The sequence below is a fragment of the Flavobacterium urumqiense genome (assembly GCF_900108015.1).
GTDB lineage: Bacteria > Bacteroidota > Bacteroidia > Flavobacteriales > Flavobacteriaceae > Flavobacterium > Flavobacterium urumqiense.
The window spans coordinates 11982-69652 of the sequence record NZ_FNVP01000006.1; the positions used below are offsets into that span (position 1 = coordinate 11982).

At 32.0% G+C, this 57671-nt stretch carries 49 protein-coding genes, 3 tRNA genes and 1 pseudogene; 27 read left to right on the forward strand and 26 right to left on the reverse strand.

Annotation, left to right across the window (positions count from 1 at the left end):
* From mazG to def, 3 genes are all read right to left on the reverse strand, one after another.
* Nucleotides 1-782: nucleoside triphosphate pyrophosphohydrolase (mazG, locus tag C4S35_RS08515; protein ID WP_103999779.1), on the reverse strand; the 782-nt coding region annotated here is incomplete at its 3' end.
* Nucleotides 783-869: 87 nt separating this feature from the next.
* Nucleotides 870-1373, reverse strand: a complete 504-nt coding sequence (locus tag C4S35_RS08520) for a DUF5606 family protein (protein ID WP_103999780.1) — start codon at nucleotides 1371-1373, stop codon at nucleotides 870-872.
* 88 nt (nucleotides 1374-1461) lie between these two features.
* Nucleotides 1462-2049 (reverse strand): peptide deformylase, encoded by a 588-nt coding sequence (def, locus tag C4S35_RS08525; RefSeq protein WP_103999781.1) that lies wholly within the window; start codon nucleotides 2047-2049, stop codon nucleotides 1462-1464.
* A gap of 197 nt (nucleotides 2050-2246) precedes the next feature.
* Here def and C4S35_RS08530 point away from each other — a divergent pair, with 197 nt between their 5' ends.
* Both C4S35_RS08530 and C4S35_RS16270 read left to right on the forward strand, forming a co-directional pair.
* The gene (locus C4S35_RS08530; RefSeq protein WP_341865126.1) at nucleotides 2247-3824 is read left to right on the forward strand and encodes an FUSC family membrane protein; all 1578 of its coding nucleotides are present in this window, start codon (nucleotides 2247-2249) and stop codon (nucleotides 3822-3824) included.
* 59 nt (nucleotides 3825-3883) lie between these two features.
* Nucleotides 3884-4459, forward strand: a complete 576-nt coding sequence (locus tag C4S35_RS16270; protein WP_341865127.1) for an FUSC family protein — start codon at nucleotides 3884-3886, stop codon at nucleotides 4457-4459.
* A gap of 66 nt (nucleotides 4460-4525) precedes the next feature.
* On the opposite strand, the gene C4S35_RS08535 is transcribed toward C4S35_RS16270, so the two are convergent.
* The 4 genes and pseudogenes from C4S35_RS08535 to C4S35_RS16005 form a co-directional block, all read right to left on the reverse strand.
* Entirely contained in the window at nucleotides 4526-6022 is a 1497-nt protein-coding gene (locus tag C4S35_RS08535) for a malate:quinone oxidoreductase (RefSeq protein ID WP_103999782.1), read from the reverse strand.
* Nucleotides 6023-6120: 98 nt separating this feature from the next.
* Nucleotides 6121-6537, reverse strand: a complete 417-nt coding sequence (gene ruvX, locus C4S35_RS08540) for a Holliday junction resolvase RuvX (protein WP_103999783.1) — start codon at nucleotides 6535-6537, stop codon at nucleotides 6121-6123.
* Nucleotides 6538-6599: 62 nt separating this feature from the next.
* Nucleotides 6600-6794: a hypothetical protein gene (locus tag C4S35_RS16000; RefSeq protein ID WP_244175225.1), complete on the reverse strand. Its 195-nt coding sequence runs from the start codon at nucleotides 6792-6794 to the stop codon at nucleotides 6600-6602.
* A gap of 65 nt (nucleotides 6795-6859) precedes the next feature.
* A pseudogene (locus C4S35_RS16005) lies at nucleotides 6860-7123 on the reverse strand (methyltransferase domain-containing protein); the annotation flags it as partial.
* A 358-nt stretch (nucleotides 7124-7481) separates the two neighbouring features.
* Between C4S35_RS16005 and C4S35_RS08550 the strand changes: the two are divergent.
* Both C4S35_RS08550 and C4S35_RS08555 read left to right on the forward strand, forming a co-directional pair.
* Nucleotides 7482-8297, forward strand: a complete 816-nt coding sequence (locus C4S35_RS08550; protein WP_103999784.1) for a 2,3,4,5-tetrahydropyridine-2,6-dicarboxylate N-succinyltransferase — start codon at nucleotides 7482-7484, stop codon at nucleotides 8295-8297.
* 8 nt (nucleotides 8298-8305) lie between these two features.
* Nucleotides 8306-9367, forward strand: coding sequence for a glycosyltransferase family 9 protein (locus C4S35_RS08555; RefSeq protein ID WP_244175226.1), 1062 nt, complete (start codon nucleotides 8306-8308; stop codon nucleotides 9365-9367).
* 6 nt (nucleotides 9368-9373) lie between these two features.
* On the opposite strand, the gene C4S35_RS08560 is transcribed toward C4S35_RS08555, so the two are convergent.
* Complete coding sequence (locus C4S35_RS08560) at nucleotides 9374-10186, reverse strand: glycosyltransferase family 2 protein (protein WP_103999786.1); 813 nt, start codon at nucleotides 10184-10186, stop codon at nucleotides 9374-9376.
* 67 nt (nucleotides 10187-10253) lie between these two features.
* Between C4S35_RS08560 and C4S35_RS08565 the strand changes: the two genes are divergently transcribed.
* On the forward strand, nucleotides 10254-11024 hold the full coding sequence (locus tag C4S35_RS08565; protein WP_103999787.1) for a glycosyltransferase family 2 protein: 771 nt from the start codon (nucleotides 10254-10256) through the stop codon (nucleotides 11022-11024).
* Between the two features lie 3 nt (nucleotides 11025-11027).
* Here C4S35_RS08565 and C4S35_RS08570 read toward each other — a convergent pair whose 3' ends face one another.
* Entirely contained in the window at nucleotides 11028-11792 is a 765-nt protein-coding gene (locus tag C4S35_RS08570) for a lipopolysaccharide kinase InaA family protein (protein WP_103999788.1), read from the reverse strand.
* 185 nt (nucleotides 11793-11977) lie between these two features.
* Between C4S35_RS08570 and C4S35_RS08575 the strand changes: the two genes are divergently transcribed.
* Nucleotides 11978-13048 carry a glycosyltransferase family 4 protein gene (locus tag C4S35_RS08575; RefSeq protein ID WP_103999789.1) on the forward strand — a complete coding sequence of 357 codons (1071 nt, stop codon included), beginning with the start codon at nucleotides 11978-11980 and terminating at the stop codon, nucleotides 13046-13048.
* Between the two features lie 76 nt (nucleotides 13049-13124).
* Here C4S35_RS08575 and C4S35_RS08580 read toward each other — a convergent pair whose 3' ends face one another.
* The 3 genes from C4S35_RS08580 to C4S35_RS08590 all read right to left on the reverse strand — a co-directional run bounded on the left by C4S35_RS08580 (nucleotide 13125) and on the right by C4S35_RS08590 (nucleotide 16123).
* On the reverse strand, nucleotides 13125-13946 hold the full coding sequence (locus C4S35_RS08580) for a polysaccharide deacetylase family protein (protein ID WP_103999790.1): 822 nt from the start codon (nucleotides 13944-13946) through the stop codon (nucleotides 13125-13127).
* A gap of 16 nt (nucleotides 13947-13962) precedes the next feature.
* On the reverse strand, nucleotides 13963-15075 hold the full coding sequence (locus C4S35_RS08585) for a glycosyltransferase (protein ID WP_103999791.1): 1113 nt from the start codon (nucleotides 15073-15075) through the stop codon (nucleotides 13963-13965).
* 76 nt (nucleotides 15076-15151) lie between these two features.
* Nucleotides 15152-16123: a WaaS/CpsH family glycosyltransferase gene (locus C4S35_RS08590; protein ID WP_103999792.1), complete on the reverse strand. Its 972-nt coding sequence runs from the start codon at nucleotides 16121-16123 to the stop codon at nucleotides 15152-15154.
* A gap of 571 nt (nucleotides 16124-16694) precedes the next feature.
* Between C4S35_RS08590 and C4S35_RS08595 the strand changes: the two genes are divergently transcribed.
* From C4S35_RS08595 to C4S35_RS08620, 6 genes are all read left to right on the forward strand, one after another.
* Nucleotides 16695-17687: a glycosyltransferase family 2 protein gene (locus C4S35_RS08595; protein WP_103999793.1), complete on the forward strand. Its 993-nt coding sequence runs from the start codon at nucleotides 16695-16697 to the stop codon at nucleotides 17685-17687.
* An 11-nt stretch (nucleotides 17688-17698) separates the two neighbouring features.
* A complete protein-coding gene (locus C4S35_RS08600; protein ID WP_103999794.1) occupies nucleotides 17699-18265 on the forward strand; it encodes an L-threonylcarbamoyladenylate synthase in 567 nt (188 codons plus the stop codon).
* A 67-nt stretch (nucleotides 18266-18332) separates the two neighbouring features.
* Nucleotides 18333-19766 (forward strand): CCA tRNA nucleotidyltransferase, encoded by a 1434-nt coding sequence (locus C4S35_RS08605; protein WP_103999795.1) that lies wholly within the window; start codon nucleotides 18333-18335, stop codon nucleotides 19764-19766.
* Nucleotides 19767-19817: 51 nt separating this feature from the next.
* Nucleotides 19818-20840: a COX15/CtaA family protein gene (locus tag C4S35_RS08610; RefSeq protein ID WP_103999796.1), complete on the forward strand. Its 1023-nt coding sequence runs from the start codon at nucleotides 19818-19820 to the stop codon at nucleotides 20838-20840.
* 56 nt (nucleotides 20841-20896) lie between these two features.
* Complete coding sequence (locus C4S35_RS08615) at nucleotides 20897-21670, forward strand: CDP-alcohol phosphatidyltransferase family protein (RefSeq protein ID WP_103999797.1); 774 nt, start codon at nucleotides 20897-20899, stop codon at nucleotides 21668-21670.
* 237 nt (nucleotides 21671-21907) lie between these two features.
* Nucleotides 21908-22090 carry a CsbD family protein gene (locus C4S35_RS08620; RefSeq protein ID WP_103999798.1) on the forward strand — a complete coding sequence of 61 codons (183 nt, stop codon included), beginning with the start codon at nucleotides 21908-21910 and terminating at the stop codon, nucleotides 22088-22090.
* A gap of 104 nt (nucleotides 22091-22194) precedes the next feature.
* On the opposite strand, the gene C4S35_RS08625 is transcribed toward C4S35_RS08620, so the two are convergent.
* The 7 genes from C4S35_RS08625 to C4S35_RS08655 all read right to left on the reverse strand — a co-directional run bounded on the left by C4S35_RS08625 (nucleotide 22195) and on the right by C4S35_RS08655 (nucleotide 29612).
* On the reverse strand, nucleotides 22195-22950 hold the full coding sequence (locus C4S35_RS08625; protein ID WP_103999799.1) for a LytR/AlgR family response regulator transcription factor: 756 nt from the start codon (nucleotides 22948-22950) through the stop codon (nucleotides 22195-22197).
* A gap of 48 nt (nucleotides 22951-22998) precedes the next feature.
* Nucleotides 22999-24489 carry an ArnT family glycosyltransferase gene (locus C4S35_RS08630; protein ID WP_103999800.1) on the reverse strand — a complete coding sequence of 497 codons (1491 nt, stop codon included), beginning with the start codon at nucleotides 24487-24489 and terminating at the stop codon, nucleotides 22999-23001.
* 60 nt (nucleotides 24490-24549) lie between these two features.
* Entirely contained in the window at nucleotides 24550-24891 is a 342-nt protein-coding gene (locus C4S35_RS08635) for a 2TM domain-containing protein (protein WP_244175227.1), read from the reverse strand.
* Complete coding sequence (locus tag C4S35_RS08640; protein ID WP_103999801.1) at nucleotides 24869-25165, reverse strand: 2TM domain-containing protein; 297 nt, start codon at nucleotides 25163-25165, stop codon at nucleotides 24869-24871. The genes C4S35_RS08635 and C4S35_RS08640 overlap by 23 nt, the downstream gene beginning before the upstream one ends.
* 27 nt (nucleotides 25166-25192) lie before the next feature.
* Entirely contained in the window at nucleotides 25193-26548 is a 1356-nt protein-coding gene (locus C4S35_RS08645) for a histidine kinase (RefSeq protein ID WP_103999802.1), read from the reverse strand.
* 30 nt (nucleotides 26549-26578) lie between these two features.
* Entirely contained in the window at nucleotides 26579-27199 is a 621-nt protein-coding gene (locus C4S35_RS08650) for a hypothetical protein (protein WP_103999803.1), read from the reverse strand.
* Between the two features lie 205 nt (nucleotides 27200-27404).
* Nucleotides 27405-29612 carry a TonB-dependent receptor gene (locus C4S35_RS08655; protein WP_244175228.1) on the reverse strand — a complete coding sequence of 736 codons (2208 nt, stop codon included), beginning with the start codon at nucleotides 29610-29612 and terminating at the stop codon, nucleotides 27405-27407.
* 136 nt (nucleotides 29613-29748) lie between these two features.
* Here C4S35_RS08655 and C4S35_RS08660 point away from each other — a divergent pair, with 136 nt between their 5' ends.
* The 5 genes from C4S35_RS08660 to C4S35_RS08680 all read left to right on the forward strand — a co-directional run bounded on the left by C4S35_RS08660 (nucleotide 29749) and on the right by C4S35_RS08680 (nucleotide 34625).
* A complete protein-coding gene (locus C4S35_RS08660) occupies nucleotides 29749-30306 on the forward strand; it encodes a sugar O-acetyltransferase (protein WP_103999804.1) in 558 nt (185 codons plus the stop codon).
* Nucleotides 30307-30750: 444 nt separating this feature from the next.
* A complete protein-coding gene (locus C4S35_RS08665) occupies nucleotides 30751-32031 on the forward strand; it encodes a chloride channel protein (protein ID WP_103999805.1) in 1281 nt (426 codons plus the stop codon).
* A 9-nt stretch (nucleotides 32032-32040) separates the two neighbouring features.
* Complete coding sequence (locus tag C4S35_RS08670) at nucleotides 32041-32652, forward strand: HPP family protein (RefSeq protein ID WP_103999806.1); 612 nt, start codon at nucleotides 32041-32043, stop codon at nucleotides 32650-32652.
* A gap of 165 nt (nucleotides 32653-32817) precedes the next feature.
* Nucleotides 32818-33357 (forward strand): IS1096 element passenger TnpR family protein, encoded by a 540-nt coding sequence (locus tag C4S35_RS08675; RefSeq protein ID WP_103999807.1) that lies wholly within the window; start codon nucleotides 32818-32820, stop codon nucleotides 33355-33357.
* A 209-nt stretch (nucleotides 33358-33566) separates the two neighbouring features.
* Nucleotides 33567-34625: a nucleoid-associated protein gene (locus C4S35_RS08680; RefSeq protein ID WP_103999808.1), complete on the forward strand. Its 1059-nt coding sequence runs from the start codon at nucleotides 33567-33569 to the stop codon at nucleotides 34623-34625.
* A 661-nt stretch (nucleotides 34626-35286) separates the two neighbouring features.
* Here C4S35_RS08680 and C4S35_RS08690 read toward each other — a convergent pair.
* On the reverse strand, nucleotides 35287-36354 hold the full coding sequence (locus C4S35_RS08690) for a hypothetical protein (RefSeq protein WP_103999810.1): 1068 nt from the start codon (nucleotides 36352-36354) through the stop codon (nucleotides 35287-35289).
* A 399-nt stretch (nucleotides 36355-36753) separates the two neighbouring features.
* Between C4S35_RS08690 and C4S35_RS08695 the strand changes: the two genes are divergently transcribed.
* The 6 genes from C4S35_RS08695 to C4S35_RS08720 all read left to right on the forward strand — a co-directional run bounded on the left by C4S35_RS08695 (nucleotide 36754) and on the right by C4S35_RS08720 (nucleotide 48360).
* On the forward strand, nucleotides 36754-38586 hold the full coding sequence (locus tag C4S35_RS08695; RefSeq protein ID WP_103999811.1) for a PAS domain-containing sensor histidine kinase: 1833 nt from the start codon (nucleotides 36754-36756) through the stop codon (nucleotides 38584-38586).
* Nucleotides 38576-38977: a response regulator gene (locus C4S35_RS08700; protein ID WP_103999929.1), complete on the forward strand. Its 402-nt coding sequence runs from the start codon at nucleotides 38576-38578 to the stop codon at nucleotides 38975-38977. The genes C4S35_RS08695 and C4S35_RS08700 overlap by 11 nt, the downstream gene beginning before the upstream one ends.
* 67 nt (nucleotides 38978-39044) lie before the next feature.
* Nucleotides 39045-39941, forward strand: a complete 897-nt coding sequence (locus tag C4S35_RS08705) for an ABC transporter ATP-binding protein (RefSeq protein WP_103999930.1) — start codon at nucleotides 39045-39047, stop codon at nucleotides 39939-39941.
* A gap of 55 nt (nucleotides 39942-39996) precedes the next feature.
* Nucleotides 39997-40833 (forward strand): ABC transporter permease, encoded by an 837-nt coding sequence (locus tag C4S35_RS08710; protein ID WP_103999812.1) that lies wholly within the window; start codon nucleotides 39997-39999, stop codon nucleotides 40831-40833.
* A gap of 15 nt (nucleotides 40834-40848) precedes the next feature.
* A complete protein-coding gene (locus C4S35_RS08715) occupies nucleotides 40849-43185 on the forward strand; it encodes a choice-of-anchor L domain-containing protein (protein WP_103999813.1) in 2337 nt (778 codons plus the stop codon).
* 24 nt (nucleotides 43186-43209) lie between these two features.
* A complete protein-coding gene (locus tag C4S35_RS08720; protein WP_146059530.1) occupies nucleotides 43210-48360 on the forward strand; it encodes a T9SS type B sorting domain-containing protein in 5151 nt (1716 codons plus the stop codon).
* Nucleotides 48361-48525: 165 nt separating this feature from the next.
* Here C4S35_RS08720 and typA read toward each other — a convergent pair whose 3' ends face one another.
* Complete coding sequence (gene typA, locus C4S35_RS08725; protein ID WP_103999815.1) at nucleotides 48526-50322, reverse strand: translational GTPase TypA; 1797 nt, start codon at nucleotides 50320-50322, stop codon at nucleotides 48526-48528.
* Nucleotides 50323-50490: 168 nt separating this feature from the next.
* Between typA and C4S35_RS08730 the strand changes: the two genes are divergently transcribed.
* Entirely contained in the window at nucleotides 50491-52206 is a 1716-nt protein-coding gene (locus C4S35_RS08730; RefSeq protein ID WP_103999816.1) for a PAS domain-containing sensor histidine kinase, read from the forward strand.
* Entirely contained in the window at nucleotides 52206-52613 is a 408-nt protein-coding gene (locus C4S35_RS08735) for a response regulator (RefSeq protein WP_103999817.1), read from the forward strand. The genes C4S35_RS08730 and C4S35_RS08735 overlap by 1 nt, the downstream gene beginning before the upstream one ends.
* 139 nt (nucleotides 52614-52752) lie before the next feature.
* Here C4S35_RS08735 and rpsT read toward each other — a convergent pair whose 3' ends face one another.
* The 5 genes from rpsT to proS all read right to left on the reverse strand — a co-directional run bounded on the left by rpsT (nucleotide 52753) and on the right by proS (nucleotide 54897).
* Nucleotides 52753-53004, reverse strand: a complete 252-nt coding sequence (rpsT, locus tag C4S35_RS08740; RefSeq protein ID WP_073207384.1) for a 30S ribosomal protein S20 — start codon at nucleotides 53002-53004, stop codon at nucleotides 52753-52755.
* A gap of 34 nt (nucleotides 53005-53038) precedes the next feature.
* Nucleotides 53039-53110: transfer RNA gene (locus tag C4S35_RS08745), tRNA-Glu, on the reverse strand.
* 41 nt (nucleotides 53111-53151) lie between these two features.
* Nucleotides 53152-53223: transfer RNA gene (locus C4S35_RS08750), tRNA-Glu, on the reverse strand.
* 46 nt (nucleotides 53224-53269) lie between these two features.
* A tRNA-Glu gene (locus tag C4S35_RS08755) sits at nucleotides 53270-53341 on the reverse strand.
* Between the two features lie 77 nt (nucleotides 53342-53418).
* Nucleotides 53419-54897 carry a proline--tRNA ligase gene (gene proS / locus C4S35_RS08760; RefSeq protein ID WP_103999818.1) on the reverse strand — a complete coding sequence of 493 codons (1479 nt, stop codon included), beginning with the start codon at nucleotides 54895-54897 and terminating at the stop codon, nucleotides 53419-53421.
* 101 nt (nucleotides 54898-54998) lie between these two features.
* Between proS and C4S35_RS08765 the strand changes: the two genes are divergently transcribed.
* Both C4S35_RS08765 and C4S35_RS08770 read left to right on the forward strand, forming a co-directional pair.
* On the forward strand, nucleotides 54999-55964 hold the full coding sequence (locus C4S35_RS08765; RefSeq protein ID WP_103999819.1) for a hypothetical protein: 966 nt from the start codon (nucleotides 54999-55001) through the stop codon (nucleotides 55962-55964).
* A 46-nt stretch (nucleotides 55965-56010) separates the two neighbouring features.
* On the forward strand, nucleotides 56011-57516 hold the full coding sequence (locus C4S35_RS08770; protein ID WP_103999820.1) for an OmpP1/FadL family transporter: 1506 nt from the start codon (nucleotides 56011-56013) through the stop codon (nucleotides 57514-57516).
* Nucleotides 57517-57671: the final 155 nt, after the last annotated feature.

Here is a 57671-nt window from a genome sequence, read left to right on the forward strand (position 1 = left end):
TATTTATTAGGAAGCCGCTTCGCTTCTTCCCAAAAAATATCCATTTCAGCAAGGGTCATGTCCATCAGCGGTTTTCCTAATTCTCCCGCTTTACTTTCCAGATATTGAAAACGTTTGATGAATTTTTTATTGGTTCGTTCCAAAGCGTCTTCCGGATTTACATTAAGAAATCTTGCATAATTTATCATTGAAAACAAAACATCACCAAATTCAGCTTCAATTTTGTCCTGGTCACCCGCTTCAACCTCAACTTGTAATTCTTCTAATTCTTCTTCAACTTTGTCCCAAACCTGATGCGATTCTTCCCAATCGAATCCAACTCCTTTAACTTTATCTTGAATTCGGCTTGCTTTTACCAATGCAGGCAAACTTTTAGGAACTCCTTCTAATACTGATTTTTTACCTTCCTTGAGTTTTAATTTTTCCCAGTTTTGTTTTACCTCTTCTTCATCTTTTACCACAACATCACTGTAAATATGTGGATGACGATGAATAAGTTTATCACAAATTTCATTGCAAACATCGGCCATATCAAAATCATTTGTTTCACTTCCAATTTTAGCATAAAAAACAATATGCAATAACAAATCACCTAATTCTTTTTTAACCTCATTTACGTCATTGTCTAAAATAGCATCGCCCAACTCGTAAGTTTCCTCTATAGTCAGATGACGCAGAGTTTGCATGGTTTGCTTTTTATCCCAAGGACACTTCTCTCGCAATTCGTCCATGATGTCTAATAGTCTTTCGAAAGCCTGAAGTTGTGTTTTTCTTGAATTCATTACGCAATTGGTTTTTGTAAAAATAAAAAAATCCTGCTAAGAAATCATCTTAACAGGATTAAATATAATTTATTTAAATATAATCTGCTATTTTTTTACTGGAGCTTTTTTTGCTGGTGCTTTCACTTCCGTTACAGGAGCTTCTTCTGCAACCGCATCAGCTTCTTCTTTATCTTGTGTTTCTTCCGTGACAACAGTAGGTGCTACTTCATCAGTAACCAATCCTTTTGCCTGAAGCATATTGTACCAGTTTAAAACTTTTTTAATGTCAGAAGGATATACTCTTTCTTCATCATAATCAGGTAAAATTTCTTTGAAATAAGCCGTTAGTTTAACATTGTCTTCTTTATGAGAAATCGCTGGACCTTTGTTTTCTTTATCAGCAATTTTTTGCATGATTTCAGCTAATGGTTTTTCCCCTTCATACGTATAAATTGAAATCTCAGACAATAAACTCACATTGCTTTTCAAATTTACTGTGATTTTTTTTCCGTCTAATAATGATTCTGCAACAAATCCTGTACGTGTTTGTACTTTTAATACATATAAACCTGGTTTCCCAGAAATGGCTAATATTTTTTCTAAAGTCATGTTTTTCTAATTATTATTAAGAATTCAATTTATTTTTACTTTTCATTAATCAACTAAAACCATACCAATATTAAAGGATAGTACTAATTTACCTGCCTTTTTTGGCGAAAAATTTCATTCGGTAATCTTGAAATGTTTTTCCTTCCAAGATATTTTTTAGTTTCTTTTGAATCAAACGTTTTTTAAGTGATGAAATTTTATCGGTAAATAAAACGCCTTCAATATGGTCGTATTCGTGTTGGATTACTCTGGCGATTAAACCATCAAAAACTTCGGTTTTCATTACAAAATCCTCTTCACAATACTCGATAGTTATTGTTGGATTGCGAAGTACATCCTCCCGAACATCAGGAATACTCAAACAACCTTCGTTGAAACTCCATTCTTCACCTTCTTCTTTTATCATTTTTGCGTTGATAAAAGTTTTTTTGAATCCTTGAAGTTCTTTTTGTTCCGCATCTTCGAGATCTTCATCCTCGCTAAAAGGCGTTGTATCGATTACAAATAAACGAACTGCCAATCCAACTTGTGGTGCAGCAAGCCCAACTCCATAAGCATTATACATGGTCTCATACATATTAGCAATTGTTTCCTTCAAGTTAGGATGATCTTGTGAAAGAACCTCTCCTACTTTTCTTAAAACTGGATCACCATATCCTATAATTGGTAAAATCATTAGTGTTGTATTAAGTATTATCTACTGTAAGTCTGAAATCAATTTACTTTTGATTCAGTTTGCAAAAATAGTAAAAAAATAGACAATGAATAATCCTCCACTGATTATTACTGATTTTTTAGAATTTAAGTTAAAACGCACTTAATTATTCTTTTTATAAATCGTACAAATCTTACCTTTGTAAACAATCTAATTGTATGATTTACGAAATCCGAAAATTTACCGACAGTACTTATTTTACCAACGCTTTAAAAATAACAATAGCAGCAGTTATTCCTGGTTTGCTGTTTTCTTTTTTTGGGAATTTTGAAATCGGATTTACGGTAGCTCTTGGGGCTTTTTTTACATATCCAAGTGATATTCCAAGTAATCTAAAACATAAAATCAAAGGAATTTTGTTCACTGCTCTTCTTGTTGCTATTGTCAATCTATTAGTAAATATTGTACATCTCTATCCTTTGGTTTTTTATCCCTTTTTAGCCATTTTAATTTTCTTATTATCAATGATTTCTGTCTATGGACAAAGAGCTACAATGGTTTCTTTCTCCGCATTACTTGCAGTTTCATTGGCATTTGCGCATTTGCATACGGGTTGGGAAATGATTCAACACTCCGGTTTACTTCTTGCCGGTGGTTTATTTTATCTTCTGATTTCCCTTACCTTTCATTACATCAGACCTCACCGTTATATTGAATTACAAATTGCTGAATGTATAAAACTGACCGGTAAATATTTGAAACTAAGAGGCGATTTATGGATCATTGATGCGGATAAAAAAGGAATTATTGAAAAACAATTGCATCTTCAGGTAGAACTGAATACTATTAGACAAAACATTAGAGAAGTGCTTATTAGCAGTCATACTACTTCCGGTTCTTCCAATCAAAACCGAAAGATGCTTATCGTTTTTATTTCATTGACGGAAATTCTGGAACTCGCATTATCTACTTCATTCGACCACGATAAATTACATCAAAAATTTGATAACCATCCAAAAGTGCTACTAACTTATCAGCGCTTAGCTTACAATCTTGCCGCAAGTTTAAAGCAATTATCCAAAAGCATTCAAAATAAAACTAAATATGTTTCTAAACACACTCTGATAACCGATTTGAATACATTACAACTTGCGATAACAGATTATGAAAATGAATTAGGGAAGGCTTCGGCTTCCGAAGGTGTTTTTATGCTGACGACCATGCTTCAATATGCTGAAAAACAAGTTGAAAAAATAAAAATTGTTGAACGTGCTTTTACCTTGGCTATTAATTCACTTGACTTTAAAGGAAAAGATAAAGATTTAGAAAAGTTTCTGACGCCACAATATTATCCTTTAAGCACTTTAATTCAGAATCTAAGTTTCTCTTCTACTATTTTCAGACATTCGCTACGATTAACCGTAACTATTCTAATTGGTTTTATAATTGGTAACCTACTGCCTTTTCACAATGTATATTGGATTTTATTGACTATTCTGGTTATCATGCGACCCGGATATGGCTTGACAAAAAAACGTTCTTTTCATCGAATTTTCGGTACTATTTTAGGTGGATTAATTGCATTTGGAGTACTTTCATTGGTACACAATAGCATTGCAATCAGTATTTTTTCAATTCTTTGCATGCTTTTGGGATTCTCCTTTACGCAAACCAATTATAAAATTAGCGCAACATTTGTGACGATGTATATTGTTTTTATTTATGGAATATTAACGCCAATATTACTGATGTTATTCAATATAGAATTCTGGATACCATCGTTGGTGCCACTTTAGCTTTTCTTGCCAATCACTTTTTGTGGCCTTCCTGGGAGTTTTTAAACATTCCTATTTATTTGGAAAAATCTATTAAAGCCAATCAAAATTACCTGAAAGAAATCTCTATATTTTATAATAAAAAAGGTTCTGTTTCGACTTCATACCGATTAGCGAGAAAAAATGCTTTTATTGAAATCGGTAATTTAATGGCTTCTTTTCAACGAATGATTCAAGAGCCCAAATCAAAACAAAAGCAATTACCTCAAGTATATAAATTAGCAATCCTTAATCATTCGCTACTTTCTTCTTCCGCTTCTTTAGGAACTTATATTCAATCACACAAAACAACAACAGCTTCCGAGGCATTTAACGTGGTGGTGGATACCGTCATTAAAAACCTTGATAATGCCATTGCACTATTGAAAGAAAATGATTCAAATATAAAAGAAATCCTTCCAAAAGAAGATTTAGCCATGCATTTTACGGAATTAAAAAACATTCGAGAAAAAGAATTAAAATCAGGAATTCCTATTGATGAAGAAGCATTCCAATTAAAAATGCAGGAAGCACAATTAGTAATTGAACAATTAATCTGGCTGACCAATTTATCTGAAAATATTGTAAAGACGACTAAAGAATTAGTAGCTTTATAAAGTTAAAAAAGCGCTGGAATTAAATTAAAGATCTAATTCTAGCGCTTTTAATGTAATGTGAAATTTCTAATTATTCAGTTTCAAAACTTCCGCAGTATTTTTTCTGATTTCTTCCAATAAAGAAGGTTTATCATTTAATGTTTGTCCAAATGACGGAATCATTGTTTTTAATTTTTCCTGCCATTCTGGAGTAGTAATCTCTTTTTTGAAACATTTTCCAATCATATCTGCCATAATAGAAACAGCTGTGGACGCACCGGGAGAAGCTCCAAGTAAAACAGCTAAACTACCATCCGCAGTTGTAATCACTTCTGTTCCAAATTCTAATATACCACCTTCTTTTTCATCTTTCTTTATAACTTGTACCCGTTGCCCTGCTCGTTCTATTTTCCAGTCTTTTGATCTGGCTGTAGGAACATATTCTCTTAACGCATTGATCCTGTCTTTAGGAGATTGACGTACTTGATCTATCAAATATTTTGTAAGCGGTATATTCTTAATCCCTGCAGCTATCATCGGAATTATATTATCCGTTTTAATAGACAATGGCAAATCAGAATACGAACCATTTTTTAAAAATCGGGTGGAAAACCCGGCGAAAGGACCAAAAAGAAGTGCTTTTTCTCCATCTATCATTCGGGAATCAATATGTGGAACAGACATAGGCGGCGCGCCAACGGAAGCTTTGCCATATACTTTGGCCTGATGTTTTGCAATAACCTCTGGATTAGTACATTTTAGCCATTGTCCACTAACTGGGAAACCTCCAAAACCCTTTCCTTCGGGAACGTCTGCTTTTTCTAGTAATGGTAATGAACCACCTCCAGCACCAATAAAAACAAATTTAGTGTATGCTTTTTTCTTTTGGCCAGTAGCCAAATCAGTAATTTTTATTCTCCAGGATTTATCTTCCCGTTGTTTCAATTTTTGAACTTCGTGATGAAAATGCATGGTAACACCTTCTAATTTAGTCAAATAATTAAACATACTTCTGGTCAATTCTCCAAAATTCACATCCGTACCAATTCCCATCGAAGTAGCTGCAACTTTTTCAGTTTCATCTCTACCCTCCATTACCAAAGGCATCCATTTTTTTAATTCTGAAAAATCAGTGCTAAAAATCATCTGTTTAAAAAGTGGATTGCGTTGTAAAGCTTCGAATCTTTTCTTAAGATAAGCTACATTTTTTTCACCCCAAACAAAACTCACGTGAGGAATACTTTTTATAAAATTTTCAGGCGATGTAATTTTTTTTTCTTGGACTAAATAGGACCAAAATTGACGGGAAACTTCGAAAGATTCTGCAATACTGATTGCTTTCTTGGGATCAATAATTCCATCAGTGCTTTGAGGCGTGTAATTGAGTTCGCAAAAGGCAGAATGTCCGGTTCCGGCGTTATTCCAAGCATCAGAACTTTCGGCAGCGGCAATATCTAATCTCTCGTAAATGTCAATTTTTATATCTGGTTGCAATTCTTTAAGAATTAGACCAAGAGTGGCGCTCATTATTCCAGCTCCTATAAGAATTACATCACTATTTGAACGAATGGTTGTATCAGGCATAACAAAAATTTAAGGTGCAAAGATACTTCACATGAATGCAAAAAAAACCTTAAATTTTGTGTAAAAAGTTACATAATTTACGAAAACGTTTTAGAAATTTAAAACAATTTTCGTGTCAGATAATCTTGTAGCATTATGGTTGCCGAAATTTCATCTATAAGTGCTTTATTTTGACGTTGTTTCTTTTTTAGTCCACTGTCAATCATCGTCTGAAAAGCCATTTTTGAAGTAAAACGTTCATCCACTCGGATGACTTTCATTTCTGGAAAATGATTCGTAAAATGCGTTACAAAACCTTTAATAATCGAAGCACTTTCTGAGGGTTCACCATTCATTTGTTTTGGCTCTCCGATAAGGACTGCTTCTACTTTTTCTTTGGCAAAATAGTCTTTCAAAAAAGCAATCGCGGTTGCGGATGGAACAGTAGTTAATCCTGAAGCAATTATTTGCATTTCATCGGTAACAGCAATTCCTGTGCGTTTTTGTCCGTAGTCTATAGAGAGTATTCTTGGCATTTATTTATTTTTTACAAAGGTAACTATTTTAATTTTCATGATTTTTAGCAACAACGTAAAAGTCACTTTTTTATCATTCTTTGCCAAAAAGCTTTCAACATATCATAAATTAATTCTAAACAATTGTTATTATTTTTCAAAATATAATGCTGTGTCGCTGGCCACGTTTCAAGATATCCTAAAAGTTCCTCAAAAGTCCAAGTTAAATGATTTTCGAAAGATTGCGTAACAATTTCATCAAACGGGAATGGCATCATTTTGTATTTTTATCCAAATACTTTCGCTCGGCATCTCAATACGGCTCTACTATGTAGTAATAATATTATCGTAATATATTAGCCGAATCCGCATTAGTAAAAAACAAACCATAACCCAAAAAGGCAAAGATTCCATCTGGTTTTAGGATTCGGTAGATTTCTTTGTAAAACGATTCAAAATTAAACCCAAGAATAGCTTGTGATACGGTAATTAAATCAAACTCCTGATTTTTGAAAAAGGTATTCTCAGCAGCCGCCACTTTATAAATTATATTCTCGGCCAGAAAGGCATTATCGATTTCGTTCTGTCTAAAATCAATAACATAACCCGTTTTAAAAAATCGAGAAAGTTTATGAGTAACCTGCCCATTTCCGTTAGCGACATCAAATGCCCACCGTTAATTTTCGAGAGATAAAACTAAATAACCAATCATTTCACAGGGATATTGCGGACGAAATTTTGAGTATTCAGAAGCTTGTTTAGAGAAATTATCTTGGATACTAACCAAGGATTTAATTGAAAGACAAAATTAGAACAGTCAAAAAAAGTTAAACATAAATTAACATTTTATAGAAAAACAACATTCTCAATCAAAGCCAAACAATTTAAAATTCCTAACATTTTCAACTCAATTCGACTTTTTGCTTTTAGTTAAAAATCCTATCTTTGTCAAAAATCTAATTAAAATGAATCCATTACAAACTATTATAGAACAAGCTTGGGAAAACCGCGCTTTGCTGCAGGAAAAAACTACAACTGACGCGATCAGAGAAGTTATTGAGTTACTTGACACGGGAAAACTACGTGTTGCAGAACCAATAGCAGATGGATGGCAAGTAAACGAATGGGTTAAGAAAGCCGTAGTAATGTATTTCCCAATTCAAAAAATGGAAACTTTACATTCTGGTATTTTCGAATATCACGATAAAATGCTATTAAAAAAAGACTTTGCCGAAAAAGGAATTCGTGTGGTTCCTAATGCTGTTGCGCGTTACGGCGCTTACATTTCTAGCGGTGTTATTTTGATGCCAAGTTATGTAAACATTGGTGCTTATGTAGATGAAGGAACTATGGTAGACACATGGGCAACCGTAGGAAGTTGTGCACAAATTGGTAAAAACGTACACTTAAGTGGTGGTGTTGGAATTGGTGGTGTTCTTGAACCTTTACAAGCGGCTCCGGTAATTATTGAAGACGGCGCATTTATTGGTTCCCGTTGCATTGTTGTTGAAGGAGTTCATGTTGGGAAAGAAGCCGTTCTTGGCGCCAATGTTTGCTTGACTGCTTCTACAAAAATTATTGATGTTACGGGTGAAACGCCAGTTGAAATGAAAGGATTTGTTCCTGCACGTTCTGTAGTAATTCCTGGAAGTTACACTAAGAAATTTCCAGCAGGAGATTTTCAAGTACCTTGTGCATTAATCATTGGAACACGTAAACCTTCAACTGATCTAAAAACATCACTGAATAATGCTTTGCGCGAATATGACGTAGCGGTTTAATACAGAAAATGATGAAAATATTGGTGATTCAACAAAAAATGATTGGTGATGTATTAGCTAGTAGTGTTATTTGTAATAATTTAAAGTTGATTTATCCCGATTCTCAAGTTGATTACCTTGTTTATCCTTTTACTGTTCCAGTCTTAGAAAACAATCCAAATATTGATAATATTATTTTATTCGAAGATGCTTACCGCAAAAGTAAATTAGCTTTGTTTAAATTTTTAATTGCTATCAGGAAACGAAAATACGACCTCGTTATAGATGCGTACGGGAAACTAGAAAGCAACTTAGTCGTTGCTTTTTCTGGCGCTAAAACAAGAATCGGGTTTTACAAACCCTACACCAATTATTTATATTCTGAAACAGTAAAAGAAATCATAAATCCAATTACCGAAGCAGGAACGGCTTTAGAAAACAGATTGAATTTGCTAGCGACCTTAGCGCCAAATGCTAAATTAAAAAACAAACCACGCATCTTTTTAACCGAAAAAGAAATTGCGAATGGTAAAGCTATTTTAGTCAAAAACAAAATTGATTTTTCTAAAAAGTTATACATGATTAGTGTTGTTGGAAGCAGTAAAAATAAGACCTACCCTTTTCTGTTTATGGCAAAATTGCTTGATAAAATTGTTGAAAAAAATCAAGCAATTTTGCTTTTCAATTATATGCCATCGCAAGAAAAAGAAGCCAGAGCAATTTTTGATTTGTGTCAGCCTAAAACTCAAGAAAATATCAAAATTAATGTTGTCTCCGGAAGTATTCGAGAATTTTTATCCATAACCTACCATTGTGATGCTCTGATTGGTAATGAAGGAGGAGCGGTAAATATGGCAAAAGCGATAAACAAACCTACTTTTACTATATTTTCTACATGGATAATCAAAGAAGCTTGGAATTCTTTCGAAAATGAAAAATCAAATGTTTCAGTCCATCTAAAAGATTTTAGACCGGAATTATATGGTCAGAACTCTGCAAAAGAATTGAAGAATGAAGCTTTAAAATTATATGAATTTTTTATCCCTAACCTTCTTTTTACAAAATTAGAAAGTTTTTTAGAAAATAATTAAAAGCCTTTATACAGCATCCATGCCATTGGGACTTCTTACAATCTTATTCAGATTAGTAAATTTTCTAATGGCTTTGTTTTTTTCCAACGCTGATGCATTGACATAACCGCGACTATGATCCAAATGAATGCATATTGCGCTATATCGAATTTGTTTTGATTTCAATCCCATATTGCATAATCGCTCCCCTAATTCTCTATCTTCGCCTCCATATTGCATTTCGTGATTAAAACCATTTACAGCTATCAAGTCATTTTTCCAACCAGAAGCATTATGCCCATTCCAACTCGCATTAGTCGGTGTTATGGCATTTAATATTCTAGATTTAAATTTAGACGAACTGATTTTACTATTTTTATACGATTTTTTCAAACCATGATGCAACAACCACTTTACATCAAAACATCTTTGAGAAACAATATCTTCCTCTGTTATAACTTTAGAAACAGTCATAGGTAATTTAAAATATCCACCTGAAAGAAAATATCCTTTCTCCCTATTATTGAGATGAACAGCAACAAAATCATTTCTGGGAATGCAATCCCCGTCAGTAAAAATTAAGTAATCTGAATTGGCACTAATAATTGCTTTGTTCAAAATTCGAGTTTTTTGAAAACCATTATCTGCATGCCACACATGAATAATAGGATTTGAAATCTTAATTCTCATTTGGTCGATTAACTCTTTTGTTTTTGGACCTGAGCCATCGTCTGCAATAATAATTTCAAAATCCTTTTCAGTTTGAACACCAAATCCAAACAGAACTTTCTCTAACCATGCCTCTGCATTGTATGTACTAATTATCACAGATGCTTTCATAAATATTTTTGAAGTTAAGTATTGCAAAAGTAGTTAATAAATTATATTTGTGAAATACTATCATTTCATGAATCTAAATTTATCTAAAAGAATATCAGTCTTAATAATCACTTTAAATGAAGAAGCAAACATGCAAGCGCTTTTAACTGATTTAGATTTTGCTGACGAAGTTGTTGTTGTAGATTCCTACAGTACTGATAAAACGAAGTCAATAGCACAATCATTTTGTAACGTACGGTTTATTCAAAATAAGTTTGAAAACTATTCCTCACAACGTAATTTTGCAATTTCATACGCAAAAAACGATTGGATTTTATTCTTGGATGCGGATGAAAGACTGACTCCTGAACTAAAAAAAGAAATTAAGGAAACCCTACGAACCAACGAAATATTTACTGCTTTTTTATTTTACAGAAAATTCATGTTCAAAAATTCCATTTTACATTTTAGTGGATGGCAAAGCGATAAAATACTTAGGCTATTTAATAAAAACTTCGCAAAATACAAACCCGAAAAATTAGTTCATGAGAAGCTAGGAGTAAGTGGAAAGGTTGGAATTTTCAAAAATGAACTGATTCATCATTCCTATACTGATTACAAATCTTACAAGATAAAAATGATTAATTATGGAAAACTTAAGGCTCAGGAGAAACATATAAAAAACTTAAAACCAATTTTTTTGCTTCCAATTTTTCATCCGACTTACACTTTTTTGTATAATTATTTAGTGCGATTGGGTTTTCTTGATGGCAAAAAAGGGATCATCATATGTTACTTAAATGCCTATAGTGTGTCTGTAAGGTATAAGGAATTAAATCTTCTGTGGCATAAAAAATAACTCTTATTTCCAAAAAAAATATTTAGCTTTCAGTCTGTGCTTTCTTTGATATTTTTCTTGAAATTCACAAGTATAATTCCACATTTTGTCAAAAATCTCTTGGACCGATTTATTGTATAATTGCGCGTATTCGTCGCTCATTATTTGGATCATTTCTTTTTTTGGAGTTAATCTCGAAAGATTTTTCATTCGCATGTTGATATCCATTTCGGCATGAAAATTCATCCTGTTTAAATCTACCAGAAAAAATTCATATTGTTTTTCAGAAACCTTTTTTATCAAAGTATTTCCTGGCGAATGATCTAAAAACTCAATACCTTTTTCATGCAAATCGAAAGAAAAACGGGTAAACTGACGCAAAACATTTTCATGATCGGGGTAATCCGGAATTTCAACCAATTCTCGGAAAGTAAGTTCAACCTGAAGATGATCACTTACATAAAAACTCTTTTCCAAACCAGTTATTGTAAAATTTTCGTCATACGCTATAGGCTGTGGCGTTCCTATTCCGTTTTCCAATAACCTATTAGCATATTCATAAGAACGTCTCGCTTTTGACTTTCTAAAATATTTATAAGCGATTTGATTAATGACATTAGGAACTTTAAAAGATTTGATATTTATTGTTCTACCATTTAAATCAAAAAGCTTAATTTTATTCCTTTGGCCGTCACCAAAAAGAATTCCAGAAGAACTAAAATCACGAATGCATTTTTTAATCTCCTTATCCTTAGAAAGAAAATTTTTATGAATAACTATTGAACCCATGAATTGTCTGGAATATATTTAAGCGACAAAAATAGTTAAATGTCTTTTTAGTTTGAGAAAAAAATAGCGTTACTTTAAACAAAACTAAAAAATAAATTAAACCTTTTATCTTTTTTATTGTCTAAACAAAAGCAATTAACATTATTGACCAAGAAGTATTTTTAATGTTATTAAAAAAATATTAAATGTCAAAGCTTGTCTTTATAGAATCCCACAATTTAAAAAACAAAACAACTGGCTTAGGAACATTTAATTATGAACTGATAAAAGGGTTTTCACAATTAGAATTTAACCGTTTAGAATTGACATTAAATACCAAAAATCCTAAAATTCTTGAAGCCGAATTTGGAAATAAGTTTAATTACCACAAATACTGTGAGTTATCAAGACTTAAATTATTTAGAACTAGAAAAAAAAATGATTTATGGCATTCGCTTAATCAAAATACAAAAGTAGAACCATATCACGTAAACAACTATTTGTTAACGATTCATGATGTGAATTTTGTGGAGGAAATTTCATCTGACATGAATCATAATATAAATAAACTTTTTAGGGGGAAATTAAAAAAATCAACTGCAATCACTTACATATCAGAATTTGCAAAAAAACAAACCCATCGCTATTTTAATATTCCTGATATTCCAGAATATGTAATTCTTAATGGAAATCCCATCACCACTATTTTAGATACATCCGGATTTACAACAAAGATGCCAGTCGATAAGCCCTTTTTATATTCGATTGGTGACTTTCTGGAACGAAAAAATTTTCTTTCAATAGTGAAAATGATGGTTCATATAACTGACTTTAATTTGATTATTTCAGGGAATAATAATAAAGAATATGGTTTTGAAATTGCAAAATTTATCCAAGATAATAATTTACAAAATCATGTTTTTCTAACCGGAAAAGTGGATGATCTGGCTAAACAATATTATTTATCAAATTGTCATGCTTTTTTATTCCCATCAATAAGAGAGGGTTTTGGACTTCCTCCCATTGAAGCGATGCGTTTTGGAAAGCCCATATTCTTATCCAATAAAACTTCTTTACCCGAAATAGGCGGAGAACATTGCTATTACTGGGATAATTTTGATCCTGAAAACATGAAAACGGTACTCTTTGAGGGCTTAAATCATTTTTACAATAATAAAGTTAAAATGGAAACGTTTATGAAAGAAAGGGCGGAAAGTTTTAATTGGAAAACGGCAGCATCAGAATATTTAAAAGTATATGAAAAGTGTCTCTATTAAAATCCGAAATAAATTTTATCATTATTCAAAGTTACAAGCCAGCAAACCCAAAAAAAACTAAACTTCCAAAAGGTCTCTAAAATATCTTTTTTCTGCCAAAAATAACTTTCTTTTTAAAGTCTTCCATGGAATCAGTACCGCGAATATCAATACGTTGTACTAAATATCTATTTTTTAATGGAAAGATATTGATCCTATTTCCAATTCGAAGTGCGTACTTAATGCCATATTTATTTAACAATTCAAAAAGCAATTTCTGCTTTACTCCTTTTTTTCTGTAATATCCGCCATAAGTATATGCTAATGCAGGAAAAACATTTAAATCCTCCTTTTTTATTATTTCTTGACAAAGCTGAAGATCTTTTTCGATTTCATCTAAAGATAAATCAGCATAATTATCATGCTGAAAAGTATGATACCCTAACTCAATATGAGACCCAATCTCCAATAATTGTTGCTTATTCATCAACTTCATATTTGCATTGACATATTTCCCGTTCCAATCAACATCTTGTCCTATTCTACCTAAAACCATAAAGCAAACAGCTTTAAAGTTGTACTGTTGCAACAAAGGGTATAACTCGGTATAATTATCTAAAAAGCCATCGTCAAAAGTAAGAACAACTGTTTTGGAAGCCAATTTGAGATTCTTGTTTTTTAGCTCATCAACTTCTGACATCCATAGCGTTGTGTAATTATTGCTCTTTAAGTATTCAAATTGCTCAATTATTTTTTCTTTGCGAATGGTAATTTGATCTTCAAAACCATTTGTAGAAATGGAATGATACTCTAAAATTCTTAGCTTTTTTGAAGCGGAATACAACAATTTAAACTGAATATTTAGAAAAACAGAAAAGAGAAATAGTAATAAAAAAAATATTGCTGTTATAAAAATCATATGATATAATTTTAATCTAAACCAAATTAGTATTAGTTACTTCATTCAAAACCCCTAAAAACTTTTCTCCAATTATAAAACGCGTAGAAGTTGCCATCAAGAAATTAAACCCATTGTTTACAAATTTAGCCTGCATCGATTTGTTATTTATTAAAATTTCTACTTTATCGGCAAAATCAATTGGATTACCCACTTCTGCCAATAAACCTGTTTCATTATCCGTTAAAACTGTTGGTATACCACCGGCCTTGGCGGCAACAACAGGAACTTTACAGGCATAACTCTCGAGTACAACACCACCTGTTGCCTCACATTTTGATGTAAATAAAAACAAGTCTAATTCTGGGAGGCATTTATGCACATCTGCTCTGAAGCCGGCAAAAATAACTTCATTCTCCAATCCTTTTGATTTAACGTAAGTCTTAATCTCAGCCTCTAAAGACCCCTCTCCTATTAAAATATATTTGGCTTTCAATCCTCTTTTATGCAACACTTCTACCGTATCAATCCAAGTGTAATGATCTTTCACTTTGCAAAAAGCAGAAACATTCCCAATAATTTTATAGTCTGATGGAATATTAAATTCTCTATGCAGAAACCCATTTTTAGTGTTATTTATAAAACGCTCTGTATCAACAACACTTCCAATCACAGTCATTGAATCATGGTTTTTTATAGAAGGTTTGAGGATTTCAAGTACGGCATCAGATACACATACAATTTTTTTTATTCCTTTATAATTGTATTTATATTTCCTGAAAAAATTAGTTCCAATATTTTTAATTAAAGTCCTGCATAGAACTAAAGGAACTTTTAAACCAAAAAAAACAGCTGACAAAACGCTTATGGTATGTGCTTTACTATTATGAATAACAACCACATTTGCATTGTAAGAATCCACAATTTTTTTAAATTTCTTTGCGAATTTTAGATCATACTCTGATTTAAAATCAAAAGTTTCGATCTGCATTTTTTTTTCTGTGGCTACTTTATACAATTCAGAATTAGCAGGACATATAATTAATTGATCCTCGACAAATCTATTATCTCTGAATGATTCATATAAATCAACAATCATTTGCTCGTGACCTCGCCAAACAGTTGAAGTGGTAAAATGGATTAATTTCATCAATTATTATTTTATTGACAAATGTAATCTTAATAATATATTAAAAATTAAAAAAAAACACTAACAAACAAAACAATTAGTACTTCTCCATAACATCGACTTTAAAAACCTCAAAAATCCAATTGTCTAATTTGTATTTATTAAGAATATCATTATCAATTTCTACAAAATCTGTTTCAAAGAAACTAGCAGGTATTTCATAATTACTCTCTGAAATAACAAAAATATTATTAGGATTATAAAAATCATAAGTAACAATATCCTGATTATTAGTGATTAATTTTTTCTTATAACCTAAGGCCTCAAAAATACGGAAAGTCAATCCGTCCTGATTCTTCTGCTGGATATCTACTAACACTAAACTGCTTGCAATTATGTTTTTGACTTCACTTATTGATAGATATCTGTCCGAAATTTCAATATTCTTATGTTTAAAAATCCGATCTTTCTTTACTATAAAACGAAACGAAATTTGCTCTCCAGAAAAATAATCAGCAAGCTTTTCTAGAAACGGAAATCTGTCATCAAAAGAAGATATATTAAATACCAAATTAGATATTTTTTTAGTTTCAATTTGATCATCGTAAATATAATTAGTCAAAAATTGAAAATTATATTTTCTAACATCCATTTTATCATAGCTATAAACCGTATCAAAAAAAGACAATGTCTTTTTTTGGTTTTTAAAATTTTCAATACCATCGAACAAAAAACAACTCATCTGAATTGCATTTTCCCTTAAAAATAATAACGCTTTTCGCTCTAATTTATCAGGTCTAATAATTAGAACCTGATCAAATAAATCTCCATTTTGGATTGCTTTTTTTATATAATTTGTCTTATTCTTTTCTTTTAAACTAGGGAAACGCACCAATTTTAAAAGGGAATTAGTAATTCTTGAAATTTTATTTTTATAAGAAAAAGGAATAGTATCAATATTAACGTAAGTCAAATCAACATTCTGCGCTGCATTCAGCTTACTAACTAAAAAGTCAATATAACCAAATGAATGTGTCCCTATTATTGCTATTCGTTTAGGTTTTGTCATTATTGCTATCTTTGTGAAGTAATTATTTTTAACAAAAATAGAATCTTAATTACAAAATATAATGTAAATGAAGGTTTAAAATTATTTATCCGACAACTATTTCCTGCGTTTGATTCCAAATTATATTAAAAAATGTTTTAACTAAACCTGCATTAATACTAAAGTAGCTTCTGAAATAAAGCAACGTCGGTTTTCTTAGAATATTTAATAAAAAACGTATAATTTTGCAAATTGAGAATCGTTTAATTTGAAATTAAAATGAAAATGGCAGGATATGTACTATTATATCATCCCAAAGAAAATGATTTAAAAAAAGCTATTTATTAAAGGTAGATAAATTATATATCTATAATAATACGGAAAATAAAAAGACAATCATTCCTTTCGAAAATTACAATAAAATTGCTTATTTTTCTGATTGTGAAATTAAAGGGCTGTCCTTCCGTTTAAATCAAGCAAGCAAAAAAGCAATTCCGATGGTTTTAATTTTTTAATGACAAAGATCAAGATTCTTACTTTGTTGCGGAAAATCTGCAAGACTATTTTGAATTCATAATAAAGGAAATAAAATATGAAAATATCTGTTGCAATGTGTACCTACAATGGTGAGAAATATATTAAAAAACAAATTGAGAGCATTTTAAATCAATCACTTGCTGTTGATGAAATAGTCATTTGTGATGATGGATCAAATGATAAAACTATTGAAATCATAGAGCAATTTCAATTAGAAAATCCCAAAATAATATCTTTACAAAAAAACCAAGTTAATTTAGGAAGTAATAAAAATTTTGAAAAAGCAATATCCATTTGTGATGGTGATTATATTTTTTTGAGTGACCAAGATGATATTTGGAAAAAAGAGAAAGTAAAAAAAATTATTCAATATTTTTATGAAAATGAATCTTTAGAAGCTATTTTTACAAATGGAGAATTGATTAATGACAAAAATGAAAAGTTTACAGAAATTAGTCTTTGGGATTCTGTAAGTTTTATGGAAGATCAATTAAAAAATTTAAATGATTTATATCTGCATCTAATATTTAAATCAAACATGGTAACTGGTGCAACTCTATGCATTAAAAAAGAAATAAAAAATTTAATTTTACCATTTCCTGATATTAAAAATTTACATCATGATGAATGGATTGCTGTTATAATCGCCTCAAGAAAAAAAATAGGTTATTTAAAAGAAGATCTAATTTCATATAGATTACATTCTGAACAACAAATTGGTACTAAATTAAGAATCAAAAAAAACAGATTAAAAAATAATCATTTAATTATAGACCAAATTTTAGGTAATTCAATCCCAAAATCATACGCAGATCATAGACGATTAGCTAAAGTTTATTATAATAATTATTTAAAATTTAAAAAATTTTCCAATAATCAAAAAAACGATTCTCATTTTATTTTTAAAGAGATATCAGAGCTCAATTTAGAATTTTTTAAAAAATGTAATTTTTCTTTAAAAAAAACAAACCCAGTTTTTTATATTTTTACAAACATAATAGACAAAATTAGAGGAAAAAGGCAATTTAATAAACAACAGACTGTCTAATTAAATAAAAAATGGATATCAATCAAGAAATACATAATGCTTACGAGGTCATAAAAGAAGGTGGAATTATACTCTATCCTACTGACACTGTTTGGGGAATTGGATGTGATGCTACCAATCCGGAAGCAATCGCCAAAATTTACAAACTCAAGCAAAGAGCCGAGACGCAAAGCATGATTGTTTTAATGAATGGTGAAAAGATGCTGTACAATGTATTCAAGGATATTCCCGAAGTAGCATGGCAAATCATGGATCTATCCGAAAATCCGACCACTTTAGTTTTGGATAAACCCAGAAACGTGGCTCCCAATTTAATTGCACCTGATAACACATTAGGAATCAGAATTGTAAAAGAACCTTTCTGTTTTAAATTATTGGAAAAGATGAAAAAACCATTAGTTTCAACTTCGGCAAATATTTCTGGGAAACCCACCCCAAAAAGTTTCAAAGAAATTAGTCCCGAAATTATAAAAGGCGTGGACTATGTTGTAAATTTGCACCATGAAAAAATTGCCGGGAAACCTTCAACAATTATAAAATTGACGAATGATTCCCAGGTAAAAGTGATTCGCAAATAGTTTGCAGTATTCAGTTTTCAGTTTTCAGTTTAGCAACTTTAGACTTTAGACTTTAAACATTTTTAAAATGAATATCAAAACTTCATACAAAGAAGCTTTAAATAATAAAATTTTCGAAGTCATTTCTCAAGCTTCCCAGAAACTTAACATTGAAAGTTATGTAATTGGCGGTTTCGTGAGAGATTTAATTTTAAATAGAGATTTCAAAAAAGATATTGATATTGTTGCTGTTGGCAGTGGTATCGAATTGGCTTTACAAGTTTCCCAATTACTTCCTAACAAACCAAAAGTTCAGGTTTTCAAAACCTACGGAACAGCAATGTTGCGTTTTGAAGATACCGAAATAGAATTTGTAGGCGCCAGAAAAGAATCCTATCATTTTGAAAGCCGTAATCCGGTTGTAGAAAATGGAACATTGGAAGACGACCAAAACCGTCGTGATTTTACAATAAATGCATTGGCTATATCATTAAACTCAAAAAATTTTGGGGAGTTATCCGATCCTTTTAATGGATTGGAAGATTTAAAAAACAAAATAATCAGAACACCACTGGATCCAGATATTACTTTTTCTGACGATCCTCTGAGAATGTTGAGAGGCATACGCTTTGCAAACCAATTAGGTTTTGAAATTGAAGAAAATTCGTTGAACTCTATCACAAAAAATGCGGAACGAATTAAAATTATATCCGGGGAACGTATTGTCGACGAATTGAATAAAATTCTTTCGACCGATAAACCTTCTATTGGATTTTTGCTGTTATTCAAAACTGGACTTTTAGACATCATTCTACCAGAATTGACTGCTTTGAATCAAGTAGAAGAAATAGAAGGTCACACACATAAAAATAATTTTTACCACACATTAGAAGTTGTTGATAATATTTGTCCGCATACTGATGATGTTTGGTTGCGCTGGTCGGCATTATTGCACGATATTGGAAAAGCACCAACGAAACGCTATAATAAAAAACAAGGCTGGACCTTTCACGGACATGAATTTCTGGGTGGAAAAATGGCAAAAAAGATATTTGAGCGTTTGCACATGCCATTGAATCACAAAATGAAATTTGTGCAAAAAATGGTCATGATGAGTTCTCGTCCGATTGTTTTATCTCAAGACACAGTTACGGATTCCGCAGTGCGCCGTTTGGTTTTTGATGCCGGAGAAGATGTAGAAAATCTAATGACATTATGTGAAGCCGATATTACTACTAAAAACCCTAATAAGTTCAAGAAATACCATAGTAATTTTGAAATCGTTCGTAAGAAAATTGTGGAAGTAGAAGAGCGCGACCATGTTCGTAATTTTCAACCGCCAATAACTGGTGAAGAAATTATGGAAATCTTCAATTTACAGCCATCAAAGGAAATTGGTATGCTTAAGGAAGCCATAAAGGAAGCTATACTCGAAGGTGAAATTCCGAATGAATATCAAGCAGCGTACGACTTCATGTTAAAAAGAGCCACAAAAATAGGATTAAAGATTAACGCTTGTTGAATTAACAATTCATCCTTTTTCAAATATCTTTGTACAAATTAATTTCAAATAATGAAAAAAGAGAATAATTACGTTATCATTTGGTTATTATCAGGATGCTTATTATTGTTTATGATGGTTGTAGTAGGAGGAATTACCCGCTTAACCAATTCTGGCTTATCAATGACAGACTGGCATTTAGTAACCGATACTTTTCCACCTTTGACAGAGGAAAAATGGTCACAGGCTTTTGAAGAATATAAAAAATTTCCGGAGTATCAAAAAATAAATATCCACAATGATTTTACGCTAAGCGATTATAAATTTATCTATTTCTGGGAGTGGTTTCACCGTTTTATAGGAAGAATTATCGGTTTGGCATTTATTGTTCCTTTTGTCTATTTCTTGTTCAGGAAACGTCTTTCGACTGCAACCATCAAAAAATGTGTTATTTTACTTTTCATGGGAGCTTTTCAAGGTTTCTTGGGTTGGTTTATGGTAAAAAGTGGTTTAGTAAATGACCCAGATGTAAGTCATTTTAGACTTGCATTGCATTTGACTTTTGCGTTTATCACATTTGCGTATACCCTTTGGGTTGCTCTAGATCTCTTGTATCCTGAAAAGAAAGAAATTGAAAAATCGTTACGCACCATTGCCCGTGTAGCATTAGCCTTATTATTATTGCAAATTATTTACGGTGGATTTGTAGCTGGTTTAAATGCAGGTTTAATCCACAACCACTGGCCGTTAATGAGTGATGGACAATTTATCCATGACAGTGTTTTTTTAGAACAAAAAAACTTATTTCTAAGTTTTACTGAAGGAAAAAGCGGCGTTCAATTTGTACACCGAACATTAGCGTATTTTGTAGTTGGTATGATTGTTTTATTATACTTCAAAAGTAGGAGTTTCACATTAGATAAAGGTCAGACAAACGGAATTAAAATACTCTTATTATTAGTTTTTGTGCAGTTCGGATTAGGGGTTTTAACGTTACTATATGGCGTACCTTTATGGCTAGGTTTAACTCATCAGGTTAGTGCTTTTTTCTTATTGACTTCGATGACTTTTACTTTACACCGATTATCAAAATAATTTTTTCACTATTTATACCTGACTATATTGTCGCATTTCTTTGTTCATAAACGCAAATGTCTAAACTTGCTGCTCAAGATAAATTTTTAGATTTATCCGATTACGGAAGATCATTCGGGAAATTTTTAGCCAATCAATTAAAGAATACCCGATTCACTCCCATTCATGTTACGTTGCTTTTTGGGCTTACAGGTCTTGTTGCGATTTACTGTATTTTACAAAATCATTACTTTTTAGCCAGTTTTTTCATCATTCTGAAATCAGGAATTGATGCTGCCGACGGAGAACTGGCAAGGATAAAAAACACCCCTTCATACACGGGAAGATATCTTGACAGTGTGTTTGATATCATCTTAAACTTCTTGATTTTCATGACCATTTGTTATGTTTCAAAAACCACTATTTGGCTTACTTTTTTAGCTTTTATTTGTATTCAATTACAAGGAACTTTATACAATTATTACTATGTTATTTTGAGAAATAAATCTGTTGGAGGAGACACCACTAGTAAAATTTTCGAAAACAAATCACCCAAAGCTTTGCCTGGAGAAACTCAAAAATCAGTTGATATCTTGTTCTGGATTTACACTGTTGTTTACGGTGCTTTTGACAAAATAATTCACACACTTGACAAAGAGGCATACAAGGTAAAAACATTTCCACATTGGTTTATGACCTTCCTTTCAATTTACGGATTAGGATTTCAATTACTGATTATTGCCATTATGTTACCAATGAATTTAATCGAATACATCGTTCCCTTTTTTATCATTTACACTTTGTTTATTTTCGTCCTGATTGCTATCAGAAAGACCCTTTTTAAGGTGTAAAGTAACCATAGTAATAATCTATAGTAGCTATTTATTTTATTATTTATCAGATTATTAAGTTAATTTACTTCTTATTTAAATTTAAGCTAAAATAATAATCTAATTTTAAAAATAATAACTGTCAATTATAGCTGTTACGTTAAAATTAAACAAGTTTTCCAATTAATTATATAACAATTTAACCTCTGTTTTTTCGCAAATTTGTGGTAGAATAATTTTAATTTAAAACTATATACTATGCCAAATTCAACAGAGATTAAAGGAAATTACAATGAACTGAAAGGTAAACTTAAACAAAAGTTTGCAGAATTAACAGATGACGATGTGTTATTTGAAGAGGGAAAAGAAGATGAAACTTGGGGAAGATTACAACAAAAATTAGGGAAGACAGAGAAAGAAATTAAATCTTTGTTTGAGTAATTTCAGGATTTAAAAAATTCCAAAACTGTTTCAAAGCTACGTTAAATATTTTCCATTAATAGATTTTATTTGTGCTTTTGAAACAGTTTTTTATTGTGATTTAATCAGTCAATCCAAGTTTTAAAATCGGATACTTTCTCTCTACTTACGATTACCTCATCCGCTTTAAAAGAAGGTAAAATTAACTTCAGACGAGAGTTACTATAGAGGATAATTTCTTTGATTGCTTTAAGCGGAATTATAAATTTTCTACTCACTCGGAAAAAATCTTTTGGATCTAATTCTTGTTCCAAAACTTCCAAAGTACTTTCGATTAAATAATTTCTGTTATCGAAAGTGTGAATGTACGTTCCTTTATTTTCACTAAAAAAACATTCAATTTCATCGACAGAGATAACTTTCAAATGTTGCCCTATTTTTATCGTAAAGCGTTTTTTGTAATTTTTTTCAAAAGGATTTGTTAGCATTCTTTTGATCTGCTCAAAATCCAATTGTACCGTTTCTTGTTTTGGTAATCGCGCTTTAAACTTAAAAACTGCCACTTCCAAATCATCCTCATCAATGGGTTTCAAAAGATAATCTATGCTGTTTAATTTGAATGCGCGTAACGCATACTCATCATAAGCCGTTGTGAAAATTATGGCACTTTTGATGGCTACTTTTTCAAAGATTTCAAACGACAGTCCATCAGATAATTGAATGTCAAGAAAGATCAAATCCGGGTGCTCATTTTTAGAAAACCACTCGATAGATTCTTCCACGGAATGAAGCATCACTCCTACTTCAATAGTTAGCTTTTCAAGTTTTCTCTGAAGCAATCTCGCAGCTGGTTTTTCGTCTTCTATTATTATTGTCGTCATCATTTATAATTAAGGTTTCACAAAGGGAATCGTTTTATTTTGCTTGTACTAATCAAATACATGCTCCTCCAATGATTTCCACTTTTTTTGCATATTTATTTTTGGCTTACGGCAAAGATATACTGGAATATTATTTTCTTCTTCGATTGCATATTTGTGTTTTATGATTTTCACCAATTTACAATTACTATAAGCGCTTTCGACAATTACTTTTTCATTACCAATACTTATACAAACTTCTCCCCTTGTAGTTCCAGTTCCCCAAAGCCAAAAACTTCCATTACTACAAATTGGATTTGGCAATAAATACTTTTTTCCTATGATTTCTATTGCTCCAGCTTCACCATAATTTTTAGCCCAAATAATGCAGTTTTCTTTGTCTTTTACTGGCAATGACTGATATAAACTATCAACTAATTTCACTTGTTCTTCCCAACCAAACATATCAGCATAATCATCTGTGAGTTGAATGCGCCCATTTTTTTGCAATTCTAAATCAGCATAACTACTATAGGTCTCAATTGGCAAAACAGCAATTGCATGAGGCAAAAAAGGAATTATTGGAAGAAATACAACACAGGCTACTGCATAATTCCATCTTGGTTTATTTTTCAATAATTTTTCAATTTTCAGAGCTCCAGCGGCAAATAATATTGGGTAAATCGCAAAGAAATAATACGCCTTAGACTGCATAACCCACATGCTGGCAAATATCACCAAAGCGGCTATTCCGAACGTTTTATACTTTTTCAAATCCTTATCAAAAAAGTAGGCAAAAAGCCCGATTAAACTAATTGATAATGTGAAAGGATGTTTCAACTGCTCTATTGCAAAATCAAAAGGACCATTCTCATCCAACTGACTTTCTTTTAACTTTTGCAAATGTAGTAACACTGGAAAATGATGGTTAATTTGCCAAATCAAATTTGGTAAAACAATTAAAAACATGATTAATCCTGCAATATAAAGCCACTTATTCTTAAATAGTTTCCCATTTTCATAAAACAATAAACCCACAACAACTCCTAATCCCCAAACTACTATAGTGTACTTATTCATTAAACCAAAACCTGCAGAAACTCCAAGTAAAACAAGAAATTTTACATTTTTAGTGTTAAAATATTTAATCAAAAAATAAAACCCAAGTGTCCAAAAAAACTGATCGAAAGCTACAGGCTGGAACAACATATGATTGCGATAAAAAGGGACAAATGACAATACTGAAACTCCAGCCAATAGAATTGCTTTTATTTTCCCGCCCAATTCTTTGGCAATCAAACAACAAAGCACAAGAATTGCAACTCCGGCTAAAGTAGAGAAAAACCGAACACCTGATATCGAATATCCAAAAACAAAATGGGCAATTTTACCAGCAAAAGCTATAAAAGGCGGAAATTCAAAATACCCCCAATCTAAATGCTCACTAACAGATAAATGCAATAATTCATCGCGATGAAATCCATAATTCCGATTTCCGACAAAATGAATACAAAGTTTAATAAAGGCTAAAATGAGTATAGTTGGTAAATATTTTTTCACGGTTGAGTGTTTAAAGTTTAAAATTTTAAAGCAATATGAGAGCAAACTGAGACGCAGTTTTTACTCCCATTTCTCGCTTTTCTCCTTCTCCAAAAACTTTTTAATCTTGCGATCTTCCCAGCTCTTTCCAAAAATCCAATTTGGCATAAAAGTTGAAAGTGCATGGGACAACAATCCGATTCCCCAAAAGAATGCGGTGGTAAAACTCCTCCACTGAAAAAAACTTTCTCCAGCTTCTAAATCCTGATAATTATTTATCAAAATCATAATATTGACTACCAAATAGACTGTTAAATGAGTATAAAAACCTTTTATTTTTTTTACACGTATCAAAGCTTCCTGATACTCCAATTCTTCTGTTGAATTTGTTTCCATAATCTCAGTAGTTTTTATTTTTTTCATTTTCCATCAATTCATTAATCTTTTTTTCTTCCCAATTCGCTCCTAAAAAAGGCATGTAATTAAAGACCTTCATTGCGTGGAAAGCTAAACCAATTCCCCACCAAAATAATGGCCAAAAAAACCATAAATATTCTGGAGATGTGCTCAAATTTATAATTGCTAAAGAAACAATTACAATAAAATAAGCCGTTAGATTTCTATAAAACCCCTTTATTTTTTCTACTTGCTTTTTAGCCTGAAGATATTTTTCTGAGTCATTCTTATTTGTTTCCATAAGTATATTTTGAAAAAAATTAAAATTTTAATTCCATTTATTATTAGACCTGCCTTTGTTTAAAATCTCATTAATTTTGCGTTCCTCCCATGATTTCCCATATCCAAAAATTTCTAGCCCATGAAATGTAAGTCCCATTCCCCAACCTAATAATGGAAACCAAAACCATTGGAAATTAGAACCGTACCTCAAATTAATAAAGATTAAAAAAGGAATTACACAGCAATATGAAATTAAATTTCCATAGAATGCCTTGAGCTTTTTGACGTGATCTTTTGCTCTATGGTAAGCGTTATTTTCGTTGTAATAAGAATTAGTTTCCATAATCGAAATTTGTTTGGTTAAAATTGGTATTTTGACAGTGAAGGTTTTTTCATTTTGTTCAATCAATACTTTTCTCTTGGTTATAATTCCGTAGCGATTGATAATATTTTGCAATCCTACACCTTGACGATCCTGCAAAACTTCTTTCTTTTGAAAGTCATTTTGAACCGCGAGATAATCCCCTTCAATTGTAATGCGAATATGTAAAGGTCTTTGTTCGCTTACCACATTATGTTTTACGGTATTTTCTAATAAAAGCTGTAAGGAAAGCGGAACTACTTTGGCTTCAGGATTTAAATTAGAAGTAGGCAGTTCATAAAACAAACTGTTTTCGAAACGCATTTTAAGCAGGTTCATATAGGTTTTGGCGAAAGCCAATTCTTCTTCAACTGAAACTAACTCTTTATCTTTTTGCTCCAATACATACCGATAAATTTTTGATAATGAAGTCGTGAATCGTTGTGCATTATCTGGGTTTTCTTCAATTAAAGAACTTAAAACATTCAAGCTATTGAAAAGGAAATGCGGGTCGATTTGATTTTTTAGACTTTCAAACTTTGCCGAAGCCGTTCCAGCAATTATTTTTTGTTGTGTTACTTCTTTTCTCGATGCTTGTTTCCAATTAGCCATGAAACTTCGTGCATGCATGAAAGTAGAAACACCTAATGAAAGTATGATATAAAATAAATGAACCCAGATCATTCTGTCATTAAAAAACTCACTAGGGTTCATTTTTTGAAAAACCACAAAAGTTATATAATTAATTCCTAAAACAACTGGAACCGTGTACAATATAGTGGCAATAATTCCAGCATACACTCTCAGATTAGTTTGTTCCAACCAATCCCATTTCTTATCCAAGAGCGAATTGATTGTTCCATTACCAAAACCAATTCCAAACGAATACAATGAACTTACCCAAAAAGTGGTCAGAACATTTTCTAAATCAAAACTGCCTTGCGCTAAAGAAAAAACAAATGTAAAAATCAGAGCAATTTTAAGACAAACAATTGTTCCTTTTTTAAATTCTGTGAATGTATGTATCCTTTGATTTTCCATTTTAGCTTCAATTTTTTTATCTTGCAGATTTTACTTACAGTTTTTCTGTGCTTCTAGCGCTCTGTCTAACCCCCATTTTGGAGAGAAAGGCGTTTCCGGTTTAAAAGTAGCGAAAAGTCCGATTGCTTTTTCAATTTCTAAACATAAAGGTTTTGTGTCAATTCCTGTCCATTTTGCGCCTCCAATTTGAAATTCGGCTTTACCAAAAACTACTCTTGGATTTTCTGGTGCAATCGCTTCCGCTTTAGCATACATTTCCATTGTTTTCCCAGACAATTTCATTCCGTTTGTCATAGGATCAAAAACAATCCAAGCAGTATTAATCATGGCTTGCATTACATATAACTCAGCGTTGTTTTGATCTTTTATCATTTCAATGTCCAATGCATTTTGAGCTTTTGTAAGCAACAAATTCATTTTGTCTTTATCTTGTGTTCCAAAAGCTGTTGTTGTATTTACCAGCGCCACATAATAATTAGGCAACCAACTTGCTTTTTCTGCGCCTGCAATTCTTTCGAATAAATCCGACGCTTCACTGTTTTTTCCTTCTTTCCAAAGCCCGAATGCTTTTCCCATTCCTTGCTCAAATTGCGCTTGAGCTGATAATAAACTACATACAAATAATGCGATTGCTGTGATAAGTTTTGTCATGATATTTAATTTTTAGTTGTTGATTAATTGTTTACCAAATTTACATTGGTTACGCCTTTTTTAAAATTTATACTTACTGAACTGTTGATTTTGATAGATGAGTTGTTTTTTAAGTCGAAAATCATAAAGTTGAAAGTCGTAAAGTTGAAGAAATTCACGTTATCAAGGGCTTTAGACCTTTGACTTTACGAGCTAATAACCATTTTTAAAGATTTTTCAACTGATTCTCTTTTTTATCATTACTAATTGTCCAAAAGAACCCTACAAAGAAAAATCGATCAGCTGTAGGTGTAATTGCTGCCCTGTTATAAACGCCGGCTGAATTTGGATTTTTTGCGTAATCGTAACCATAGACATTTTGGCTTCCTAAAATATTAGAAACGGAGAAATACAAAATCTTTTGAGTTGTCAGCAAATAAACCCAGTTAAAACTTAAACTGTTATAGGATTTTGTTTTTCCGTTCATGAATTTCGTTTCATTTGGATTGTTGTAAGGTCTTCCTGAGCTGTATAAATTAGTAAAACCAATTTGTGATTTCCAATCGTTAATCCAATATTTAGCAACAATCGACAAACTATGATCTGCTACAAAATTAGGAGTAACCTGAGTAATAAAGTTTTTATAATCTCTCTCTGTATCGATATAGGAATACGAAACCCAATATTCTAAGTTTTTAAATGATTTCCCATCTCTCCAAAACAAATCCAAACCTTTCGCATAACCAGAACCATTATTAGTAAATACGGAATTATATTGTATGATTGATGTGTCGTATTTTACTAAATTACTGTAGTCTTTGTAATAGGCTTCTGCTCTGAACGTTTTTCCGTTTTTATTATATTGATAATTCAAAATATAATGTGATGCTTTCTCACTTTCAAATTGATGAAACTTAGAATATTTGATGTAATTAACATTTGGCGTTTGCGAAAAATCACCGTAAGCCATTGAAAGCTGACTGTTTTTAGCCATTTTGTAAGCAAATGAAATTCTGGGAGAAATAGCAGTTTCATTTATTAAATCATTATAAGATGCTCTCAATCCAGCTTTTGCAGCAAATTTTTTAGAGAAGAAAATATCAGCCTCTGTGTAAACCGCTCCAATATTTGAATTATAACTGTTTGTGTTTGTTGCACCTAAATTTTCTTTGAAATCCTCATTGAATTTGGTAACAAAATAATCAGCTCCAAAGGATAATTTCACTCTATCTGAAAAACTCTTCTTTAATTTTAATTTTAAATGTGCCGCGTTCTCCTCATTGTCAATGCTATTTAGATCAATCCCAATTTTATTTTTGGCATAACTATAACTTAATCCTGAAGTTATTTGCCAATTAGTACCGAAACCTCCTTTGTACGAAGAATTAAAATAGAAGTTATTGTTATTGAGATCGACTCTTATCTTTTGAGGTGAATTAATATTTTCCTGATTTATATCAAATTTTGAAGAATCAAAAGCAGCGTATAATTTTAATATTCCGTTATTGAAATTATATCGATATACGGTTTCCCCAGATAAAGATTGATAGGGACTATTCCAATCTACATCCTGCTTAATTATAGCTTGATAAGGCGCTAAATTGATGTAAGCCGTATTTACACTCAAGGAGCTTTTTTTCCATTTCTGAGTATTTCCTAAACCCAAACCAACAGTCATTAAGGAGATTTCAGTTTTGTTTTGGTCGGGTTCGTCTTGCGTATTCAATAATAAAACACTGGATAAAGCCTCCCCATATTCAGCAGAATAACCACCTGTAGAGAATGATATCCCACTAAAAAGGAACGGCGAAAACCGACCTCTTGTTGGCAAATTTTGAGCAGAAGCTCCATAAGGTTGTGCTACACGAATACCATCTACAAAAGTTTGGGTTTCATTGGCTTCGCCCCCACGCACGAATAAACGGCCGTCTTCACCCACATTTTGTGTTCCAGGCAATGTTTGTAATGCCGCAATAATATTTCCTGCCGAACCCGCCGTAGTAACGATATCTAGCGGTTTCAATACAGAAACTCTGGCTTTATCCCCTGCTTCTAAATTTCCTGCGGTAATAATTACAGCATCTAAAGCATTGACATTATCTCTTAATTTTATGGTTTTATTTTTAAAATTTGAAACATCAATTACCGTTTTTAAAGTTTCATAAACTAAGAAACTCACCACCAAAGTTTGATTACCAGTCGTAGTAGTTATAAAAGTAAAATCACCCGTTTCATTACTTGAAGTACCATCATAAGTACCTTCGATAAAAATATTGGCGCCAGATATAGGGTTCCCTTTTTCATCTACTACTTTCCCGGAAACTGTAGTTTGCGAAAAAAGAGCAATTGAAAATAAAAAAATGGCAAGAGTAAAAATAATTTTACTCACGCTATTTCTATTATTTTTTTTGTATTCGTGAACCATTGATTTCATAATATTTGATTTTGATGAAGCAAATATATTTCACGGATTAAACTTATAAAACAATTATTAACTGAACTGTTGAAATTGTAGGATGAGTTGTAATCCCACAATTTCTTTTATATTTACGCTAACAAGATTCCATTTTATGAAGACAGAAAAAGAAAAAATGATAGATGGAGAATATTATTTGGCTGGAGATCCTATTTTAGTAAAAGACAGACGAAAATCAAAAAATCTTCTTCATCGATTAAATGTTACCGAGTATAGAATCACGAAGAAAGCTCGAGAAATAATAAAAGAACTCATCCCTAATGCAGGAGCAAATCTTTATATTGAACCGCCTTTTTTTTGTGATTATGGATATAATATTTATTGTGGAGAAAATGTGTATTTCAATGTGAATTGTGTTGTTTTAGATTGTGCCAAAGTAACTATTGGCTCCAATGTTTTTTTTGCACCAGGAGTTCAGTTATACACCGCAACGCATCCACTTGATGCTGAACTAAGAAAAACGCTCGAAAATGCACTACCTATAAAGATTGGAGACGATTGTTGGATTGGCGGAAATTCAGTAATTTGCCCAGGAATTACAATAGGAAACGGTTGTGTGATTGGTGCTGGTTCTGTTATTACAAAAGATATTCCTGACAATTCACTCGCGGTAGGAAATCCGGCAAAAGTGATTCGGAAATTAAATATTTGATTAAACAATCCAAAAGCATTTTGAATAACTAAAAATAATTTTAATATTTTTGAGAGAACACTTAAATTCTAAGTAGGAGAAATTTAAAAACAGTTGCAATTTTCGCCTTACTTTTTGTGGCTAACACTATTTATGGCACATCTTCTAGCAAAATTCAAAAATGTACCTTTGGAAATCATCAAAGATGTTTTAGAAAAAGACAAAGCGTTTCACGCCGCGTAAGGAATCTCTTTAGAGCGGCTTTGGTAAAATCCCAAGCGAATTCTACTGTACTAAAAAAGTACAATTCATAAAGAAATCACAAAAAGTAATGATTAAAGGCACTTTTTATTTTAATTATAAAATTGTTTCTTTAAATTTGCAAATCCCTTATAAATAAACTTTTTTTTTAAATAAATCCATTTAAATTTTATTTGAAAATCAATGATTACAAATACTTTTTAGATGAACAACACCACTCGAATTAAAAAAAATTACCAATTAATCAAATTTCAAAAATTAGTTATTGTTTCTGTTTTAATTGGTTTTCTTTCGGCTTTTTTAGGAATTTCATTAAAAAAAATAACTGAATATTACGAAGAAATATTTTTTCATAAAGCGTCCACAAATCCAATATTCTTTGTTTTATTTCCAATTTTCGGACTATCTATTATCTATTTTCTTAGAGAATACCTTTTTAGAAAAAAAGAGAACAAAGGGATTAAAGAAATTTTTGAAAGTACCAATTCCAAATCAAAGAACTTACCCAATTATAAAATTCCATCCCACTTCATCAACGGATTGCTAACGGTAGTTTTTGGAGGATCTACGGGAATTGAAGTTTCTACTGTTGTTGCTTCGGCAACAATTGGCTCCGTTGCTCAAAGAAAACAAAATGTATTTAGACAATACAAAACCGAGCTAATATGTGCTGGAGTTGCGGCAGGAATTACCGCTTTATTCAGCAGTCCGGTCGCTGGAATTCTTTTTGCACTTGAAGTCATTTCGAGAAAAGTAACACGAGCATTTTTAATCAGTACATTAATTGCTGTTGCGACTGCTTTTGGATTGGTTTTTTTATTGGATGAAAAACCTTTATTTACGGTAGCGGTAACAACTTGGCATTTAAAAGCCATACCTTATTTTATACTTTTAGGAATTTTATCCGGATTAAATTCTGTTTATCTAACGCGATGCGTATTATTTTTTAAATCTCAATTTTCAAAAATAAGCGTTCATTATTACAAAATTATTTTAGGTTCTGTAATCTTAAGTATTTCGTTGTTAGTATTCCCTCAACTTTATGGTGAAGGTTATCATGCCATCAAAACTATTTTTAATAATTCAGGTGATACACCCATGACATTTTCATTAGCGCTTACCTATATTGGAATTATAATTTTAAAACCTATTGTAACTTCAGCAACTTTGGCTTCGGGAGGCGACGGAGGTGTCTTTGCACCGAGTCTTTTTATAGGTGCATTTTTAGGATTACTTGTTGCATCTACTTTGAATACTCTGTTTAATGCCAATGTAATTCCGATAAATTTTGTAATTATTGGTATGGCTGCCGTTTTAAGTGCTAGTATTCATGCACCATTTACGGCAATTTTTTTAGTTTGCGGATTAACAAATAATTATACTTTATTTCTGCCCATTTTAGTTGTTTGTCTTATTTCAAAATATACCGCTAAAATGACATACCCTTTTACGGTATACACCTATTCTAACAGTTTATCCAAATAATAGATTTTTATGTCGGTTCAAAAAATAAAAAGAAATTATCGCAAAACTAAATACATTCTTTATAAAGAAACTTTGGTTGATTATAAAGAACATTTTTGGGCTTTTTTGGGTTCGTTTATAGGTATTGGAATAATAGCCTATATGCAATCGAAAACCCTTCTTCACTCTGATGTTGTTTACCTGATTGGTTCATTTGGAGCATCAAGTGTTTTGGTTTATGGTGTAATTCAAAGTCCATTGGCACAACCCCGAAATTTAGTTGGAGGACATCTTGTTTCAGCAATTGTTGGAGTAACTATTTCTAAATTTATTCCTGATATTTTATGGCTAACTGCACCTCTTGCAGTATCAATATCAATTGTTTTAATGCAAGTGACTAAAACTTTACATCCTCCTGGCGGAGCAACAGCATTGATCGCTGTAATAGGCTCGCCAAAAATTAAGATGCTTGGCTATTGGTACGTACTTTATCCAGTACTTAGTGGCGTTCTTATTCTACTTATTGTGGCATTAATATTTAATAATATGACTTCCAACAGGTATTACCCAAATCATAAAAAATACCACCAATTTAGGAAAAGGATTGTTTCTACATTTAAAAACAATCCTAAAAACGCTTAATAGCCGCTATGCCTAAATAATTAATTTTTTAATTACTTAATTCAGTACCCAGTTGATTCTTATTTTTATAAATGCATACGCAAAAATATTATCAACAAATCGAAAATCTGAAATCTAAATCTAAAATTATATTTTACCTTTGAGCTTTCAATAAAAACAAAGATTATGATTTATAAATTTAGAGTAATTCTAGACGCGGAAGAAGATGTTTTTAGAGACATTGCAATACTTGAAGACGATACTTTAGAGGATTTACACAATGCTATTTTTAATTCCTTTGGTTTTGACGGGATGGAAGTGGCTTCGTTCTATACTTGTGATGAGACATGGAATCAGGAAGACGAAATTTCTCTTTTTGATACCGGAGATGTTCCAGGCGAGCAAAAAATCATGAGTGATTACCAATTATCGGACATACTAGATAAAGAAAATACAAAAATTATTTATGTTTATGATTTCATCAATATGTGGACATTCCTAGTGGAATTAGCTGCTATTGAAGAACAAGCTATTGGTAATTTATATCCTGAAACTATATTTTCTCATGGAGAAATGCCGGATGAGGCAATGGAGAAAAATTTTGAAGCTGATAATGCCGATGACTATAATGATGAATTTGAAGATGGCTTAGACGAAGATGATTTAGATATGTTCGAAGGAGACGATAGTTTTGAAGACTACGGGTTTGAGGAGAATTGGAATTAATCCTCTCCGCAACCTTTAAAAAGGACAGGAAGATAAACCACATAAAATAAAATGATTGTTCGTATTGATACCCAAAAGAAATTTTTTTCATATACATTTCTTTGTTAGGTATGATTCCAGACAATTATAAAAAAATTTAATAAATACAAAATCACGTCTCGTCTCCCCCTCTTTTAGAGGGGGCTGGGGGGAGGAAACCTTATCAAAATATGATCAATTTGTATAACACGCACATCGAAAACTTGTCAATTCATAGGGTTGGTAATAAAAGTAGAAACGAAGCCCTATTTTTATCGGAGCAACCTTTTAATTTAAATGACGAGATTGTTCCCTTGATGAAAGAATTCTTCTTTAAACCTTTTAGAGAAAAAGAAGAAAACTATTTTCAATTTGCACATGAAATTGATTTGGATTACAACGACATGTTCAAATTTGCAAAAGAAATTTTTGAGAATCCAACTAGCATTCACGAAATTTCAAAAAAAATAACAAGCCATTTATTTGAGCAGTCTAATCATCCTCATATCAAGAATGGTGAGGTATATGTTACGTACTTAACAAACGTAAGTATCGACAATAATGTAGTTGATGCCATTGGAATTTTCAAAAGCGAAATACAAGCTGACTTTTTACAATTTGAAGAAAAATCGACGCACCTGGAAATGATTTTACAACATGGTGTAAGTTTAAATAAATTAGATAAAGGTTGCATCATCTTTAATTACAAAAAAGAAGAGGGATACAAAATCCTGACTGTTGACAGTAATCGTTATGATGCCAGATATTGGTTGGAACATTTTCTATCAGTAGATGCATTTGAGGATGAAAATTTCATTACAAAGAAATATTTGAAATTTTGCCAGAATTTTGCCAAAGATGTTGTTTTCCCTGCCGAAGACAAGAAAGAAGAGGTGATGTTCATGAACCGCTCCGTGAATTATTTTGCAAAAAATGATCAGTTTGAAGAAACTAATTTCCTGAACGAAGTATTAGACAATCCCGATTTAATTCCTGAGTTTAAAAATTACAAAATAGACAAAGGAGAAAAATATAGTATAGAAGATGTTACTTCATTTCCTATTGCCAATGCAGCGGTTTCTGATGCCAGAAAATCGATAAAAAACGTGATCAATTTAGATACGCATATCCAAATAAAAATGGATTTCATTAATCCTGAAAGTGCTGAGAAATATGTGGAAAAAGGTTGGGATGAAGAAAAACAAATGTATTATTACTTAGTTTATTTTAATAAAGAAGAGAAGAGCTAGTTTGAAGCAGTCAGTCACAGTTTACAGTTCTCCTATTTTATAAATATTCAATCCTCAATTACATAAGTAGTTGGGGATTTTTTATTAAAAACAAAGCATAGAATTTAAAATTAAGGATAATAATTCAATATCATTTTGTAGTTATTTTAATATATTATTATTTAAAACATGTATTTAGTCGATTTTATTTGATACTTAAACCGTTATTAATTAGATTTATATACCCAAATCTAAATACACTAATTATGAAAATGATTGATTTTAAAGAAAAATTTATTACCAAAAAAGTCTTGTGCTCTTTGGTGGGCCATAAATTTATTGTAACAAGAAATATCACCAATCACTTCAAAGAATTCAAATGTACAGTTTGTCAAATCGAATTAACAAACGATGATAATGGACATAAAACATTTCTAACCCCAGAACTAAAAGAAATTAATGAAACCCTGAGAGGTTTTCATAATAAAAAGCTTCATCTAGTCTGATTTTATTTTATAAAGAAGAGTTTAAAATTAGATTTACCTTATTCCTAACCTACTTAATACCAATACATAATGGTAATCCTACTATTAATCCAAACTATAATTGTGTTGAAACAAAAGATGAATCAAAAAAAGGTGAAAAACACAAATTAATTTCAACATTATTTTGAGCTATTTTATTAAAATCCGGTATTAAATAAATTAGTATTTTTAAAGTTTCTTGTTATAAATTCAAAAGCGGCACTCATGATATTTCCCATCGATTTTGCTTTTTTAAAATTTAAATCATTAGTATATCGGTACAATTCTAATTTTAATTGTTGCAAATGTTCGTCTGTAGAAATGATGTCATCACCCATGATTTGTAATAATCTTTTAATCCTATTTTCGGCAGAGTGAATTCTTTTAGCTAAAACTGCTCTTTCTTCATCTTTATATTGTTCAATCGAACTATTCTGAAGTTTTTCTTTTACCAATTTTACCATCGGATAATTTTCTTTAAAAAACTGAGGACGGTAAACTTTAAAATTTCCTTCAAAACATTGCTGATCAAAGTCAATTGCACGAATTCTATAAACGACCTGGTCAAAATCGTGAATGGGAACAATTACATAGTTGTAAGATCGCATGTCACCTAGCAATCGAATCATGCAACGTTCATTAAACTTGACAAATTCTTTTGCAATTTGAGATTTTTCAGTTTCAGTACAGTTAGACAGAAGCGTTTTTATAAATACATCTCCGGCAATTCCCATTATATGTTCTTCAATTAAAGTGTCTTTATAAACCAAGAAATTTATTTTATCAGGAGATAAAATGTGTTCCAACTCCAGTCCGTAAACTCGTGAAGCATCAGCTTTCTTTATGTAAAAATGCGTATAATTATCATTCAGGATATTTCTGACTTTGATCCGAAAAGGATTCGAATTTCCAAAAGTGCAATAATCAATTGAATCTACATTCAAAAACTTAATAATTCCCAAATTCCCATCCGAATGCAAAAGAGAATATATTTTCATTAAAGTCAAATCAATTTCATTTCTTTCAAATTCATTATAGTAAACCCTAGTCCACAAAGTATCCTTATCGTATTTATCATAGACATTTACGGAACCCGAAAAACGTAATAAATCATCATAAAAAATGGGCACTTTAGAAATTCGATCAAATCGTTCCAAGTAATCCAAAAGAGAATTATTAATTGGATAAGTAGGTTTTTTTAGAAGCATTAGTGGTTCACTGCTCATCTGAAATGTAATTTAATACAAAATTACAATAAATTATTCCGTTGAAGGTTATTCCTTTTTAAATATATAATTATAAACTACTGACCTATTAAAAACATAAAAATTTTCTAGTTATTGTTATCTATTTCATTTTATAAGTCCAATATATTTTAATCGAAAAGCACTGAATAAGAATGAAAATTCCATAAAAATAGCAACTGCCTCATAATTAGACAAAAAGTAATTTTTTTATTTTTATATTCTTACTATAAAAGCATCAATTACTAAAAAAAAGCCAGTTGAATTTAATTTAATAAAATATAATTATGGTTCGGCTGTTTTTTAATTAAAAAAGGACAATACTAAGATATAAACTTTATATTTGATTGTCCCCATGATTATTAAAACATTTAAACTCTGATGATGGAAGAAAAGCTTGAACTTTATTTCAAGGCTGCGCAATCAGCTAAAATTGGAATTTGGAAAATGAATGTGGCAACCCATGATGAATCTTGGGACGCTGTTATAAAGTGTATTCTTGAAGTCCCTGAAGATTTTAAACCTGTAAATGGAAACGGAATTAATTTTTACACAGAGGGTGAGAATAGAAATCGAATAAAAATCTTAATTGAAAGAGCAGTCAATGAAGGAATTTCATTTGATGAAAAATTTCAAATTACTACCGCCAAAAATAACATTAAGTATATCGAATGTATCTGTCAGGTAGAAATTATTGACGGAAAACCAATGAATCTGTTGGGTACATTTCAAGACATTACAAATGAGCAAAATTTAATAAATGAATTACAGTTAAGTGTTGAAAAATTTTCTTCAATTTTTTCCAGTGCTAACGATGCCATTTTTATTATTGACACTTCAAATGGGCTTATTAGCGATTGCAATTCCAGATCAGCGGAACTCACCGGATACGATAGGTTTGAAGTAGTTGGCTTACATAATTCTAAATTATTTCCAAAAGAATTTAGAAAAAAAGCCGGTTTATTTCTAAAATATAATTTACAAAAAAATCCATATACTGTAGTTGAAACGTATATAAAAACTAAATTCGGAAAATCCATTCCAGTAGAGATCGCCTCCGGCAAAAAATTTAAAGTTGACAATATCACTTATTTGGTTTGTTTTATTAGAGATATTAGTGAAAGAAAAAATGTTGAAAATAAATTGAATTTGCTTTCACTTGCTGCATCTGAAACGACAGATACCATTGTGATTGTTAATAAAGAAGGAACTGCAGTCTGGGCAAATCAAGCCTATTTAAACCTTACCGGTTTTAATATGGAAGAAATAATAGGTCAAAAACCGGGCAATTTGTCCAAAGGTCCTGAAACTGATGTGCAGACAATATTGTTGATGAAAAAAGCTATCAAGAATAAAGAAAGTATTAAAATCACGATACTAAATTACACTAAGAATAAAGAAAAATATTGGTTTGAACTTAATATTACTACGGTCTTTGATAGCCAAAATAACTTTATCAATTTCATTGGTGTAGGACGAAATGTAACCTCCAGAATTGAAAAAGAATTAGAATTAAAAAGACTTTTAGAAGTTACCAGTAGTCAAAATAGTAAATTATTTAATTTTACTCACATCGTCTCTCATAACATTCGTTCGCATACCAGTAACCTCTCCATGATTGTAGATGTTATAGAAAATACAGATTGCGTTGATGATAAACTTTCTTATTTTGATTTGTTTAAGGAAGGAACCGAAAAATTATCTGAATCAATAGAGTATCTGAATGAGATTATTTGCGTTCAGCAAAAGACAAATATTGAAAAAACGAAAATTTTTTTAAAAAACGAAATCGAGAAAACTAAAATGGCTTTGAGTTTAGTTATAAAAGAAAGTGAAATAACAATAACGGACACCATACCAATAGATTTGACTGTTACTGCTATTCCCGCTTACCTGGACAGCATATTACTAAATTTATTTACAAATGCAATAAAATACAAATCTCTAGAACGCAATTCAACCCTAGAAATAGGTTATGAAATTATTAAAGATTACCTTGTTATAAACTTTAAAGACAATGGTTTAGGATTAAATCTAGAAAAAAACGGTCATAAAATTTTTGGAATGTATAAAACGTTTCATGATAACGAAGATGCTAAAGGAATTGGGTTGTTTATAACCAAAAATCAATTGGAAGCCATGAATGGAAAAATTGAAGTGGAAAGTAAAGAAGGTGAAGGCAGTAATTTTAAAATTTATTTATATGAAAAATAAATTAACATATATCATTGACGATGACAAATTAACCGTAAAACTAATGAGTATTCTCATTTCTAAAAATGATTTTTGTGAAGAAATAGAATCGTTTTACAACGCAAAAGATGCCATTAGTAAATTAAAAGAAAATGCGGGAGATAATGGGATTCTGCCGGACGCAATTTTACTGGATCTCAATATGCCAGTCATGGATGGATGGCAGTTTTTAGACGAATTTATTTCTTTACCAATAACAAAAGAAATTCATATTTTTATTATGACCTCTTCAATTGACCCCGCAGATATTGAAATGGCCACGACTTATAAAGTGGTTAAAGAATATATAATGAAACCTATAACTACCCAAAAATTAGATGATTTATGCAAATTAATCAGTGATTTAAACTAATTCCCATAAAGAAGTAACAAATGGCTTCCTTAATCGTCCTATATGAAAATATAAAAAGATGAAACCATTGGAAACGATACTTTCGATCAAAAATCTCAATAAACGTTATGGCTCTCTTCAAGCCCTGAAAAATGTTACTTTCGACATACATAAAGGCAATGTCTACGGAATTCTAGGTCCTAACGGAAGCGGAAAATCAACAACTTTAGGAATAATTTTAAATGTAGTCAATAAAACCTCTGGCGAATATAGCTGGTTTGATGGCAATATGCAAACTCATGAAGCACTTAAAAAAGTAGGGGCAATTATAGAAAGACCCAATTTCTATCCTTACATGACTGCGAAAGAAAATCTAGAATTAGTCTGCAAAATTAAAAGCATCAATTACGCTAAAGTAAATGAAAAGCTTGAATTAGTAGGTCTGGTAGATAGGCAAGATAGTAAATTCAGCACTTTTTCTCTTGGAATGAAACAACGATTAGCGATTGCTTCTGCGCTGCTCAACGATCCAGAAATTTTAATTCTTGACGAACCCACAAATGGTTTAGATCCGCAGGGTATTCATCAAATCCGTGATATCATCAAGCACATCGCTGCACAAGGAACTACCATTTTACTCGCTTCTCATTTATTAGACGAAGTAGAAAAAGTATGTACACATGCATTAGTTTTAAGAAAAGGAGAAGTTTTGTATTCCGGATTGGTTGATGGAATGTCAGTAAACCAAGGATTCTTTGAGTTGCGAGCTGATGACACTGAAAATCTAATATCCGTTTTAAAAACCCATCCAGCGGTAAAAAATAGTGTAAATGAAGAAGGAAAAGTATTGGTTTATTTAAAAGATAAATTGGAGCCAAAAGAATTGAATCAATTTCTGTTTGAAAATAATATTGTTCTCAGTCATTTAGTGAAACGAAAAAATAGTTTAGAAGAACAATTTTTGGAATTAACTAAAAACAAATAGCTCTTTTGATACAACTAATGTTTATAAATCTCATCTCCAAAATACCAACTATAAAATGAAACGACTTCTCTCAATAGAATTACAAAAAATATGGAAAAATAAAGGCAGCCGAGTTTTGACTTTAACTTATTTTATTCTCTTAACATTTATTGCATTAATTGCTTCGATTAAGTTTGATCTGGGCGTATTTAAACTTCATCTTGCTGAAATGGGAATTTTTAATTTTCCTTTTATTTGGCATTTCAACACTTACATTGCCTCAATATTAAAATTATTTCTAGCTATTGTTATTGTTTCCATGATGGCCAATGAATACAGCTACGGAACTTTGAAACAAAATTTAATTGATGGCATGAGTAAAAAGGAGTTTATTCTATCTAAATTTTTGACAATCCTTTTATTTGCATTAGTATCCACTGTTTTTATTTTCATACTGTCCCTAATTTTAGGATTTAGCTTTTCTTCGTACACAGAAATTGGCATTGTTTTGTCTGATTTAGACTATCTATTGGGTTATTTTATAAAACTAATTGGCTTTTTCTCCTTCTGTTTATTTTTAGGAATATTAGTAAAACGATCCGCATTTGCTCTTGGGTTTCTATTAGTTTGGAATATTATTGAGGGTATTTTAAAAGGTATTTTGACTTATAAAATTTTCCCAGACAGTACAATAGCAGCCTATATTACACAATTTTTTCCTTTGGAATCAATGTCGAATTTGATCGTGGAGCCATTCTCCAGACTATCTGTCGTAAAATCTATTGGAACAAAAATAGGTATAGAAAACATTAAGGATTATGGCGTACATTTTTACTCTATCATAATAGTTTTGGCTTGGACCTTGATTTTCAATTTATTATCTTATCGATTATTAAAAAACAGAGATTTATAGTATCTTTATAGAGCTATGAATTTTATAAAAAAAATCTCATTATATATTTTCATCTTTTGCTCTAGTTCTATTGCAACGGCACAATCTATATTGGTAAACGATTCCTATACAGCACAGCAACTAGTGGAGAATGTTTTAGTGAATAATAGTACTTGTGTTTCCATTTCTAATCCAATTGCTACGGGAGACACTTTTACTCCAGGTAAAAAAAGTTATGGTTATTTTAACTCTGGAACCAGTCCTTTTCCTATTAACGAAGGAGTAGTTTTGAGTACTTGGAGCAGTAAAAATTCTGAAGCACCATTTGATGCTTCAAATAAAGGCGATGGTAGTTTATCCTGGAAAGGGGATCTAGATTTAGAACAAGCATTAAATATTACAAACACATTCAATGCAACCATATTAGAATTTGATTTCGTACCGCTGACAAATCTAATTAGTTTTAATTATTTATTCGCGTCCAATGAATACCAAGAGAACTTTCCATGTAATTATTCCGATGGTTTTGCCTTTTTAATCAAGGAAAGTGGAACGACCACCTATCAAAATTTAGCTATAATTCCTGCCACCACTATTCCAGTTTCTTCGAAAAATGTACATCCATTAATTCCTACTTTTAATAGTACAACTGGTCCGAAGCCAGGCTGCCTTGCAGCAAACGAGGCCTATTTTGGAGGATTTAATTCAAGCAACAGTCCCGTAAACTACAGTGGCCAGACGTTAGTATTAGCAGCACAAGCAAACGTTATTGCGGGGAAGATGTACCACATTAAATTGGTGATTGCTGACCAAGGTGGTAATTATTATGACTCCGCCGTTTTTCTTCAAGCAGGTAGCTTCACCTCCAAAATAGATTTAGGCCCAAATCGAATAGCACCTAGTAATCCCATTTGTTATGGAGAAAATTTTATCATTGACACTAAATTATCACCTGCATATTCTTATAAATGGTATAAAAGTGGTTCCCTAATTCCAATTTTAGGAGCTATAAGTCCTTCTCTTAAAGTTACGGATACTGGTACTTACAAGGTTGAAGTTGAATTAGGCAGTCCGAATTGTATCGCTACAGGTGAAATAAAAATCGAATTTACACCACAAATTGTATTAAAAAACACCTCTTTAATTCAATGTGATGAAAATGGGGATGGTATTGCGATTTTTGATTTAAATAAGGCTGAAGCAATCATAAAGAACAATAATAGCAATTTAAGCCAAATGTTTTTTTATAAAAATATATTTGATGCCCAAAACAATCAAAATCCAATTTCGAGCCCGAAAAGCTACACCAACAAATCTAATAATCAAATTGTAATTGCAAAAGTTTTGGATACCTATGGATGTCCCAACTATGCTGAATTGATATTGTCAATTTCGAACAAATCTATTACACCCCTAGCTCCAATAATAGTTTGCGATGATGATGGATTCATTGATGGAATACATCAATTTGACCTAATGGGTATTGCTACTTCAGGCTATTTTTCTGGTATAGGGAACAATATTTTTGTCTCTTTTTATTCAAACTCTACAGATGCTTATCTTGAAAAAAACGAATTACCTTTTTTTTTCAAAAATACGATTCCTTATCAACAAACGCTATTTGCAAGAGTACTTAATGGTTCTGATTGCTATGCCATTACTCCCATAGTTCTCATAGTAAAGACATTTGACCCACCAAATTTTCAAGATGAAACAACTTCTTTGTGCAATGGTGCTTCCTCAAACTTAATAGTTGATGCAGGATTTTCTAGTTATTTATGGACATCAGGAGAAACTTCGAATACAATTACAGTTACTCTGCCAGGAAATTATTCTGTAAAAGTCACCAATACAAATGGATGTACTGCTACCAAAAATTTTAAGATATCTGCATCTGGAATTGCAATTGTCAATGGAGCAATAATTAATGATTTTGCAGGCAAAGGAAATTCAGTTTTGATAGAATATTCCGGAATAGGCAATTATGAATTTTCAATTGACGGATCTTATTTTCAAGATAATCCATTATTTAATGGCGTGGCTCCTGGAGAATATTTACTTTATGCTCGAGATAAAAACGGTTGTGGCTTATCGATTCCTTTTAAAATATATGTATTGGATTATCCCCGTTATTTTACTCCAAATGGAGATGGATATAATGATTTTTGGGAAATTAAAAATCTAGATTTTTTACCTAAATCGACTATAAACATCTTTGATCGTTATGGTAAATTATTGAAACAGTTCGCTTCAACCCACTCTGGTTGGAACGGAACATTAAATGGATATATATTACCAGCTGATGATTATTGGTTTAACATAACTTTTGAAGACAATAAAATCATAAAAGGTCATTTTTCACTAAAAAGATAATAGTTATTTTCCTATTTTTAGCCCATGAAAAAAACTTTACTTATTTTCTTTATTTTTATATCAATAAGTTGCTTTGCCCAATTTAGTAAAACGCACTATATACCGCCATTGACCGCTTTTGATGCCGCTGCTGCAGGTGATCAATATTTATACATTTCAACCCCAAACCCTACCAATGTCAATTACAGAATTATTGAAATTGGTGGAAATGTAATTTCGGGTACGGTAAACAATAATAATCCCAGAAAATATGACATTGGCTATGGAGATAACACCCCATTGTTCACGCCAAAAAATAATACAGGCATCATAAACAACAAGGGATATATTGTAGAAGGAGATGACTTAATTTATGTAAGCGTCAGACTCAATGCAGACAAATCCGGCGTAAATTATGCACAAGCAGGTGGACTTGTTTCAAAAGGGAATAGTGCCCTGGGAAAAGAGTTCCGAATTGGCGCAATGTTAAATGAATCTACGGCTACAAAATTATTAAATTTCGCATCCGTTTTAGCTACAGAAAACGGTACTACAATTACAATTTCAAACATTCCAATTGGCACCACACTCACAGATGGCACACCTATTACAGGACCCTACACAAAAACCCTCAACAAAAACCAAAGTTATGTTATGGCAATGGTAAACATTGGTTCGATTACAAACAGCAAAAATATTATTGGTGCATTAGTAGAATCAGACAAACCAGTTATTGTAAATGCTGGATCAATTTTAGGAACGAATGATAGTAGCACTAACGCTAGAGACATCGGTTTCGATCAAATTGTTTCTTCTGAAAAAACTGGCAAAGAATATATTTTTGTAAAAGGACTTGGAAGTAATAATTTAGAACGCGTATTATTGATTGCCAATGAAGACAACACCCTAATTTATATAAACGGAAACACAATTCCACTTCCTGCACTTAACAAAGGACAATACACCATTTTAGATGGAAGTCAATTTATAAATGACAATCTATATATAACAACAAGTGAAAAAGTATTTGCATACCAAAGTGTGGGGGGGAGTGGCTCTAGTGCCGCCAACCAAAACATGTTTTTTGTACCTCCCATAAATTGTGCAACACCAAATATAGTAGATAATATTCCTTGGATAGAAAAAGTAGGAGACATAACCTATACTGGAGGTTTAAACATTGTTACCGAAACGGGAGCAATAGTAAATGTTTACCAAAACGGCGTATCTGTTTCTGCAGGATCAGCAACAGCAATTACTGCATCAGGATTTGAGCGCTATTCTGTATCCGGATTAACAGGCAATATTTCAGTGAAATCAACAAAACAAGTTTATGTTTCTTGCTATGGAACCAACGGTAATGCAACGTACGGTGGTTATTACTCCGGTTTTGACACCAAGCCTGAAATTGTATCCGACATAAAAATTGGAGCAAGTTCTAATTGCATTCCCAATGTGGTTTTAAAAATCAATACATTATCATCCTATGATTCCTTTCAATGGTATTTTAATGATGTAGTAATCGACCCAATACTACATCCCGATGCAATAACAAATACATATTCTCCTACTACTCCGGGTTATTATCAAGTAAAAGGAAGTATTTCTGGTTGTATTAGTGATATTTCATCCGATAAAATCCCCGTTAGTAGTTGCCCCACTAATCAAGATAACGACTTGGCTATTGACAACATTGATATAGACAATGACAATGATGGAATTACAAATTGCACAGAATCTTACGGAAACCAAAACATTAACCTGTCGAATCTAAATTCTGGAGCTGTTTCAATCGGCAGTTATTCAAATACATTTAATGGATTACTATCCAATTCCGCTGCGACCAGTACTATCCCTTTTACAGGAAATGCCGATGGCAGTTTTGTTAGTGAAATTCCTGCTGGAAAAACCAATTGGGCGACTTATAAGATGGCTTTTGCAAAACCTATAAGTTTAGGAATGGAATATATTTCCACCGCAACCGCAACGGATTTATTAAATACCAATGCTGAGTACATCATTAATTCAGATACAGATAAAACCATAACCGTCCTTAATCCTGACAATCAATTATTGATTGACACGAATTATGACGGTATTTATGAAAGTGGCGTAACGGAATATTCATCGTTTGAAATACGATTTAGATTAAACAGCACAACTCCTTTAGCTGCCGGAACAGGAACCTTCAAATTTTTGACTTATTTGACGAATTCGATAAGTTTTACACATAAAAATCTATCCGACGATATTCCAAATAAGTCAAGCTTCAAGTTCTTTGCGGTTTGTGTTCCTAAAGATTCTGATGGAGATGGCATTCCGGATCAATTGGATTTGGATAGTGACAATGATGGCATTCCAGATAATATAGATGCGCAAGGCGGAAGCTTTATTTCATACACTTCTGTTGATACAAATAAAGATGATTTAAGCGATGGGTATGGAACTGTTGGATTAACTCCAATAGACACAGATGCTGATGGAGTTAAAGATTACTTAGATTTAGACAGTGACAATGATGGTACTTATGACTTGGTCGAATCAGGAAGTAATGCGATTGATGCTAATAAAGATGGAATTATAGATGGTTTACGCGCTTCTTTTGGTACCAATGGTTTGTTTGATGGACTTGAAACGAGTCCCGATAGTGGTAAATTAAATTACACCATTACAGATACAAATTCAGATAACATGAAAAACTATATTTCATTAGACAGTGATGGTGATTTATGTTTTGATGTTACCGAAGCTAGTTTTATTGATGGTAATGGTGACGGATTATTGGGAAACATTGTACCGCCAACAGTCGATGCTAATGGAATTGTTACGAGCGGAACGGCTTACAGTATTCCTAATTTAAATTATATCAACGCAGCCCCTATCGTAATTACAACTCAACCTAATGTTTCACCTACTTGTGAAATACAAAATGCCACAATTACATTAGTGGATAATGGCGGAAACACCTATCAATGGCAAATTTTTTCTGGTGGAATCTGGAATGTTATTCTTGACAATGCAACTTTTTCTGGAGCAACAACGAATACTTTGTTAATAACAAAAGTGACAAATGCAATGAATGGCTACAAGTATCGGGTGCTATTAAATAAAAGTGGTAACTCATGTGGTCTACTTTCTTCTGAAACCATATTAACAGTTTACCCTTTACCAAGTGTAAATGACATTACTATTATACAATGTGATGATAATTCAGATTTAAAAACATTTTTCAATTTAACAGTGAAAAACGATAAGATTTCTAGCAATTTTACAAATGAAAATTTCACATACTACACTACACAAGCTGAAGCAAACAATCCCTTATCAATTGATCAAATTTCAACACCACTTGCTTTTGAAAATATAAATCCTCCCCTTCCAGCTCCCCAAGGAATAATGATTGTTTGGCCAAGGGTCGCTAATAAAATTACTGGTTGTTTTAGTATTGCCAAATTAACATTAAAAGTTGCAGCGTCAAAAATTCCACTAACATATAACTCTATAGTACCTCCTGTTTGCGATGACACTTTAGCAGCAGATGGAACAGCTACAGGTGACCCTAATACAAACAAAAGAGATGGAATATCAGCTTTTGATTTAACCAATGCAATTAATGACGTTGAATCTCAACTACCTCCACCATTATCAAATTACACCTTTAAATACTATAGAAACAAAGCAGATGCTTTAGCACAAAATGATGTTGTTGGAAATTCATTAGCCATTAAACCCACTGAATATACTACCTTTAGGAATGACATTCCTAATGCTCAAAATATTTGGGTAAGAGTAAACAATAATTTAACTTCTGATTGCGGTGATGGCTTTGGCGACTTCATTAAGCTATCAGTTGAAAAACTACCATTTGCAAATCCTGTAATTATTACAAGACAATGCGATGACAATCAAGATGGGATTTTTACTTTCAACACGTCAAATTTAGAAACAACTTTATTAGGAACTAATCAACCATTCGCAGTTACCGTGGCCTATTTCGACGCAGCAAATAATCCGTTGAAAGATGCTAACGGAGTTTTGATAACTAGTCCGTTTCCTGCAACTTTTACAACCTCTTCTCAAACCATAAAAGCCCTTGTAACCAATAACACGGCGCAGAAATGTTTTGATGAAACAACCATTCAATTTATTGTTGATGATTTACCGGAAGCATTTTCAGTTCCAATTTCCTTAACAACGGCTTGTGACGATGAAATAGATCCTTTGGTTCAAGATGGTAAATTTGCTTTCGACACGACAGGCTTTGAATCTACAATCCTAGGCGGTCAAACTGGAATGAAAGTATTCTATTTTGACGAGAATGGAAATCTTTTGTCAAATCCGTTGCCAAATCCATTCGTTACAGGCACTCAAAACGTAAAAATTATCGTTAAAAATCCAATCAATCCAACGTGTACAACTTCTATTTCTCTTCCATTTATAGTAAATCCATTGCCTAAAATTCAGTTAAATACAAATGGAAATGAGGACAAATTAATTTGTGATGATAACCCAGAATTCAGTGTTGAACTTGATGCTGGAATTCAAGCTGGCACATCAACAACTAATTTCACTTATGACTGGCATAAAGCTGGAGTCTCACCTTCTATAGGAACAAATTACACATTGGTTGTATTAGAAGAAGGTATCTACTCAATTAAAGTAACCAATTCATCGGGTTGCAGCAGAATTCGAACAATAAAAGTTACCGCTTCGAATAAAGCGACCATTAAAACCATTGACATTCTTGACATGACAGATATTAATACTGTTACTGTAAATGTAACTGGACAGGGACAATATGAATACAGTCTAGACGAACCATACGGGCCTTTCCAATCATCTAATTTCTTTGATAATGTTCCTGCAGGAATTCATGAGGTTTTTATAAATGATAAAAATGGTTGTGGTATAGTTAGTCAAACTATTGCGGTACTTGGAGTCCCAAAATATTTTACTCCAAATGGTGATGGATATAACGACTACTGGAATGTAAAAGGGGTAAATGCCAATTTTAACACCAATTCCATTATATTTATATACGATCGTTACGGAAAATTAATAACCAAAATAAAAACTAGTAGCGATGGATGGGATGGTACTTTCAATGGAAATCCTTTACCTTCTGATGATTATTGGTACACTGCAAAATTACAAGATGGTAGAGAGGCCAAAGGTCATTTTAGTTTGAAGAGATAATATGACATGAAAAATACACTTGTTACTCATGCATTCTTAAACTTTTTTTTAACAAATAAAGGATTAAAAAATCCCGTAATCGTCACTCAGAAAATAAAATAGTAAAAAATAAATCCATAAAAAAAGCCATTCTTTCGAATGGCTTTTCTTTTATAAAATATAAAATTAGATTTTAAATCTTTTTCTATCAGTTTCTGTCAAATAGATTTTTCTCAAACGAATAGATTTTGGTGTAACCTCTACATATTCATCTTTTTGAATGTACTCTAAAGCCTCTTCTAATGAGAAAATAATCGGAGGGATAATCCTTGCTTTTTCATCATTTCCAGAAGAACGAACGTTAGATTGTTTTTTCTCTTTAGTTACGTTTACACACATATCATCTGCACGAGAGTTTTCTCCAATTACCTGACCTTCGTAAATTTCGGCATTTGGTTCAACAAAAAATTTACCACGATCTTGCAATTTATCGATAGAATAAGGAATAGCTTTTCCTTTCTCCATAGAAATCAATGAACCTTTGTTACGTCCCGCAATTTCTCCTTTGTAAGGCTCATATCCAATAAAACGGTGTGCCATAATAGCCTCACCAGCTGTTGCAGTAAGTAATTGATTACGCAATCCAATAATTCCACGAGATGGAATATTAAATTTTACAATCATACGTTCCCCTTTAGTTTCCATAGAAAGCATTTCTCCTTTACGCATTGTAACGAATTCAACTGCTCTACCTGAAAGATTTTCTGGCAAATCGATTGTCAATTCCTCAATTGGCTCACATTTTTTACCATCAATTTCTTTGATGATAACTTGTGGTTGACCAATTTGTAGCTCATACCCTTCTCTTCTCATTGTTTCAATAAGAACAGATAAGTGAAGTACTCCACGACCAAAAACCATGAACTTATCAGCTGAATCAGTTTCACCCAATTTCATTGCTAAGTTTTTCTCTAATTCTTTTGTCAAACGATCTCTAATATGACGAGAAGTTACAAATTTACCCTCTTTACCAAAGAAAGGAGAGTCATTAATTGTAAACAACATACTCATAGTAGGCTCATCGATATCGATTGTTTTCAACGCTTCTGGGTTTTCAAAATCAGCGATAGTATCACCAATTTCAAATCCTTCAACACCAATGATTGCACAAATATCTCCAGCAATTACTTCTTGAACTTTCTTACGACCAAGTCCTTCAAAAGTGTGCAATTCCTTGATACGTGACTTAAAAATAGTACCGTCTCTTTTTACTAATGAGATTGGCATACCTTCTTTCAATACACCTCTTTCAAGACGACCAATAGCGATACGACCTGTAAAAGCTGAAAAGTCTAATGAAGTAATCAACATTTGTGGTGTTCCTTCAGAAACTTTTGGAGCTGGTACATTAGCAATAACCATATCCAATAATGCTTCAACATTATCTGTTACGTTTTCCCAATGGTCAGACATCCAGTTATTTTTAGCTGAACCGTAAACTGTTGGAAAATCCAACTGCCACTCTTCTGCTCCTAATTCGAACATTAAGTCAAAAACTTTCTCATGAACTTCTTCAGGAGTACAGTTTTCTTTATCTACTTTATTAATAACGACGCAAGGTTTCAAACCTAAGTCTAGTGCTTTTTGTAATACAAAACGAGTTTGAGGCATTGGGCCTTCAAATGCATCCACAAGTAAACAAACTCCATCAGCCATATTCAATACACGCTCTACTTCACCACCAAAATCGGCGTGACCAGGAGTATCGATAATGTTGATTTTTGTTCCTTTGTATACTACAGAAACATTTTTTGAAGTAATAGTAATACCTCTTTCACGCTCTAAGTCGTTGTTATCAAGGATTAAGTCACCTGTGTTTTCGTTGTCACGAAATAACTGACAGTGATACATAATTTTATCAACCAAAGTTGTTTTACCGTGATCGACGTGGGCAATAATTGCAATGTTTCTAATAGATTCCATCTGTGATTTTTAATGGGTGCAAAGGTACACTTTATTTTGATATAAAAAATATTTATGCAATAGTTTACATATTGTTAACGTATTACATTAAAAATAAAGGAGCAAAAAGAGACAAAATAAGTTCAAATGTTATTTAGTATTTTAACATTATTTCTATATATTTGAGTAATGAAAAACAAAACCAATCAAATAATTATAATTTATATCCTCATCTCCTTATTTTTGGCCATTGTTTGCCATAAATTACTTCAAAAATTCACCTACAACACTAGCTATCAAAACTATAATTTCGTAAAAGATTTGCTATTTATAATTTTTACAGGAATAGCTTACAAATTAATTTTATCAAAAAACGACAATCAAAACGCGTCAATTGTCGAAAAACTTAAGAAGACAAATGAAGAAATTAAAGAGTCAAATGAAAAATATGATATTGTAGCAAAAGCAACAAGTGACACGATATGGGACTGGAAAATACAAGAAGACAATTTTAATTGGAATAAAGGAATAGAAGTGATTTTTGGGTATACACAAGAGGAAGTTGGCAGCAGTTCCACTTGGTGGTTTGAAAAGATACATCCTGAAGACAGTATAAAGATGTCGATTAAACTATATTCATTTATAGAACAAAAAACGGAGAATTGGCAAGATCAATATCGCTTTAAATGTGCTAATGGCAGTTATAAATACGTTTTAGATAAAGGTTTCCTTTTAAAAGATGAAGAAGGAAAAGCAATAAGGATGATTGGTGCGATCCAGGATATCACAAAACAAAAAGAAGAAGAACAACGCCTTAAATTATTAGAAACCGTCATTACACAGTCCAAAGATTCCATAATTATTACGGAACCAGATTTTAAAAATTCTGAAATTCCCAAAATAATATATGTCAATCCGGCCTTTTCCGTCATGTCCGGATATCCCATAGATGAAATTATTGGAAAAACTCCAAATATTTTCAAAGGTCCTAATTCTGATAAAGAAGAATATAGAAAATTAATTGATGCTTTAAAAAAGAAACAAGAATGCCTAATTGAAACCATTAGTTACAAAAAAAATAAAGAAGAATATTGGGTGCGTTTCTCTATGATTCCAATTTATGACACCGAAAATGAACTGTCACACTGGATATCAATACAACGAGATGTTTCGGAGGAAAAGAAACAAGAAAAAGAAAAAGAACAGCTTATCAGAGAATTAACTCAAAACAATAAAGACTTAAAACAGTTTTCTTACATTACTTCACATAACCTCAGAGCCCCATTATCTAATTTAACCGGACTTTTAAACTTAATCGAAGACATACCAATAGAAAATCAAGAATTAAAGGAAATTATAAATGGCTTTAGTAAATCAACTCATTTATTAAACGACACCGTTAACGACTTAGTAAAAGTAATTATCATCAAAGACAATCCGTCTATTCAAAAAGAAGCTGTACTCCTAAAAGAAATTTTTGAAAACGTTTTTAACCAATTAAGTTTTCAAATAGAATTATACAAACCAATAATTAAACTTAATTTCGAAAAAGTTTCTGTTTTAAACACAAACAAAGCGTACATAGAAAGCATTATGCTAAACCTATTGACAAATGCCATAAAATACAAATCCGAAAACAGACAGTTAAAAATAACAATAAATGCTAGCGAAGTTGACGATATTGTTTACCTAACATTTCAAGACAATGGAATTGGAATTGATTTAGAAAGAAATCGAGATAAAGTTTTTGGACTCTATCAAAGATTTCACAATTATCCTGACAGTAAAGGATTAGGATTATATTTAGTCAAATCCCAAGTTGAAACTATGGGAGGAACTATTAGCATTGAGAGCGAAGTAAACAAAGGAACTTCATTCACATTAACATTTAAAAATAAACAATAATGTTAGACCAAATTTTATGCATTGATGACGATCCTATAACACTTATGTTATGCGAAAAAGTGATCATTAAAGCTTCCTTTTCAAATGAAATTATCACTGCAGAAAACGGAGAAGAAGCCCTTCATTACTTTAACACTTTAAAATATACTAACACTGAAAATCAATTAAAAAGACATCCACAATTAATTTTTTTGGATCTAAATATGCCAATTATGGGAGGTTGGGAATTTCTGGATCATTTTAAAAGCGAAGCATTCTCTGAATTTAAAGATATAAAGATTATCATTCTTTCCTCAACTGTAGACCCCGAAGACCGAGAAAAGTCAAAAGCCTACCCTATGGTAATTGATTTCCTATCGAAACCTATCACCTTAACCATGCTTGAATACTTAAAAAATAAAATCTAAAAGCTAGTACTATTGATTTTTTTTAGCCTAGAACATTTGCTGTCAGTGTTACCTAAAAAATAAAATTTAATAAAAACACTGTATAAAAAAAGCTCCCAATATATGGGAGCTTTCTTTATATGTAGATAAATTATATTAATTACAATTTAGCAACGTGTTTCGTTAATTTAGATTTTAAATTAGAAGCTTTGTTATCATGAATGATATTTTTCTTAGCTAATTTATCAATCATAGATATTACATTTGACAATTTAGAAGTAGCATCTACTTTATCAGTTGCTATTCTTAATGCTTTAATTGCATTACGAGTAGTTTTGTGTTGGTATCTGTTTAATACTCTTCTCTTTTCGTTACTTCTAATTCTTTTTAGAGCTGATTTATGATTTGCCATTTTATTGCTTTTTTATCTTTTACTATTTTTTTTGTAGTCCGTAAGGGAATCGAACCCCTGTTACCAAGACGAAATCTTGGCGTCCTAACCCCTAGACGAACGGACCTTATCCTCCTAAGTTATTTCAATCTACTACAATTGAATTTGTAGCCCGTAGCGGAATCGAACCGCTCTTACATGGATGAAAACCATGCGTCCTAACCGATAGACGAACGGGCCATTTTTCCTTCTAAGTTCAGGATAACTATAACATGCAAAAAAATAGTAGCCCGTAGCGGAATCGAACCGCTCTTACATGGATGAAAACCATGCGTCCTAACCGATAGACGAACGGGCCTGCTTCTCTAATGCGGATGCAAAAATACAACTATTTTTGAAACGTACAATAGTAGACGCGAAAAAATTTATTTTTTTTTAATATGCCTTCGCAAACAACACTCTTCCTATGGACTCACCACCAGTAAACACACAGCTTCCCACCTCTTCTACTCTGTCTAAAGGAATACATCTGATGGTCGCTTTAGTCAAGTCTTTAATCTTCTCTTCAGTAGCTGCAGTTCCATCCCAATGAGCTGATACAAAGCCTCCTTTAGTGTCCAAAACTTGTTTAAATTCATCAAAACTATTTACTTCAGTAATATGCGTATTTCGATAATTCAATGCTTTTTCGAACAATTCTTTTTGAATTTGTTCTAACAAATCGCTGATATAAGTCGTAATTCCTTCTTTTGAAATAATTTCTTTTGATAATGTATCTCTTCGTGCAACTTCAAAAGTTCCATTTTCTAAATCTTTAGGACCTACCGCAATTCTAACAGGAACACCTTTTAATTCCCATTCTGCAAATTTAAAACCTGGTTTTTGAGTTGTTCTATTGTCGTATTTCACAGAAATATTCAATTTCTTAAATGCTTTTACCAAAACCTCTACTTCGGCCGTTATGGCTTCTAGTTGTTCGTCTGTTTTATATATAGGAACCACTACCACTTGAATCGGCGCCAAATTAGGAGGTAAAACCAACCCTTGATCATCAGAATGCGTCATTACTAAAGCGCCCATCAAACGAGTTGAAACGCCCCAAGAAGTTCCCCAAACATGTTCTTGCTTTCCTTCGGCATTAGCAAATTTAACATCAAATGCTTTTGCAAAGTTCTGGCCTAAAAAATGAGATGTTCCAGCCTGCAATGCTTTTCCGTCCTGCATTAAGGCTTCGATACAATAGGTCTCTTCAGCTCCTGCAAAACGCTCTGTTTCCGTTTTTATTCCCTTTATAACCGGAATTGCCATGAAATTCTCGGCAAAATCAGCATAAACATTCATCATTTTTTCAGATTCTTCAACAGCCTCTGCTTTTGTAGCATGAGCTGTGTGCCCTTCTTGCCACAAAAATTCAGCAGTACGTAAAAATAATCTGGTTCTCATTTCCCATCGAACAACATTTGCCCATTGGTTAATTAACAACGGTAAATCTCTATAAGACTGAACCCATCCTTTGTATGTTGACCAAATAATAGCTTCACTCGTTGGACGAACGATTAATTCTTCTTCCAGCTTCGCATTAGGATCAACCATAAGCTTCCCTGGTCTATCAGGGTCATTTTTCAATCTATAATGAGTAACAATTGCACATTCTTTTGCAAATCCCTCTGCATTTTTCTCTTCTGCTTCAAACATGCTTTTTGGAACAAATAAAGGAAAATAGGCGTTTTGATGACCTGTTTCTTTAAACATTCGATCCAACTCCGCTTGCATTTTTTCCCAAATTGCATAACCGTAAGGCTTGATTACCATACAACCTCTTACACCTGAATTTTCGGCTAGATCAGCCTTGACAACCAGTTCGTTATACCATTTTGAATAATCTTCTGATCTTGTAGTTAAGTTCTTACTCATATTGAATAGTTTGGCACAAATTTTGTTTTAATTATTTTAACTAAATAGTTCCGCAAAACTAACTATTTTTGTATTGTCCAACAATAAAAAACCCCATAGATATGAAAACTAGTACTTTTTCCTTCAGAAATACATCAATTTATTATATTGTTGGGTTTTTGAGCATTCTGTTGTCCTCTTGTGGCTCCTATCAAAACAGTTCTTATTACGATAGAGACGGAATATATGGAACTACAGAGAGTGAAAACATTCAAAGAGAACCTCAAGTTGGCGCAAATAATCGGTACAAGGATTATTTTAGTTCTTTGCAAAACGACAATCAGTCAACTCAAATTTTCACTGATGTTGATAATTACAATGACTCAAATCAAAACGACCAACAAAATAGTTCCAGTTATGGTGACTGGGGAAGTAATTACCAAAAAGCGGACATAAATATATATCCAAACCAATGGAGTCTATCAGTAGGAATGGGATGGGGGTATCCTTCTTATGGATGGGGAGACTATAATTACGGATTTGGATATCCTAACTATTATGGATATTTTGGTTACGGATGGGGATATCCAAATTATGGATGGGGAAACCAAAATTATGGATGGGGATACCAAAATTATGGATGGAATTATCCTTATTATGGGTATTCAAATTACGGTTACTACAATAACAACAATTATTCTTATAACCCGAGCAGGAGAGGCTCTAATTATTCGAACAATATAAACAGCACCCGAAACTATAGTAATAATAGAAGTTCAAATGACTATTCTCAAAACCAAGTTAACGGTACTAGAGGAGGAAACTATAGAAACTCTACTTATAACAACACTACAACAAGTCCTACCTTTAGTAGAAATCAATACCAAAATCAAAACAACTCGAGCTACACGCCCGCCAGAAGAGCTAATACGACAAACTCTCGTAGTGATAATAATAATACAAGAACTTACACGCCAAGCCCTAGAAGCAACGCTAATTCATCATCAAGATCGTATAGCCCCAGTTCAAACTCTGGCAGCAGCAGTGATGGTGGAAGATCATCCGGAGGCGGAGGAAGAAGAAGATAATCTTTACTTTAAATTGAATAAAAAACTAAATTTAAGCTGATATAAAATGAAAAAAATTTTATTCCTATTACTAACTGGCTTCACTTTTAGTGCAGCTCAATCACAAGAGATAACGGATGCCATGCGGTACGCACAAGATAACTTGAATGGCACTGCACGCTTTAGAGCTATGGGAGGTGCTTTCGGAGCTCTTGGCGGCGATTTATCCTCTTTGAATATAAATCCAGCTGGTTCAGCGGTTTTTTCAAATAATCAAATAGCGGTAACTTTAAGTAGCTACAATACAAAAAATAATTCAAATTATTTTGGCACAACAAATACAGAGAAAGACAACTCCTTTGATTTAAATCAAGCAGGGGGTGTTTTTGTTTTTAAAAATGGAAACTCAAACAGCAATTGGAAAAAGTTTTCATTGGCGGTGAATTATGACAATATAAACAATTACAATAATTCATTGTTTTCGAGTGGAACTAATCCAACCAACTCAGTTGATAGCTATTTTTTGAGTTATGCCGATGGAATACCATTAAGTGAACTAAGAGATTCTAGTTATAGAAATTTAGATAACGGAGCACAACAAGGGTATTTAGGATATCAAGGATACATCATCAATCCAGTTGATCCTAATAATAACAACAACACCCAATACACAACAAATGTTCCTGCTGGAGGAAATTATTATCAGGAAAATACGGTACTAACAAACGGATACAACGGAAAATTATCTTTTAATGCCGCTACTTCTTTCAAAGACATATTATATATAGGATTGAACCTAAACTCTCATTTTACAGATTACAGACAATCGACGAGTTTTTATGAAGACAATAGCGCTCCATTGACTACTAATTATACAGTAACAAGATTGCGTTTTGATAATGAATTGTACACTTACGGAACTGGTTTTTCATTTCAATTGGGTGCTATTGCAAAAGTTACTGACGAAATTCGCTTAGGTCTGGCTTATGAATCATCAACTTGGTATCATTTGAGTGATGAATTTTCTCAAAAACTAGTTGCTGTAAGCAGTGCAGCAAATCAAACTGATACAAATGATGTTGTAGATCCTCAAGTCACCAATCTGTATAATCCATACAAGTTACAAACACCCAGTAAACTGACAGGAAGTTTTGCTTATGTTTTTGGAAAATCTGGATTAATAAGCATTGATTATGCGATGAAAGACTACAGCAACACCAAATTTAAACCTGAAAACGATTCCTATTTCAGTGATGTAAACAGCTATATGAATTCTGTTTTAGATAAAACTAACGAAGTAAGAGTAGGTGCCGAATATAAAATTGAGAAATTGAGTTTACGAGCAGGATACCGTTACGAACAAAGTCCTTATAAAAACAAAACCACTGTTGGTGACTTAACTGGTTATTCAGGAGGTTTGGGTTATAATTTTGGTTCAACCAAAGTAGATTTGGCTTATTCAACTGCGGAAAGAAATTCGCACCAAGCTTTCTTTAATCAGGGATTCACAGATGGTGCAAATATAAAAACTAGCAATAACAATATTTCTTTGACTTTATTATTTGAATTGTAATTTCTAAAAATACTATAGAAAATCCGTTTCGTTATCATGGAACGGATTTTTTTTTAGCCCTGATAAAAGTGGAAATCCTCCCGATTTTTTTTTCGGGAGATTGCAACGGATAGCAGGAATAGCTCCATAAAAATTTGAAAAGAAACTGAAACAAG

What these genes read in the sequence shown, in the direction of transcription:
- C4S35_RS08620 (WP_103999798.1), top strand. Translation starts at nt 21,908, where the DNA reads ATGCCAAATTCAACAGAGATTAAAGGAAATTACAATGAACTGAAAGGT.
- C4S35_RS08580 (WP_103999790.1), bottom strand. Translation starts at nt 13,946, where the DNA reads ATGATTTTTATAACAGCAATATTTTTTTTATTACTATTTCTCTTTTCT.
- C4S35_RS08615 (WP_103999797.1), top strand. Translation starts at nt 20,897, where the DNA reads ATGTCTAAACTTGCTGCTCAAGATAAATTTTTAGATTTATCCGATTAC.
- C4S35_RS08555 (WP_244175226.1), top strand. Translation starts at nt 8,306, where the DNA reads ATGATGAAAATATTGGTGATTCAACAAAAAATGATTGGTGATGTATTA.
- C4S35_RS08595 (WP_103999793.1), top strand. Translation starts at nt 16,695, where the DNA reads ATGAAAATATCTGTTGCAATGTGTACCTACAATGGTGAGAAATATATT.
- C4S35_RS08520 (WP_103999780.1), bottom strand. Translation starts at nt 1,373, where the DNA reads ATGACTTTAGAAAAAATATTAGCCATTTCTGGGAAACCAGGTTTATAT.
- C4S35_RS08675 (WP_103999807.1), top strand. Translation starts at nt 32,818, where the DNA reads ATGATTTATAAATTTAGAGTAATTCTAGACGCGGAAGAAGATGTTTTT.
- C4S35_RS08660 (WP_103999804.1), top strand. Translation starts at nt 29,749, where the DNA reads ATGAAGACAGAAAAAGAAAAAATGATAGATGGAGAATATTATTTGGCT.
- proS (WP_103999818.1), bottom strand. Translation starts at nt 54,897, where the DNA reads ATGAGTAAGAACTTAACTACAAGATCAGAAGATTATTCAAAATGGTAT.
- C4S35_RS08715 (WP_103999813.1), top strand. Translation starts at nt 40,849, where the DNA reads ATGAATTTTATAAAAAAAATCTCATTATATATTTTCATCTTTTGCTCT.
- ruvX (WP_103999783.1), bottom strand. Translation starts at nt 6,537, where the DNA reads ATGCCAAGAATACTCTCTATAGACTACGGACAAAAACGCACAGGAATT.
- C4S35_RS08650 (WP_103999803.1), bottom strand. Translation starts at nt 27,199, where the DNA reads ATGACAAAACTTATCACAGCAATCGCATTATTTGTATGTAGTTTATTA.
- C4S35_RS16000 (WP_244175225.1), bottom strand. Translation starts at nt 6,794, where the DNA reads ATGATGCCATTCCCGTTTGATGAAATTGTTACGCAATCTTTCGAAAAT.
- C4S35_RS08695 (WP_103999811.1), top strand. Translation starts at nt 36,754, where the DNA reads ATGATGGAAGAAAAGCTTGAACTTTATTTCAAGGCTGCGCAATCAGCT.
- C4S35_RS08665 (WP_103999805.1), top strand. Translation starts at nt 30,751, where the DNA reads ATGAACAACACCACTCGAATTAAAAAAAATTACCAATTAATCAAATTT.
- C4S35_RS08770 (WP_103999820.1), top strand. Translation starts at nt 56,011, where the DNA reads ATGAAAAAAATTTTATTCCTATTACTAACTGGCTTCACTTTTAGTGCA.
- C4S35_RS08655 (WP_244175228.1), bottom strand. Translation starts at nt 29,612, where the DNA reads ATGAAATCAATGGTTCACGAATACAAAAAAAATAATAGAAATAGCGTG.
- C4S35_RS08610 (WP_103999796.1), top strand. Translation starts at nt 19,818, where the DNA reads ATGAAAAAAGAGAATAATTACGTTATCATTTGGTTATTATCAGGATGC.
- C4S35_RS08535 (WP_103999782.1), bottom strand. Translation starts at nt 6,022, where the DNA reads ATGCCTGATACAACCATTCGTTCAAATAGTGATGTAATTCTTATAGGA.
- C4S35_RS08625 (WP_103999799.1), bottom strand. Translation starts at nt 22,950, where the DNA reads ATGACGACAATAATAATAGAAGACGAAAAACCAGCTGCGAGATTGCTT.
- C4S35_RS08635 (WP_244175227.1), bottom strand. Translation starts at nt 24,891, where the DNA reads ATGAAAAAAATAAAAACTACTGAGATTATGGAAACAAATTCAACAGAA.
- C4S35_RS08730 (WP_103999816.1), top strand. Translation starts at nt 50,491, where the DNA reads ATGAAAAACAAAACCAATCAAATAATTATAATTTATATCCTCATCTCC.
- C4S35_RS08670 (WP_103999806.1), top strand. Translation starts at nt 32,041, where the DNA reads ATGTCGGTTCAAAAAATAAAAAGAAATTATCGCAAAACTAAATACATT.
- C4S35_RS08550 (WP_103999784.1), top strand. Translation starts at nt 7,482, where the DNA reads ATGAATCCATTACAAACTATTATAGAACAAGCTTGGGAAAACCGCGCT.
- def (WP_103999781.1), bottom strand. Translation starts at nt 2,049, where the DNA reads ATGATTTTACCAATTATAGGATATGGTGATCCAGTTTTAAGAAAAGTA.
- C4S35_RS08605 (WP_103999795.1), top strand. Translation starts at nt 18,333, where the DNA reads ATGAATATCAAAACTTCATACAAAGAAGCTTTAAATAATAAAATTTTC.
- C4S35_RS08575 (WP_103999789.1), top strand. Translation starts at nt 11,978, where the DNA reads ATGTCAAAGCTTGTCTTTATAGAATCCCACAATTTAAAAAACAAAACA.
- C4S35_RS08680 (WP_103999808.1), top strand. Translation starts at nt 33,567, where the DNA reads ATGATCAATTTGTATAACACGCACATCGAAAACTTGTCAATTCATAGG.
- rpsT (WP_073207384.1), bottom strand. Translation starts at nt 53,004, where the DNA reads ATGGCAAATCATAAATCAGCTCTAAAAAGAATTAGAAGTAACGAAAAG.
- C4S35_RS08530 (WP_341865126.1), top strand. Translation starts at nt 2,247, where the DNA reads ATGATTTACGAAATCCGAAAATTTACCGACAGTACTTATTTTACCAAC.
- C4S35_RS08570 (WP_103999788.1), bottom strand. Translation starts at nt 11,792, where the DNA reads ATGGGTTCAATAGTTATTCATAAAAATTTTCTTTCTAAGGATAAGGAG.
- C4S35_RS08565 (WP_103999787.1), top strand. Translation starts at nt 10,254, where the DNA reads ATGAATCTAAATTTATCTAAAAGAATATCAGTCTTAATAATCACTTTA.
- C4S35_RS08690 (WP_103999810.1), bottom strand. Translation starts at nt 36,354, where the DNA reads ATGAGCAGTGAACCACTAATGCTTCTAAAAAAACCTACTTATCCAATT.
- C4S35_RS08700 (WP_103999929.1), top strand. Translation starts at nt 38,576, where the DNA reads ATGAAAAATAAATTAACATATATCATTGACGATGACAAATTAACCGTA.
- C4S35_RS08720 (WP_146059530.1), top strand. Translation starts at nt 43,210, where the DNA reads ATGAAAAAAACTTTACTTATTTTCTTTATTTTTATATCAATAAGTTGC.
- C4S35_RS08590 (WP_103999792.1), bottom strand. Translation starts at nt 16,123, where the DNA reads ATGACAAAACCTAAACGAATAGCAATAATAGGGACACATTCATTTGGT.
- C4S35_RS08600 (WP_103999794.1), top strand. Translation starts at nt 17,699, where the DNA reads ATGGATATCAATCAAGAAATACATAATGCTTACGAGGTCATAAAAGAA.
- C4S35_RS08765 (WP_103999819.1), top strand. Translation starts at nt 54,999, where the DNA reads ATGAAAACTAGTACTTTTTCCTTCAGAAATACATCAATTTATTATATT.
- C4S35_RS08710 (WP_103999812.1), top strand. Translation starts at nt 39,997, where the DNA reads ATGAAACGACTTCTCTCAATAGAATTACAAAAAATATGGAAAAATAAA.
- typA (WP_103999815.1), bottom strand. Translation starts at nt 50,322, where the DNA reads ATGGAATCTATTAGAAACATTGCAATTATTGCCCACGTCGATCACGGT.
- C4S35_RS08645 (WP_103999802.1), bottom strand. Translation starts at nt 26,548, where the DNA reads ATGGAAAATCAAAGGATACATACATTCACAGAATTTAAAAAAGGAACA.
- C4S35_RS08585 (WP_103999791.1), bottom strand. Translation starts at nt 15,075, where the DNA reads ATGAAATTAATCCATTTTACCACTTCAACTGTTTGGCGAGGTCACGAG.
- C4S35_RS08640 (WP_103999801.1), bottom strand. Translation starts at nt 25,165, where the DNA reads ATGGAAACAAATAAGAATGACTCAGAAAAATATCTTCAGGCTAAAAAG.
- C4S35_RS08560 (WP_103999786.1), bottom strand. Translation starts at nt 10,186, where the DNA reads ATGAAAGCATCTGTGATAATTAGTACATACAATGCAGAGGCATGGTTA.
- C4S35_RS08735 (WP_103999817.1), top strand. Translation starts at nt 52,206, where the DNA reads ATGTTAGACCAAATTTTATGCATTGATGACGATCCTATAACACTTATG.